Genomic DNA, 41,888 nt, shown 5'->3' with positions numbered 1-41,888 from the left:
GTGGTTAAACCCTGCCACTTTCAAGTAAGTTTTTGGTGGATTATCCACCAAAAATTGCAGGGGCTAGGCTGCTTTTGCGATCCCAAAAGATGAATTTATCAAATAGCTGGGGTTGTTCGCACCTTCCCTAACCACAATAAATACCCGGTTTTTTTTTCAGAAACCGGGTATTGTTCAGTTCAGGACAGTGACGACTACCGCTCTTTTGTATTATGCCTGACCTCCAGGACCACACCGTTTTTTGCCAGCTTATCAATTAAAGCGCTGGCCTTTTTCCGGTTCGAGTCGTCTAAATTAGCATCCCACTCATCCAGTAAAACCAGGGCGTTATTCATTTCGCTGACCATTGTCAGTGCGGCTATTACCTGCTCCCCGGTAGACCCCTGCAAAGGGGCTCCCCAAAATAAATCACCCGGCTTGTGGGGCAGGTAAAATGAATCCGGAAACTCCCTTTTCAGCCAGAGAAGCAGGGAGGACTTTCCGGCACCGTTATCGCCATGAATCGTAAAGCGGCCCTCTGCTTTTTGGGCATAGAATAAAATATTCTCAAACTTGATCAGTGGTTTATTGTTCACCGCTATCTTGCTGACACAGACCCTGTCAATCAGGTTTTTATTTTTCAGCGCTTCAGTGCTTGATTGCAAAAGTTTAATTTTGGCCTTAAACCCGGCATATTGGTTGCAGGCAACAATAAGGCTCTGGAAAGACTGGATAATCTGTATCTGCCTGGGCATCGTGATTAAAATAGCCCCCTTAACGGCCATAGCCGTATCACCCGACAAATAATACAGAATCAGGCCAATGACCGGTGCAAGGGAGACGGTCATCATAATAAAGCTGCTGACATTCTGATAGAGTTCAGACTTTGAGATAGACCGCTTCCATTCTGACAGATTTTCACCATGCTTTTTTTGCCATAACCGGGCCATATTCTGATTGTTGATACTCAGTGTCAGCCATGCATAGTTGAGGTGAGATTTAAGTTCAGCCAGACTCTGGAATTTTTTATGATACAGATGCTCCAGCTTTGATTTAAACCGGTTCAGCAAAAACAGGGTAGTAAGAAAACAGAGAACATAGGCAAAGAGAAACTCCATTTTGATGGTAAAAGTGATAACCAGGATGCTGAACAGGGCATTGGTAATCAATGAGGCCGTGTCATAAAGGTAGTCATATATCTCACTGATCATTTTTTCGCCCTCACTGGTAAACCAGATTTCTTTCTTTTTCTTCAGGGCAGAGTCAAAAGACAAGTCCGTTTTTTGCGAGATCAAGGTTTTATAATCAGAGAGATAGAGTTGCAGGCTATGATGCTTTCCCAGTTCCAGACAGTGCCTGGCTACAAATGCCGGTATAAAGACCAGTACCAGGGACAGAATAAAAAGCTGTATTGTCTCCAGATTGATGATATTACTTTCGGAAAACTCCTTGCCGATTTCCGCCAGGAGATAGACCGATACAGCAACAATAAGCTGCTGACAAAAAATGAAAAACATCATGGAGAAAAGTAATTTATTCCACAGGTATTTCATCTTCAGTCCTGTTGCAGTGAGCTTAAGATATCATCAGCAAGGGATTTATTATTACTCTGAATACTGTACATAGCCCATGGCAATCAGGTCAATTTATAACACCCACCTCCCGACTCCCTGTGGATCTATGAAAGAAACTGAGTAAACAGGAGGTCATGTGCATTCTGCTTGAACGCTGCCGGTCAAATTGATGAAACCGCTGCAGCACAACCAGGGGCGTCTGGACCTGACCCGGTTACAACCATTGGACCAGCAGGCAAACAAACCAACCACCCTCCAGGATCGCTTGCATTTCTGCCATTCGATTCTAAATTTACTCACTGAACTGCTGTAAATCAGAGCCTGGGTTATCCCTTTAGACTGGCTCCTCCGGCTACTGCGACTTCCTTATAACCCTCTTCGCGCTGGCCATTCCCGTTAAGAATTCAGTGGGTTTACAAGTCGCCACCTGTCCTCCACCAAGAGGAAAGATTCAATGAACAAGCCCGTCGGCAAGTCCCTGTTAACAGCGGCCCTATTCATGGGGATCAGTCTTGTCACCGCTTCAGTTTCAGGCGCTGCACCGCCACCAGTGAAAGGCTCTATTCTTGATCAGCCGGACAAACTCAGGATAACGATCCCCCTTGAGCAGCTGATCAGCGCCACCCGGAAAAAGTACGGCGATCTTGTCGTGCATTCCGCCCGCCTGCAGGAAGAGGATCGCCACAAGGTGTTTATCATCAACTTTGTGGACAGTAAAAATCAGAACCACCGGGTGGTTTATGATGCGTTCACCGGCAAGGAGATGGACAACGCCTCATTGAAAACCCCAATGCCCCTGGAAAAAACCCTGGCCAAAGTCCGAAGTAAACACCCGGAGGCCACACTGATCCGTTCCTGGCTGGATCGCAGGGAGGGTGATCTGGTGAGAATGCTGGAACTGGCTGATAAAAAACTGAAACTCAAGCGGTTGCAACTGACTATTGATGCCTACACGGGCCGCATCCTCAAGGAAGAAACCTACGACCTGAAACCCTCCGGAAAACAAATCTCCCTGGAGCAGGTGCTCAATAACGCCCGGGAAAAATACAAAGGCATGGTTGTTTTACGGACACGCAGCAGCATGAAGCACAACACTCGGATAAGAGAGATCATTTTTCTTGATGATAACCGGGTGCGACATAAAATGACTGTAAACGCCGTCACTGGAGAGGTGATAGAGGATAAAATTACCCCGCTGGGCTTCATGTAATGAGAGAGGCTACCCGCCTCATCACTGAGGCGGGAAAAGTAAAACCCGACCACCTCAAAGTCGAACTTGTGTTTACAAGCCAGGAAACCTGATTGTAACGAGGTCATAAGCTTAAAAGTTCTTATTTGAAAAAGTACGAGATTTACTGAAAAAGTCCTGGGACTGATAGCGGCTAAAACAAGCCACCCCCTCCCATGACGGCCTTTGTCAATTCGTTGTTGTAACAACCCCCTTACAAAGCAGCCACCAAAAACATATTTGTCAAGAAACACAGATCAATAAAGCCACCGATTAATCGGTGCAAAACGTATTTTTACGTAATGCCTTCGCTATCACCTGACGATACGCTATACACAACTTAATCACTCCGTCCAGAGCAAACTTTATGTTTGACGGTGCATCATTGCCTCCCTGCACAGCCAACAGACTCGCTTTTACGGACCATGACACGGGACCCTGGGACAAAACGTATCCCATGCTGGACACAGGCGTCCGTCCCGTGGATGATGTCCCAGCTCTTGAGAGATGGCATTTTAAGCCCGGAACTATCCGGAGAGTGATTGCCGGGGTCTTTTCAGGCCTTCCACGCATCCCAGGGCATTATTGAACAAACAGGTGCAACAACAATAAATTGGCCAGGCTCAGGAATACTGTTATGACCCAGACATTGCGGAACCGTCACTTTCTCAAGCTGCTGGACTTTTCTCCCCTGGAGATCAGCCATTTACTGGAGCAGGCAGCCGCCCTGAAAGCAGCCAAACGGGCTCGTCAAGAGCAGCAATTCCTTAAAGGTCTGAACATCGCCCTGATTTTTGAAAAAGCCTCCACCCGAACCCGGTGCGCCTTTGAAGTAGCCTGCTTTGACCAGGGCGCCCAGGTCACCTATATCGGTGGCGGATCCCAAATGGGTTCCAAAGAAACCGTTAAAGACACCGCCCGGGTCCTGGGCAGAATGTACGACGGTATTGAATTCCGTGGGCACCTTCACCAGCACGTCGAGCAACTGGCGGAATTTTCCGGCGTTCCCGTCTGGAACGGCCTGACCAACGACTGGCACCCTACCCAGGTTCTGGCAGACTTCCTGACCATGCAGGAACACAGTGGTAGCCGCCCTCTGAACGAAATGAAACTTTGCTATCTTGGTGACGGCAGAAACAATGTCGCCAATTCCCTGATGGTTGGCTCTGCCAAAATGGGTATCGATTTCCGGGTAGCCGCTCCTGAAGCCTTCTTTCCGGATGCAGAACTGGTCCAACAATGTCGCGAAATAGCCTCAGAGACCGGTGCCAGAATCACCCTCACTGAGTCCGTTGATGAAGCCGTTGCCGGATGCGATTTCCTCTATACCGACGTCTGGGTCTCCATGGGCGAACCCATGGAAGCCTGGAATGAAAGGGTAAGGCTTATGACCCCCTACCAGGTCAACCCGTCCGTGATGAAGAAAACCGGCAACCCGAATACTCGTTTTCTCCACTGCCTTCCCGCCTTTCACAATGATGACACTGCCATCGGCAAAGAAGTGGCCGAAAAGTTTGGTATGGATGGCCTTGAGGTCACCGAAGAGGTGTTTGAATCAGAAGCCTCTATTGTCTTTGACCAGGCCGAAAACCGTATGCACACCATTAAGGCGGTCATGGTAGAAACCCTGGGCAAAGCCCGGTAATTTTTTGGTCCAGCCCCGTGGGGCTGGACCCGCCTGTGATTCTGATAGCCTCTGAGCTGTTCTTCTTCCTCTGGCCACCGATGGCCAGACACAGACTTACGCAAGTCTTTGTGCCCCCCCACCAGGCAGGACTGAAAGGGAAACAGCCAGACGTATCAGACGGGCAACAATGGCAACAAAAGTATACTCTCTGTGCCCCGCACGGAATTGTCTACTATGTAGCCAGCAGAAGTGATTTCGGTTAACCGGAATCTCAGGTAAGCGGATTGAATTTTGGGGCGGTTTACTGAAGCCGTTTACTCTTCCACTGGTCACAGTGGGCCGCATTTTGCATCACCTTCATGCACTTATCTGGCAGCAGATTTGGCAATAGAGGGTCAAGCGAAATGGTGTTCAGGCCAGAGCGAGTAAACCCAGCAGTGCAGTGCTCCCACCTCTGCTTTGAATTGACGGCTTTAAACAGTCGCTTCCAGGCAGACGACGCACTACAGGCATTACCCGGGGCGGGCAATGGATTATTCAGCAGTGGATAGTTCAACAGCGCCCCACCAGTAAGCAGCTCCTGAGTCCATGACCCGTTCATTTTTCGTTTCCTTAGCAGTATAGAGGAGCAGTAATGCCCCAGAGCCTATTGCGATACACTAACATTCTCAGCATTGTTGGTGACCTCATTCGCGTTCACGTACCCAACCTGGCCGAGGGCAATGCCCAGGCCAACTATGGTGACCTGGCGTTGATCGAGCAGGATGGCCAGCCCTATTCCATGGCGCAGATCATCAAGATTGATCACGAGGAAGTTTCCCTCCAGGTGTTTGCCGGCACCAAGGGACTCTCCACCGGAGCTGCCGTGTGCTTCCTGGGCCAGCCCATGAAGACCACCTACTCTCCCAACATCCTGGGTCGAATCTTTAACGGTGCAGGCGAGCCTATTGACGGCGGCCCGGCACTGGAACAAGACCCCAAAGTGGAGATTGACGGCCCCTCCGTCAACCCGGTTCGCCGGGTTCTGGCATCCCGCATGGTACGGACCAACGTCCCCATGATTGATGTCTTTAACACCCTGGTAGAATCCCAGAAAATCCCCATCTTCTCCGTCGCCGGTGAACCCTACAACCGCTTCCTCGCCCGGATCGCCATCCAGGCGGAAGCCGACGTGGTAGTCTTTGGTGGCATGGGTCTGATTTTTGATGACTACCACTACTTCCGGACCGCCTTTGAGGAAGCCGGAGTATCCTCCCGTACCGTCATGTTCACCAACCAGGCTTCCGACCCCACAGTTGAACGACTGTTGACGCCGGACATGGCCCTGGCCGTAGCCGAGCACTTCGCCGTTGAGGAATCCAAAAAAGTCCTCGTCCTGCTCACTGACATGACCTCCTATGCGGATGCCATGAAAGAGATCGGTGTGGCCATGGACAAGATTCCTGCCAACCGGGGCTACATGGGTGACCTCTACTCCCAGCTGGCACGCCGCTATGAAAAAGCCTGTGACTACAAGGGCGCAGGGTCTGTCACCATCCTGGCGGTAACCACCATGCCGGGTAACGATGTGACTCACCCGGTACCGGACAACACCGGCTACATCACGGAAGGTCAGTTCTACCTGCACGATGGCCACCTGGACCCATTTGGTTCCCTGTCCCGTCTGAAGCAGATGGTCATGGGTAAAGAAACCCGTGAAGACCACCCGCACCTGATGAACACCATGATCCGCTTCTACTCTGACTCGGTGAACGCCACCCAGAAGCAGGCCATGGCCTTTGAGCTGTCCAGCTACGACCTGAAAACCATCAAGTTCGGCAAGCTGTTCAAAGAACGCTTCATGTCCCTTGATGCCGCCATGCCACTGGAAGACGCACTGGATCAGTGCTGGGCGACCATGGCTGAGTGCTTCGCGCCGGAAGAGACTCTGATGAAACAGAGCCTGCTGGAAAAATACTGGCCAAATCAGGAACAACTGGCGGTAGAGGAAGCCACTGAAGCAGCAGCTGAGGCGTAATCACCATGGCCAAGGTAGCGCTTAACAAAAGTTCATTAAACAAAGAGAAGCGAAGTCTTAAGACGTTCAATCGTTATCTGCCAGCCCTTGAGCTCAAGCGCCAGCAGCTGATGATGGAGCGGAAAAAGGCAGAAGAGGCTCTGGCAGAAACCCGTGAGGAGCTGGCAGGGGTCGAAGAACTGGTGAAACGTCAGCTGCCTATGCTGGCCCGCCAGGATGTTCCGGTGGAAAGCCTGGTAAAGGTGACTGACGTCCGCCTCACCGAGGAAAATATTGTCGGTACATCGGTTCCGCTGGTTGAGCACATAGAAATCGCTCTCACCCCTTACAGTGATCTGGCTAAGCCGCACTGGGTGGACTACCTGGTGGAACTGCTGCAGCAGATGATCCGCCTGAGAATTGAGCTCCAGGTACGCCAGTTGCGCCACAAAGAGCTGGACAAAGCGACCCGGACCACCTCCCAGAGGGTTAACCTGTTCTCCAAGGTACTGATTCCCCAGACCAAGAAGAACATCCAGAAGATCCAGATCTACATGTCCGACCAGGACCGGGCCAGCGTCATGAACGCCAAGCTCTCCAAGGGCAAGGTTCTGGCACAGGAAGCCAAAGGAGGTCATTCGCAGGCCGTTTGAACGGCGGTAGCCACCGCCCGGAAAACGACCTGCGATCGGATTTGATATGGCTATTAAACGACTGAAAAAGATAACCCTTTACGGGCCCAGTCAGGACAAGACTCGGGTACTTAAAGGGCTGCAATCTCTGGGTTGCCTGCACCTTATCCCGTTGACGGATAAACCGGTAGACCAGGCACTGCAGGTGCAACCGGCAGAAGCCAGTGAGGCCAAGGCCTGGCTGGAAAGAAGCCCTAAGCAGAGGCGTCATATCCGGAATTTCCGCGAGCGGAAAGATGCCCGGGATATTGACGGCATTGTCCAGACCATCCTGACCAACAAGGCACGGTTCCGCGCCAAGTCAGACCTTCGGGACAAGCTGGAACAGCGCATCCGTGAAGTGCGCCCCTGGGGCCAGTTCAACTTCCCGGAGCTGACTGACCTCAACGGTATGCGTCTGTGGTTCTATGTGATGCCCAACGGGGAAATGCCCGCTTTAAACGACATTGAACTGCCCTGGGAGCTGATTCACCAGGACCTGAAAGACAGCTATGTAATTGTCCTTTCCGACCAGGAGCCTGCTGAAGACCTCCTGCCGGTACCAAGGTCCCATGTAGGTAAAGAGTCTCTGGCTCACCTGGAAGAAATGCTTGAGGAAGCGGAGCATCACGTCGAGGACTTGCTGGCAGAACGCGAATCCCTGACCCGCTGGAGCTACCTCCTGGATCAGGTATTGGCGGCCAGAATGGACAAGGCCTCCCTGGAACAGGCCAACAGCGGCACTCTGGACGAAGAAAACTTCTTCCTGGTGCAGGGCTGGGTGCCGGTCTCCGAACAGGCCAGCGTCGAAGTCTTCACCGCTGAGAATGGCGTTGCGGCTATTTTTGAAGAACCCACGGAAGACGACAATCCTCCGACACTGCTGGAAAAAACACCCGGCACCGGCGGGGGCGCTGACGCCCTGGGCTTCTTCCAGACCCCCAACTACCGGGCCTGGGATCCAGGCAACGTGGTGTTTTACTCATTCTCGCTGTTCTTTGCCATGATCATGAGCGATGCCATGTACAGCCTGATCTTCGGACTGATCGTGTTCCTGTTCCGCGGCAAGCTCCGACAGAGCGAGTCAGGCCGCCGCCTGATGAACCTGGCTTACTTTATGTCGGCCGCCGGGATTGTCTGGGGTGTATTGATTGGCAGTTACTTCGGGGCAGCACCGGATAGTTCCAGTCTCCTGGGCAGAATCGCGTTTATTGACCTGAATGACTACAACGCCATGATGAAGCTGTCCGTGATCATCGGCGTCTGCCACCTGATCGTGGCGAATGTCATGACCGCTGTGGTCAACCGGGGATCAAGCTACGCCTTTGCCCCTCTGGGCTGGGCCGGACTGATGGCCGGTGCCCTGACCCTCTGGCTGGGCATGACCGGCACGCTGCCGAAAGCCTTCGAAACCGCCATTGGCCCTGGCCTGATGATCATTGGAGCCCTTATGGTGTTCCTGTTCACCAGCAACCGGCCGGTTCACTCCCTGAAGGACCTGATCCTGAGAGTACTGGATGGCCTGAAGGCCGTCTACAACATCACCGGAGCTTTCGGTGATGTCCTCAGCTACATGCGCCTGTTTGCCCTGGGCCTGTCCGGTGCATCACTGGCGATGACCTTTAACTCACTGGCAATGGACGTTCTGCACTCCAGCCCGGTTACCGGGGTGTTGTTTGCGGGCATTATCCTGCTACTGGGCCATATCCTGAACTTTGCTCTTTGCATCATGAGCGGTGTGGTCCACGGCATGCGTCTTAACGTCATTGAATTTGTTAACTGGGGCCTTTCTGACGAAGGCTACCCCTTCAAAGCTTTTAGTAAACGAGAGGATTGACAATGGAAGATCTGATTATCGCACTGGGTTGGGTTGGCGTTTTCGCTCCTGTGGCTCTGGGTGCAGTGGGTTCAGCGATTGGCTGTTCTGTGGCAGGGCAATCCGCCTGTGGTGCGATGCTGGACGTTGAGAGTGGCTACGGCAAGTTCGTGGGCCTCTCCGCCATGCCCTCTTCCCAGGTTATCTACGGTATCGTGATCATGTTTACCCTGAGCGGGATCGGCGTGACTCTGGCGAGCGCTCCCGGCCTGTTCGGCATTGGTCTGCTGACCGGTATTGCCCTGATGTACTCTGCCATCTACCAGGGTCAGGCAGTTGCCGCAGCCATTAACGCCTCCAAAAACAAGCCGGAAGTCTTTGGCCTTTCCATTGCACCGGCTGCCATTGTTGAAGGCTTCGCGGTATTCGCGTTCGTATTTGCCCTGGTTATGGGTCAGGGCATCGCTGCCTGATAAAAGGTGGAGCCACAAAAGCGGCTACAAATCGCCCGGGAGAAGGATTAACCCCCTCTCCCGGCCAAACTGGCCCAGTGTGGCTAATCCCTAGGAGCCTGGCCGAGAATAGCGCCCGTCGCGAGAAAGACAGAAAATTGAAGATAAAAATGCGGTTTTACGAGGCGAATAGCCAGCTATTTAACGAGCAAAAGCGCATTTTTAGATCAATTAGCTGCCTTCGCAGCAGGGCAGACTATTCTCGGTCAGGCTCCTAGACCTGACCCATAAGCAAACACAGGATTAGATAATGAGCATTGCAACCCCCGAAGGAAAAACCGTTTCCGTCGGCGTTCAGGAGCTGATCGAAAAGCTGCGCAGCCAGGGTGTCAACAGCGGCCGCGAAGAAGCGGACAAGATCATCGCTGACGCTGAAGCAAAAGCCGCTGAACTGATCGCCGATGCCGACCGTCGTGCCACTGCCATTGTGGGCAAGGCCCGTGAAGAAGCCGACTTTATCACCAAAGCCGGTAAAGAAGCCCTCCAGCTGGCTGAGCGAAACGCCATCCTTGAGCTGAAAGACTTCCTGCTGGAAAAATTCTCCGAACAGATCCGCGCCGTGGTCAGCTCTTCCATGGAAGGCGACAAGCTGCTGGAGCAGATGATTATTGAAGTCGCCGGTGAAAACAACCTGCGCGGCGAACAGAACATCGAAGTGGTTCTGCCGAAAAAAATCATCGGCGTGGACGAGCTTCGCGACAATCCGGAACTGCTCAAGGCAGGCGGACTGCTGGAGTTTGCCATGAAGCGCGCCAGCGACATGCTCCAGGAAGGCGTTACCTTCAGCGTCGGCGAAGCCAGCCAGACCGGCATCGGCTTCCGCCTGAAGGACAAGGACATTGAAGTGGAACTGACCGACGAAGCCGTCGCCACCGTTCTGCTCAAGCACCTGCAGCCAAGATTCCGGGCCCTGCTTGAAGGCATCATCAAGTAACCCGTGATGTCAGGTCCCCGATGACAGGCTGAACGACTTCTGTCTGTCATCCAGGGATCACATAAAGGAGATTGCAATGGCAGAAAATGCCTACTACACCTTGCTGACATCGCTGCCTCATATTGACTCGCTGTTTGACAGCAAGATCACGCCCATCTCGCGGATTCAGCTGGACCGGCGGCTTGCCATGCTGTCCACAGAAGACCGGGAAACCCTGGTCAAGGTAGAACAGCTGGTTCACTGGAGCCACCTGGGCGACGACATCAAAGAGGATTACCTGATCAACCTGGCCGAGCGCCTGATTCCGCAACTGGGCAGCGCAGACCTGAAAGAACTGGTGAACTGGCGCCTGGACATGCGCACCATTGCCGCAGCCCTGCGCCGTAAGGCAAGAGGCCAGCAGGCTCCGTCCAGTGCCCGCTGGAGTTACGGAAGCCGGTACGCTTATATCCGGCGCAACTGGAGCAACCCGACACTGGGCCTGCAGCATGCTTTCCCATGGATTCCCGTGGCCGTCGAGTGTCTGAACAAAAAAGACTACCTGACGCTGGAAAAAACCGTGATGGAAGCGGTGTGGAACAAGCTGAATGAGCTGAGCGCAAGACACCGCTTCGACTTTGAGGCAGTGGTCATCTACCTGCTCCGCTGGAATCTGGTGGCCCGCTGGACCGCCTACAACGGCGATGAAGCGGTAGAGCGTTTCAATGACCTGACCCAGCAGGCCCTCGGTGAGTTTGCCCATCAATTGCCCGGCTAGCCCGGCTGAAACGATCGGTAACAAGGTAAGTCACGCTGACTCTGGTGGCCCGGCCACCAGAGCCTGATAAGGGAACGTTTCTGCCCTGACTGACTGAGCAGGCTGAACACTGAAACGACCCGATTGACGACAACGGTTATACACATGACTGAACAGACAAACACAGACCTGATGCAACAGGCCACTGCCCGGGTAGTGGCGGTGATGGGTGACATCATCACCATCGAAAGCATCACCAGCCAGGGGGGCGAAAGCAAGCCTCTGGTTAAAAACGAAGTGGTTTATGTGCTGCCCAGCCGCCGCGCCAATGAGGCGGTGGAAGAGCAGCTGATGGCGGAAATCCTGCGGGTTCGCGGCAACACCGCGGATATCCAGGTATTTGAGGAAACCCGCGGCGTTGCGGTGGGCGACCTGATCATCCAGACCGGCCAGATGCTCTCTCTAGACCTGGGTCCCGGCATCCTGAGCATGATCTACGACGGCCTTCAGAACCCCCTGGAACGACTGGCCAATCTGCACGGCCGCTTCCTTCAACGGGGCGTCCAGGTGGAATCCCTGGATCGCAACCAGTCCTGGGCATTCACTGCCGTCGCCAAAATCGGCGACCGCCTGCGGGCAGGCGAAACCTTTGGTACCGTTCCGGAAGGACGCTTTACTCACAAGATCATGATTCCCTTCGACACCGTGGGTGAAGTGGAAGTGGTCTGGATCCAGGAAGGCAACTTCTCCGTGGACACCGTGGTAGCACGGGTGAAAAACGAACGCGGCGAAGAAATCCCTCTGACCATGTACCAGAAGTGGCCGGTTCGTAAATCCATTTCTGAAACACTGTCAGCAAAGGGTAAGACGGAGCGTCTGTACCCCAGTCAGCCACTGGTAACCACCACCCGTATCGTTGACACTTTCTTCCCCATCGCCCGGGGCGGAACCGGCTGTATCCCCGGACCTTTCGGTTCTGGTAAAACCGTACTGCAGCACGGCTTCTCCCGTTACTGTGACGCCGACATCGTTATCGTCACCGCCTGCGGTGAGCGGGCCGGTGAAGTGGTGGAAACCATTGAAGAGTTTCCTCACCTCCAGGATCCAAAAACCGGCGGCGCCCTGATCGACCGTACCGTTATTATCTGTAACACGTCGTCCATGCCGGTAGCGGCACGGGAAGCCTCCATCTACACCGGCCTGACCCTTGGCGAATATTACCGCCAGATGGGTTACAACGTGCTGGCACTGGCCGACTCCACCTCCCGCTGGGCCCAGGCCATGCGTGAAACCTCCAACCGCCTGGAAGAGATTCCAGGGGAAGAAGGCTTCCCGGCTTACATGGACTCCGCCATCAAGGGCGTTTACGAGCGCTGCGGTGTGGTTCTCAACGAAGACGGGGAAGAAGGTTCCCTGACCATGATCGGCACGGTATCCCCAGCCGGTGGTAACTTTGAAGAGCCTGTTACCCAGGCAACGCTGAGTACCGTCAAAACCTTCCTGGGCCTCTCCTATGACCGGGCCTACAAGCGCTTCTACCCGGCCATTGATCCGTTGATTTCCTGGTCCCGCTACCTGGATCAACTGGCGGACTGGTATGCCGAAAACCTCTCTCCGGAATGGGTCAGCACCGTCAAGGAAATGCATGCCCTGCTGGTTCGTGGTGACAGCATCAACCAGATGATGCAGGTGACCGGTGAGGAAGGCATCACCCTGGACGACTACGTGACCTTCCAGAAGTCCTTTATGCTGGACATGGTGTACCTTCAGCAGGACGCTTTTGATGACGTGGACGCTTCCTGCCCCATCAATCGTCAACAGGAAAACTTTGAACTGGTGGTCAGCCTGATCCGTCAACAGTACCGCTTCTCTGACAAGGAGCAGGTGCGCGACTACTTCATCAAGCTCACCGGCCTGTTCAAGAACATGCACTACGCCCACCACGGCTCACCTGAATACAACAACTATATGGAACGTATTCAGGAGCTGCGCAGCCAGTTTGCCCTGGGGGCCATGGCGGCCTGATACGGCACTGGTTGACTCTACACCCCTGGCCATGGATGGCCTGCATCTGAGCATCATACAGCTCTATCCCACCTCAAAAGATATTTATTACTCGCCATACAACGACATTTGTCGCTTTTATACCATTCGCCTTCCCATACCCGCAATCAGAACGAACGAAGCAAAAACACAGCACTTATTCCGTATTCGACTGGCATTCTCATCATCGGCAGATAAACTCTTAAAAAATGACTGGGTGAAGGGTTCACCTATCAGGTACCGCTCTTGTTCAATGACTTAAACATGACCCCTATTGGAAAGCCGAATGATCTCTCATCGTCCCCTGTTTTTGAAAACTGCTTTATCTATAGCCATCGCTACATTCATACCCTGTAACAATACACAGGCTATGCTGGAGCCCGACTCAAAAACGACTAAGGAAGAACAAACAGAGTCAAAGTGGATATCTACAACCATTTTTTTTGACACAACCCACACTCAAGAAGAGCCCTCAGAGGAAAAGGTTACTATTGAAATGGAGCCCACATCAAAAACATCAAGAACTTTCATCAATGACATCCAAATAATTTCTGAAACATCAGTGAGTGAAGACTTTGATATTAAAACAATGAAATTAAGACTCTCTTATAAAAATCTTGAATTCGCATCAATTACTTTTATTCCCAATGAGGCGGCAGAAGTCCGGGCTCTAGAACAATTACATTTATCCATCAAAAGCCTCAGTGATAATGTAGAGTGGCGTAGTGCTGAGCACGAAAAATTCATGGATCAGAAACGTAACATCAAATTACTTACTGAAAGCATAAAACATCTTTGGGAATTAAGGCATTTATTCAATACAAAAGACAGCGACATAGCTGAAAATAAAGAAGATATCGATGAGAAAGCAACTGACATTGAAGCAGGATTGAAACTGGAGCTAGATCAACAACCCCCACAAGATTTTACAACCTTAGCCGAGGTAGCTTCTAAGAGAGCAGAAGAACAGGCTGACAGACCTAGATTATTCCATGAAGACTTAGCAGCCTCATTCGAAAAACCAGTAATAGAGCCCAACCCGAAAGCGGTATTAGAAGCACTTCTTCTACAATTAATAACACATCAAGATAAGGCTGAGAGTGAATCAGAAGAAGAGGATGAGCACCCCCACCCTAAGCTTGAGACAAAGAAACCACCTCAAATACTCCTCCAGATTTCAAGGGATGAAAACTCGGATGTTAGTTCTGATTGTAAATTTCCAGCATTCAGAGTTATGTTTGAAGACGAATACACCGCCGCAGCTAATAAGGCAGCCTCTGAATTAGTGACAGAGGTCATTGAAACATCTAAACGTGAGTTAGCCCTGGAAGAAAATATAGAATCTCAGGTCACGGACGAACCTACTGAAGGGAAAGACTCCAGCCAGAAAACCGAGCAACAACAAAAACAACCAAATCCAGAAGAAGTTCAGGAAGCCCCCCCCCAACCTGTAATGGAAAAAGGCTCAAAAACTTCCCAGTCAGAGGATAGTTCCACAAAACCACCAACAGATGAAACCAAAGAGCAGCCCCCAACTGACTCAACGAAAAAGCAGGGTGATACTTCATCGGATACCCCTGGTCCAAAAAAACTAGGAGAGCCAGAAGAACCTGAAAAACTCAGCTATTCAGCTGCAACAGCGAAAACCAAACCGCAAAGCGCTCAAACTGAAAAAACCCACACATTGAGTATTAAAGTTCAAACTAATCTGGAAGTTCAGCCCCCTAGTCCACTATCATACTCACATATTACTGAACAGGAAATAAAGAGGCAGATTAACCATCATACTTTAATGAAAGCAGTGAGGGATTTTGAGAAAAACAAAGCCGTTCCTCAGAATACCCACAACGAGCCAACTCCAGAAAGCAATGTACCCAAAGAGCCGCCCCAACACAGAGCCCCTCATAACCAGAAACCCGACGGCAAAGACTCCAGTAAAGAACCTCACCCTGAAGCTGAAGTATTAGGCAGGGAAGAGGTTAAGCAACCAGCCTCAGAGTCAGACAAAGAGAGAGTTTCTGATGGTCTGGAAGTGCAGAATCGTCCTGGAACCCCTGTCGAGGCAAAAGAAAATGGCGACACCGAGAAACCTCAACCTGATGCAGACAATAAGGAAAAATCTACTGCTGTTCTGAAAGAGGAAACCCATCAACCAGATACTCAAACCTCTACGCAGAAGGAAATAGTTAAAACTGAGACTAGAGAGGAAGGTGAAGGGACAGATAATGACGATCAACAATCTGGAGATGATGAAGAAGACACAGACACTGAAAATAACGGTCGGCAATCCGGAGATGAAGAAGAAGAAGACACAGACACTGGTAAAAAAGAGAAACAACCTGGAGATAAAAAAGCAGATACAGAAGATGAAGAAGACAACACAGACACTGGAAATAATGATCGACAAGCTGGAGGTGAAGCCACAGGCACAGGAGATGAAGAAGCAAAAACTCAAGCACAAAATCCAGAAAAAAGTAGTTGGTGGTTACTCAATAAAGCATACAGTTGGAAAGCTAAGTTTTTTCCTTCTAGGAAGCCAAAAACAGGTGAGGTCTCCATTGAAGTTCATGACCAACAAGAAACCCTCGGTCCCGCAGCCGCCTCAGATAAACTGCCAGAAGCGCCTGAGCCTATTCAAGTGGCCAGCACAAGCACAACTGCGGACACAACTCTTGCTCAAATTCAACAGGAGGAAAATATCCCTGACCCTACAACAAAAGATATTCAGCCAGGAGCAATAAAACAAACTCCCGATACTGGCAATGTCGAAGATCCTGCTCAAGCCCAGCAGGTAGAAAAGCCCCCGGAGATCACAGTAGATCAGCAACAACAAACGCCTCAAGACGCGAGTCAGAATGGTGAACCAGACCCTACTTCACCAAAGGATATGCAGCCAGCAGAAACACCCGAGACTCCCAAGGTCGAAGATCCAGTTCAAGCCCCAAAGGTGGAAAACATCCCTGAGGCCACAACCACTCAACAGCCAGCAGCCCCACAAGTACCCGCTGCAGTAAGTGCCGACAAACCTCCTCAAGACACGAATCAGGGTGGTAAAGCAGAGCCAACAAAGGCCTTGAAAATCCAATCTGAAGATACCGCTCATCCCAAACCAGGGGAAAACTCAGAGGGCCAAAAAACTGATGAACAGCCAGGCATTGACAACACCGCCTCAAAGGACACCCCTCTCCCCAAGAAAGAGCCAAAGCCAGAACCAGAGCCTAAAAAAACAGCCGCAGATGTCGAAGATATAGGCCCAACCTCCTCACCCGATAGACAAACAACAGAGGGTACACCTCCCCCACAGGAGGAACCTTCTGAAACAGGTCAGCTGGTAACTATACAGCCATCAGAACAGGCTTCATTCCAATTAAGCTTGGATAGTGATACTGAAACATCTAAAGAGCTTCTTGAACTTCTAGATAACGGGAAAGTAACGTTCAAAGAACTCCAAGAGCACAGAGATGGCAAACCCAGTAGCGACACTCCACCGCTAAGCGACAAGCAAGCTGAGTTGGTCAAAAAAATGCCTGATAACGCCTGGGACGATTTGAAAGCCATGGATGAATTAGGAACCCCCTGGCTTCATTTTAAACAAGCCTCTAAATTCGGGGCATTCCTTATAGCGCGCGCTATTCAAAATGACCTTATCCATTATAAAGGGGCAGGATTAATACAGTTCCTCCACATGGGAGAGGATCTTATTTCTGGCATCAATCTAACGGTTGCAGATATCTTACATGCATTCATAGAGCACCCTACACTTTGGCAAACAATCGCAGACTATCGGTATTTAGGAATAATCACTCAGGAACTCTTTGAGTGGGTGCTCTATTTCGCTATATTCGCCCCATCCTCATCCTCAGACTTTTTATCCATACTCTGGCGTGCAGGAATGGCAACTGCCCAATATGGGGCAGGGGTATTTTATGATGCGAGCCTGAATGAAGGTAACGGGTTAAAAATGACAGTATCCGCAATGGAAGGCACCTGGGAAACATCCACTGCTTCAATACTTTCACACCACCTTAAAAAACAAAGGAAAAAACTTGAAGACGATGTGAAAAACGGAACAATCAGCAAGGAAGAGTATAACGTTGTAAAAACACGCCATAGGAGGGTTATTGATGGTGCCAGGGGCATTCAAACCCCCCACCTTAAATTATTAAAACCAGCATTAGGCCAGGCTCTCGGTAAAAATCACAGGCTGGCAAATATAGAAAACTGGCAGCCCTATCACACTCTTCATATCACATGGGCTCTTTCGGCCCAAAGGGAGCTTTTAAAAGCTCAGAGGTTGAGCGAACAAATCACAGCCGATGATGAGCGCAAAGCCCTCATGCTTCATGAGGAGGTACTTGACCTGATGCCTCGCAGTTTGATGCCGGATGACCTTGACGTACTTCTGGCCGATTTTCCTGAACAGGAAAAAAAGGAGATCCTCTCCAGCGCTAAAAGCCCTGACAACTTCCATGTCTGGCAGAAGGAGAGGGAGGCTTTCATTGATGATATTGCGAACAGACGGCCGACTACACTTTCACGCCTTCCCCTGCTTCCCTGGAAAGTTACATCACGATATTCAATGTTTAACTACATAACTCAACGTTCATCACGGGGCTTTAAGTCATTGAGCATAAGATATGCTAATACAAACAGAATGTTGAGTAAATTCTCTGCAGGCGCGGCTATAGCACTTGGTTCTGTATCGGGAGTAAGTGCGGCCCCTGTTGTCGGATTAGGCTTGGCAGGGGGGGCAGCCTGGGATTGGACATACAATGAGGGCAAAATGATTCATTTTGTGGCAGCCCCCTGGTTAGAAGCGGTGCAAAATCCTTACCAGGTCTGGTCGGAAGCTTCATCAACTGCATCTTATGTGTGGGGCAAAGCCTCTCAAACAGCCAGGCTCGCATGGGACTCAACCCCTGAGGTCTGGCCAACCGTCTCACCCTATGTGTGGGATCCCCTCAAATCTTTATGGAACTCCCCAAACCAGGAACAGGCCCAAGGCGAGTCCAAGGATAAAAAAGAGCTATAGAGATTGCTCAGGCTGTATTATCAGGCTCAGGCAGCTTTATAAGCGGTTTGCCCTCTCCCAGGCAAGCCGCTTATTAACCCGGCAAAGGTGATAACACCCTGAGGTTATTGCATTCTAAAAATGAGAAAACTGACTGTGCGATTGTCAAAAATTCAATCAAGCGGTGAATTACAGCCGATACGCTTTGCTCTTTTACCGATTAATTCTCTATAAAACACTCAGGTTGTTCTATAAATAAAATCAGCAACACAAAAGGTAAAAAAGACATTTGTCCCAATAGTATGCTTGGAGTTTACTAATGCCCCAGAGACTCTCCATTCTCTGCAAAGTTGCCATTCTCAACCTTGCTGTCTTTCTGTCCCTGCCTTTAGCTCCTCCACTTATGGCACTCCCTAGTTCTTCCGACGACGCCTCGGATGATCTTGAAAGCGATGGGGCTGCGGACGAACAAATACCCGAGACACGGTCACCCGCCAGAAAGCCAGGTCGGGAAACGTCTGATGACGATCCAGATGATGAGTATGACGATGATGAGCAGGGTGACGAACTGGATGATGAAGACCAGGACTACGATTAGCCCCAAGCCTTTAAAAAGAATATGTTCAGGAAAGAATGGCGTCCCCTAGGGGACTCGAACCCCTGTTACCGCCGTGAAAGGGCGGTGTCCTAGGCCACTAGACGAAGGGGACGCAGACCTTCGTGCATTGCTGCAGCGGGAGCGTATACTAAGGGCTGAACAGCTTCAGGTCAATATCATTGACTCCCTATTTTTTCCTGCTGCCTGTGGTTGATGGATGCTGATCATAAAAATCCAACGACAACGTCCGTATTTTGAAATACTATCATTGACTGACTGTGAGCGAATAATCAGGACAGGACAAAACCAATAATCAGTAGAAGCAACCTTCCACGCCCCACCAGCTGGATGGCCATACTGAAGCTCCTGCAAGACATCAGAGGGAAATAAATGAGATTCAGGGATAGACTCTCGTACAAGCAGGCTCGAAATACCGTTGCCATTGCCTTTCTGCTGGGCCTGATTCTGGGTCTGTTTCAAGTAGCCTATGACTATAAAGCCCAAAGTGAAGGCATTGACGCTTCCATAGAGGCGTATCTTGATACCAGTGAAGCCCCCGCATCCCGAATTGCCTACAACATTGATGAAGAACTTGCCCTGGAGCTGGTTAACGGCCTGATAGCGTCCCCCATGATCCTTAAAGCGGAAATAGTGGACTCCGACGGTTTATCCCTGGCGCTGGCATCCAGCACCTCGCCGGTCGATGGCAACCCTCGTTATACCGATATCTTTTTCGGTGCTACCCGCTCCTACTGGCGCGCCCTTTCCGTGCCCTACGACATAAACGAGGAGCTGGGGTGGTTGCGGATTGTAGCCGACACCCGTCCAGTAGGTGGTGAATTTCTACACCGTTCGTTTCTGACACTGGGATCAGGCATTGTGCGAACCCTGTTACTGGCCCTGCTCCTGCAAAGCCTGTTTTACCTGATGCTGACCAAGCCGCTTTTACAGTTGACCCGAAGCATGGGTAAAGCCAGGACTGAGAGCGATGATCACCCTCTGGCCATTCCTCCAGGACATGAACGGGATGAAATTGGACTTTTGACCAGAACGCTCAACAATTATCAGCAGAACATCCGTCTGCACCTCCATCACCGCAGTGTTGCCGAGGAGGAGTTGCGCACTCACCTGAAAGCCCTTGAATCGATCATTGACCAGAGAACCCGGGAACTGCAGAAAAACAATGATGCCCTGTCCCGATCCAATCAGGCCCTGGAAAAAGCAAGACGCAAAGCACTGAATGCCGCACGGCTGCGGGGGGATCAACTGTCAAGCCTCAGCCATGAGATTCGAACCCCGCTCAATGGCATTCTGGGGATGCTGGAACTGACGCTTCAGGATGAATTAACCGACCAGCAGTTTAAACGCCTTAACCTCGCTCATCAGTCCGGAGTGAAGCTGGTGAAACTGTTAAACAGTATGCTCGACCTGGCCCGGTTTGAGTCCGGAAAAATGGTGATTGAACAGACCCCTTTTGATCTTCGTGCCGTGATCGAAGAGTCCGTCATCATGCTGGGCCAGAGTACCTACAACAACAACGTCCCTCTTACCTGTGATATTGATCCAACCCTTCCCTCTCGATTACTGGGTGATCCCACCCGCATTGGCCAGGTCATCACCAACCTTCTGGGCAATGCCGCCAAATTTACCCATAAAGGTGAAATCAGCCTGTCCCTTGAGTCCAGGAACCAGGATGATCAGACCACTGAAGTCATTATCAACATCACGGATTCAGGCATCGGTATTCCAAAATCTGCTATAGACGACATATTCAACCCCTTCACCCAGGCGGAAAACGACACAAGCCGCCGTTATGGTGGCTCCGGCATGGGGTTGCCTCTGGCTCGCCAGATCATTAACGCTATGAACGGCAGCATCCAGGTTCGATCGGTTGAAGGGCAGGGAAGTACTTTTTCGATTTACCTTCCTCTTACCAGACTGTCCGAAACACCGGATGTCATACCTCCTCCCAACCCCAGCCACCGGGTTGTGCTGGCTTGTCATGAATCCATTCGCCTGATCTGTTACCGGCTACTGACCCACTGGAATTTCAACTGCACTATTATTGAGGAGACCACTGATCTGCCCGATAGTATTCAACCCCATGAGCCAATCCTGCTTATTACCGACAGAATGATTCTGGCTGAGGATATCGCTCATCAACACCCGGAGCAGGCCATCATTCTCGCCAGTTTCCACCTCCCGGCCACCTTGCCCGATAATACTCACTGGCTACCCCTGCCCATCACCAGCGGCCAGTTTTATCAGGTCTGCGCCAGGGTGCTCGGAGTGAAAGGCGAAGCCCCCCAAGGCCAGGAGACAACCAACAGCAAACCCGTGCTCACAGACAGCGGAAAAAGCAAAACCATTTGCCTTCCCTTTCGCCATAAACAGAAGGAAAGCTCATTACCTTCCTCCCCAGAGCTACCCGCAGAACCCGCCCGGCGAATCACCAATATTTTAGTGGTGGAAGATAACTCCATTAATTGCCTGGTGGCGGAAGGGATGCTTGAACAGCTGGGTCACCGGGTTGACCTTGCCCATAATGGCGAGGCCTGCCTTGCAGCTACTGCCAGCAAGGATTACGACCTGATTCTGATGGATTGCAATATGCCTGTGATGGATGGGTATACCGCAACCCGGACACTGCGAACCATAGACAAAACCCGTCACACCCCAATCATTGCATTGACCGCCAACACCCTGGATGAGCACAGGGACAAATGCCTGAAAGCGGGTATGAATGATTATATTGCCAAACCGTTTAACCGCCAGGATCTGGAAGCGGTCATCGCCCGCTGGCTGGCTGAAGAACACCATCAATGACCTGTCACGAACGTTCATCCTCAAACTTCATGGCCACAGAATTAATGCAGTAGCGCAGCCCCGTTGGCGCAGGACCATCGGGAAAAACATGGCCAAGATGGGCATGACAGCGGGCACACAGCACCTCAGTGCGAACCATACCCAGACTCGTATCTTCTTCGGTGAGGATCGATTCACTGTCAATCACGTCAAAAAAGCTGGGCCATCCACAACCCGCATCAAACTTCACTTTTGAGGCAAACAGGGGCTGATCACAACAGACACAATGATAAACCCCCTCTTTGTCATAAAACGCATACTTGCCCGTATAAGGAGCTTCCGTGCCTTTAAGGCGACATACCTGGTATTGCTCTTCAGTCAACACTTCGCGCCACTGTGCTTCTGTTTTTTTTATGGTCATGCCATCAACCCGGTTAAGCTGAATAGAGTACATGTGCGCCACCCATTCTGATTAAAACGCGGGGTGGCTTTTACCCTCACCCAAACCCTCTCCCAAAGGGAGAGGGCTTCAAAAGCTTGCACCATCAAACTCCTTCTCCCCTGGGAGAGGGCTTTAAAAGCCTGCACCATCAACCCCCTCTCCCTCAGGGAGAGGGCCGGGGTGAGGGAAAACGGTAACATCAAAACCAGCTACCAAAGCCTCGGTACAACTTTTACAAGTCTCCCCGGCATCGCCGGGACGGGGGGTTACCTTATGATTAATTAACAGCGCTATCTTAATGCAGCGCCTCTCTTCCAGCCAACCTCTCAGGTGAGTGGTGAAATCAAATGGTTGAGGTGATCATCAGTATCGGCTTTTTGCTGGCAGGTTGATGACAGACAGTGCAAGCCATGAAAGTTCCATTCATAATACAGACTTAAGCAACTTTCTGCCTGCCAGGGTCACCAGCACCGGAGCGGTATCAATGAGAGATAGAACATGAGGGAAGTGGAAAAATCAAGCAAACTGGACAACGTCTGTTATGACATTCGCGGTCCGGTGCTTCGTGAAGCACGAAGGCTTGAGGAAGAGGGGCACCGGGTAATCAAGTTGAACACCGGCAACCCTGCCGCCTTTGGCTTTGACGCCCCGGAAGAAATCATACAGGACGTGATTCGTAATCTACCCCAGTCTCAGGGCTATTGCGATGCCAAAGGGCTGTTTTCTGCCCGCAAGGCGATTATGCAGTACTGTCAGCAAAAGCAGTTTCCGGACATTTCCCTCGACGATATCATCATTGGCAACGGCGTCAGTGAACTGGTGGTCATGACCATGCAGGCATTGCTCAATAATGGCGATGAAATGCTGATTCCCGCCCCGGACTATCCCCTGTGGACAGCGGCGGTCAACCTCTCTGGTGGCAGGGCAGTTCATTATCGCAAGGATGAACAGTCGGACTGGTACCCTGACATTAACGACATCCGCAGTAAAATCACCGCCAAAACCCGGGGCATTGTGGTGATCAACCCCAACAACCCGACGGGTGCAGTGTACCCAGAAGCGGTTCTGAAAGAGATCATTCAGCTGGCCCGGGAACACAATCTGATCATTTTTGCTGACGAAATTTACGACAAAATTCTTTACGAAGATGCCGAACACACCGCACTGGCCTCTCTGGCTCCCGACGTCCTGTGCGTCAGCTTCAATGGACTGTCCAAGTCTTACCGGGCAGCGGGTTTTCGGGCTGGCTGGCTGGTTGTTTCAGGTCCTCGTCATCAGGCCAAGGGGTATCTCGAAGGGCTGGAGATGCTGGCGTCCATGCGACTGTGTTCCAATGTTCCTTCCCAGCATGCGATCCAGACTGCCCTCGGGGGCTACCAAAGCATTAATGACCTGGTGCTGCCCGGTGGACGACTGCTAGAGCAACGCAACAAGGCCTGGGAAATGCTGGACCAGATCCCTGGCGTCAGCTGTGTCAAACCCAAAGGGGCGCTTTATGTTTTTCCCCGCCTCGACCCGAAGCGTTACCCCATTGTTGATGACGAGAAACTGGTTCTGGATCTGGTACTTCAGGAGAAGGTCCTTCTGGTTCAGGGTACCGCCTTTAACTGGCCGGAACCGAACCACTTAAGAATCATTACCCTGCCAAGAACAGAAGAACTGGAGGAGGTGATGACCCGGCTGGAGCGTTTCCTCAGCGGCTATCGTCAGAAATAAGCTCTTGTGAAACCGTTGTATCCAGAGCTCTCGGTACAACGGTTATGATTTCGTCCTCAGCGGTTTCATAGCCGTCTTCATCTGCCGTCCAGTATTCCTCATTATCGGAGTGATAGTCTTCAGGGTTTTCTGGCATGTTCAGATGTTCAACGACTGTATCATCGGGCTCTCCTACTTCCTTATACCCGAAATCAGAACCCGCTGTTCTTTCCGGCACTTCCAGCGGCTCAGAGCCAATGTCACTGAGCGCTTCTGTCTCCTCATTTCCTGAATCAGACCCGACTGTGCTTTCTGGCATTTCCAGCGCTTCAGAGCCAGTGTCACTAAACGCTTCTTCGCCCTCATTTCCTGAATCAGACCCGACTGTGCTTTCTGGCATTTCCAGCGCTTCAGAGCCAGTGTCACTAAACGCTTCTTCGCCCTCATTTCCTGAATCAGACCCGGCTGTGCTTTCTGGCATTTCCAGCGCTTCAGAGCCAGTGTCACTAAACGCTTCTTCGCCCTCATTTCCTGAATCAGACCCGGCTGTGCTTTCTGGCATTTCCAGCAGGTCAGAGCCTGTGCCACTGAGCGCTTCTGCCTCCTCATGCCCTGAATCCGTTCCAGCGGTACTGTCTGGCCTCTCCAGGCAATCAATTTCAGCATTAATGACAGACTGAACCACTTCCCCATCACTTTCCCCAGAGCTTTTCTCCTGGCATACCGCAGGAATGAATGACGGCGCATCCACAGACAGCTTTGATACCGAGGCAACAAAAGGCGCAACAGGCGCTTCAGAAACTGTTGAAACAGCTTGCACATTTACAGCTGGAATAAATAAGGGAGCATGTGGATTGAGGTTCTTACATTCCCGCTTCATAGATGGGTCAAACGGAAGTGCATCCACAGACAATCGGGATACCGTGGCTGGTTTAGATGCAGCTGATGGATCAGGCTCTGATGAAGAAACATGCGCACTGGCAGCCGGTATAAATAAGGAGGCATCTGGATTGAGGCGGCTCTCCGCTTTCAAATACTGGTCGATCATCTCAACAAGCCTGGCCCTGCGCTCCTCTCCAAATGATCTGCAGTTCTTTTCTTCAGGGGACACTGTGAAAGAAGCAGGTTTAAATTCAGCTACCGCGGGATTAAGTCTGGGGTCAAGGCTGTGGCTGATACCAGAAGCGTCACTATTGTCCAGGCAGCCTGGCTCTCCCATATCGATACCCTCATCGTCTGAACTGTCGCAACACTGGTTGCTTCCAGAGAGGTCAAAGAGCTCACTTTCCAACATGTTTTCCACAATATCAGACTGCAGGTTTTCCTCAGGTTCTGCCACCTTCAGGCCATACTTATCATAAATGTCATTACCCACAGCGTATAACAGGTACTTATAGGCATCTTTTCCAGCAAGGGCGTACCTTTTTGCCAGTGTTGAAAGCAGTGCACGACACTGCTTTTTTTCCGCCAGGGTAAATTGGTCCACAACGCTTCGGTATTGATAGCACTTTTGGCTGAGCACTTCACAAAGTCGTGCAGGAGACTCCACTCCAGGGGGAATGAATCCAAGCGCTCTGAGACCCTCCATCACCGCTTTATCAAGATGATTGCAATGGAAACTAAGACCCTGTTTCAGACGCTGAATACACGTAATATTTGCGTCTGAAAGAAGGTCAATCATGGCCATATAACTTGCCCATGCCCTGATTTGGCAGCGCCGCGCTGTATTTTTCCGGTCATAACCTGTGACAGCGCTTTTACCAAAACACGTTTTGTTCACCTCCGACTGCAGACAGGACCTTTGCCATAACAGCCTTGGTGCAACAACCTCTGGACGGGAATAGTCAAGGCCTGATGAGGGGTGCACCCAAATGGTTACCCCGGATACAGCACCTGATACCCTGACGTTCAGCCCTTCAGTACCGGGAGGAGGCATTATTATTGCCGGGGGTGGGTATAAGCAGTTACCGGTATACAAAAGAATATCCTTTTCCAGTTATTTCTGTTTACTCCAATCAACCGGAGCGATCACTCATCCGATACTTTGACGCTTCTTGTTTGCAAAAAGTTTCAAGCTCTGACCATTCTGTCAGTCATATTGTCAATGCGTTCAGGAACAAACTCCGTTTGACAGGCCCCGTTAGAACCGGGCATTGTCTATGAAATATCTACCAGGTGGCCGCTGTAGCGCCTCCAGCCTGTATGCAACGGATGATTTATGGCCGATATTCACATTGACGAGTTCTATCATGACTGTCTCAAAATTCTGGGACAGCTCTACAACAGCTTTCCCCGCCTGACCACCCTCTATGTTGATGACATCACCACCGGTGCCGGTACCGATGAATACGGCATCCCCAACCGTCGCCATAAAGCCTGTTTTGATGCCATGCTCTGGCTTGCCTCAGAGGGCTATCTCCGTTATCAGGACAGAGTCCGCCAGGATGCCCTGGATCAGGTCACCCTGACCGAAAAAAGCTTCCTCAGGCTCAGCCACTCTCTGACAATTCCCCAGGAAACCCTGCCCCCTACGGAAAAAGAACTGCCCGAAATCGTCTCTCAGAAACGCTCCACTCTGGCCTGGCAGGTACGTGAAGCGCTTCAGGACGGAGGCAGCAAGGCCATCACCCAGGCGGCAAAAGCGTTCTTCTACTTGTCAGACCCGACTGTAAACAGGGTGTAAAATGCATCTCCCTCACACCACCCGGCGTTGAAATGATCAAGTGCTGACTTTATATACACCTTCATCACAACAATTCCGCCGCAAAAGGCGATGAGGTTACCCATTACAATGAAGAGAATCCTGCTGTTCCTGGCCACAAACATGGCGGTCATCGCTCTGGCCAGCATCACGTTGAATATACTCGGGGTGGGCAGCTACCTGGATGCCCAGGGCCTGAATCTGGGCCCCCTTCTGGTGTTCTGTGCAGTATTTGGCTTCGCCGGCTCCTTTGTCTCCCTGTTACTGTCCAAAACCATGGCCAAAATGGGAACAGGCACCAAGGTGATTGAACAGCCCCGGAATGCCCAGGAACAATGGCTGATGACAACGGTTCAGGAACTTTCTGAAAAAGCCGGTATCGGCATGCCGGAGGTGGGAATATTCCACTCCCCGGAAGCCAATGCCTTTGCCACCGGCTGGAATAAAAATGCTGCACTGGTCGCCGTCAGCCAGGGGCTCCTCGACCGCTTCAGCCCCAGCGAGGCCCGAGCCGTCATTGGTCATGAAATAGGCCATGTGGCCAACGGTGATATGGTAACCCTGAGTTTGATTCAGGGTGTAGTGAACACCTTTGTGATGTTCTTTGCCCGGATCATCGGTTATGCAGTGGACAGTTTCCTTCGCCGGGACAATGATGAAGGCGGAGTTGGCCTTGGGTTTTACATCACCAGCTTTATTGCTGAGATTGTTCTTGGTTTTCTGGCCAGCGCTATTGTCATGTGGTTTTCCCGTCAACGGGAATTCCGGGCCGATGCCGCCGGGGCACAGCTAGCCAGCCGCCAGGATATGATCTCGGCACTGGAAAGGCTAAGATCCGAGTACGAAGCGCCCAGCGCCATGCCCGCCACCATGACCGCTTTCGGTATTCGCAGTGGTGTTCGCAGTGGCCTGGCAGCCCTGTTCACCAGCCACCCGCCCCTGGAACAACGGATTCAGGCGCTTCAGAACTTGCGCTGAATCATCGGCGCTTTATCCTCCCGATACCGTCCTTACATTGGACGGTATTACCAGAAGACTGTCGGCGAGAGGCAGATGGCCATTCCGGATTCTGAAGACAGAAATACGCTGCTGTTTTCACAACCTGGAACCACTGCCTCATAGCGCTTCCGGCAAAACCACAACTTACATCTGCAACCCCGTTTCTACAAACTTCTGCCAGCCAGCTACAATTTTCTGACTGACCGTTTGGGCATCCGCTGCACAGTCTTTATAATGATGTTTTTTATAAGAACGTTTTGTTATGCCCCTGACCTACCCGGAGCCTGTCTGGATCGATAACAACCAGACACTTGACCACTACTGCAGAGAGTGGTCCACCCTGGATTCCATAGCCCTGGATACGGAGTTTATCCGTACGGATACCTTTTACCCCCAGCCAGGCCTCATTCAGATAGGGACAGCCTCCCAGGTTTTTCTGATCGATCCCCTTACCATCGACCAATGGCAACCGTTCAAGGATCTGCTGGAGCATCCGGGCACGGTGAAAATTCTTCATGCCTGTAGTGAAGACCTGGAGGTATTCAAACTCTTGACCGGAACCGTGCCCTCCCCTCTGTTTGACACCCAGCTGGCGGCCGCCTTTGCCAACCTCGGGTTTTCCCTGGGGTATCAATCGCTTCTGAAACAGCTGCTGGATATCAATCTTCCCAAGGATGAAACCCGCTCAAACTGGCGACAACGCCCCCTGACAGATGCCCAGGTTCGATACGCTTCCCTTGACGTCACCCACCTGCTGGAGGTCTATGGGCAGCTGTTGAAACGGTTATCAGGCCAGCCTCAGAAGGACTGGCTGCTGGAAGACTGCACAGCCCTGACCCGGAATGTTCTGGGTGATGATCCTGAAAATGCCTATAAAGAGGTCAAACGTGCCTGGCAATTGCGCCCACAGCAGCTTGGCGTGTTGAAGGCCCTGTGCATCTTCAGGGAAGGAATGGCACGCCGGGCCGATGTTCCCAGGAACCGGGTGATCCCCAAGGGCAGCCTCTGGCCTCTGGCCTGCTACCAGCCGGACAACAAAAACGCTCTGAAAGGCATTCAGGATATGAAGCCCTCGGTGATCCGCAGCTATGGCGATCAACTTCTGGCCATCATCAAAACCAGTTCACAGCAGCCCAAAGAGCAGTTACCGGCTCCTCTGCCTTCCCCCCTGCCCAAGTCCGCCAGGGAGTATGGCAAAGTGATTAAAAAGAGTCTGACAAAACAGGCCCATACCCTGGAGCTCCCCGTAGAATTACTGCTACCCGGAAAAGTGACAACGCCTATACTGCGCAACTGGCTGACAACAGGCCGGTTTGTATTACCAGAGTCCGTTACAGGATGGCGTCGTGAAATCATTGGCCAGCCCCTGGTTAATCACCTGAATCAACTGGATCAAAAGGCCTCCCCATGAAGACCTTGATAAAAAAAAGCCTGGTATCGGTATTCAAGAGCCCAAAGCGGGAAGAGATGTATCTTTATCTGGCTAAAAACGGCAACCCATCAACCACCTTTGACCCTGTGCCAACAGCGCTCAAGGAAGCCTTTGGAAACCCGGTCCACGTGTTTGACCTGCTGCTGACCCCAGAGAAAAAACTGGCCAGGGCGGATGCGGACAAAGTACTCCAGGCACTGGAAGAACAGGGCTTTTATCTGCAAATGCCCCCGTCTGAACAGGATGACTACACCATCCGGCTGCCGGACGAACTGCTGAGCATAAACGACCCCGTATGAGTACCGATCCTTTCTGGCTGCATAAGTCCCTTCAGGAGATGACCTCCTCCGAATGGGAAAGCCTCTGCGACCGTTGTGGTCGCTGCTGCCTTCACAAGCTCGAAGATGAAGACTCCGGTGACGTCTATTACACATCCGTAGCCTGCAAGCTGCTGGACACCCATAGCTGCCAGTGCACGGATTACCCCCACCGGAAACAGAAAGTCCCCGGTTGTACGTTGTTAACCATCAATGATCTTGCACATTTTCACTGGCTGCCATCCACTTGCGCCTATCGATTAATCAGCGAGGGCAAGCCTCTGCCACACTGGCACCCCCTGATATCAAAATCACCGGAGTCCATTCATCAAGCCGGGATTTCCATCAGGGGCCTTGCCTGCTCAGAACTGGATATTGAGGAGGACGAACTGGAGGACTTTATCATCCCCCTGAGGGAAGTTAACGCTTAACCGGTCCACGAAGATACGTACTCACTCACCTCCAGAGCGGGTATTTTCTTTTTTGAGCCCGACGGGGTTCCAAGATAAATAAAACCCAGCAACTGTTCATTACTCTCAAGCCCGAGGCCACTGTGCATATGGGGGCTATAACAGACCGTTCCTGTTCTCCAGATAGCTCCCAGCCCCTGGGCATGAGCCCCCAGCAAAATGGATTGAACCGCAGCACCAACGGACAGCTGTTGTTCGATTTCCGGAACCTTTGGATGCTCCTGTACCCGGCATATTGGCAGTATCAGCGTGGGAGCCCTGAGTGGCAGACCACGAAAACGATCCAGAGCCTCACTGGAAAGATCGGGTTGCCCTTTCTTAGCGGCCTTTGCCATCAATTCACCCAGTAAAGCACGGGCCTCTCCGGATACTGTCAGAAATCGCCAGGGTCGTAACCGGGCGTGATCCGGCGCTCTGAGCGCCGCCGAAAACAGCAGTTTCAGCTGTTCATCCGTAGGCCCGGGAGTCGCCAGAACAGGGCTGGAGACCCTTTCCATCAACAACTCTATCCCATCCATATGCACCTCAGTATTCATCAAGCCTGATTATGTAAATTCTATAAACGGCGGTTGATCTCTTAAACCGAAACGGTAATATCATAAAGCATTTTCAGACCGCCCAAGGGAATCAGAAGTCAGATGTCTACTATAAGAACAGATACTGATGATAACAACCAGGCTGTGTGTATTTTCCGATGTTGAGACCGTGACCTGATGACCCAATCCCTATGCAGCTGACCACCCCGCCCACAAATACCTCGAACCAATGCCAGCAGGTTTCCCCAAGAACCATCGCCTATTGGGTGGTTGCTACGGCCATGGCCTACAGCCTGGCCAACCAGTACCTTCCCGCAACCCACCTGTTTATCATTGCATATTTATTTCTATTTCCAGTCACCAGCTGGGCCATCATCCGCCGGTTCACCCAGAATAAGACCAGACGCAGTATCACTTTCCTGTGCCTGGACGCACTCAATGTGGGGGCCCTGGTCACCATAACCAGCTTTCCCCTGGTGGGCAGCATGCTGTTGGCCATGATTCTGTTGAGTACATCTCTTTATCTGTTTGGGCTCGTGGGCATAGGGCTGGTTCTACCCCCGGCCCTGACCGCAATGATTGCCAGCCACTTCTTTGTCCCTGTGCAGACATCACCGGTAACCGCCTCCGATGCCACCTTTATCAGCCTTCTTGGTGCCACTGTCTATATGGGGTTTCTGGCACTGAATCTGAGAAAAAGAGAGAACGATTTCAGAATCATCCAGGACAACGCCCGGCAGCAGAAACTCCACTACACCCGCCTGGCCAGCAGCCTTTCAAAATACCTGTCTCCCCAAGTGTGGGAGTCTATTTTTTCCGGCAGGCGCAGCGTCAAACTGGAAAGCCAGCGCAAGAAAGTGACCGTTTTTTTCTCTGACATCAAAGGCTTTACTGATCTGGCTGAAGAGCTTGAACCTGAAGCTCTGACCGACCTGCTGAATACCTATCTCAATGATATGTCCCGCATTGCGCTGAAACATGGCGGCACTATTGATAAATTTATCGGTGACAGCATCATGGTCTTTTTTGGCGACCCGAAAACCAGAGGCCCAAGGAAGGATGCCCTGGCTGCGGTTTCCATGGCCATTGAGATGCAAAAGCACATGCAGGTGCTGCGCAAACAGTGGTCTGACAAGGGGATTGAAAGCGCCCTGAAAATTCGTATTGGTATCAACACAGGGTATTGCACGGTGGGTAATTTTGGCGCCGAATCCCGTATGGACTATACGCTGATCGGCCGTGAAGTGAACCTGGCCAGTCGGCTTGAAAGCTCCGCAAGGCCAAACCAGGTTCTCCTGTCCCACGAAACCTGGTCCCTGGTTCGGGATGTCATCCTCTGCCGGGCAATGGGTGACATTCAGGTCAAGGGATTCAGCCGCCCTATTCCCACCTACCGGGTCATTGACCTGCGTCGAAACCTGGGTGCCCAGAAGAGTTACTTTGAACATGAGGCCAGAGGTTTCTCTCTCAGCCTTGATACCAATGGCATTAATGAAGAGGAGCGCAAGAAGATCATTCTTACGCTGGACGAAGCCACCCGAAAACTGAAGCGGGATCAGCTTCCCTCCACGGCAAAGCCTGCTACCAGGAAAGCCACTACGGGCAGAGGCACCCATCAGGGCAGCCGTTGAAGAGTTTTCGTCGGATCAATCTCAGAAACACTACCAATAGACAGACTCTGTGTCTGAATCATCATGAGCATCAGTCCCAATGCCAGAGTCGCTATCTGTGAGTTCATCCATCCTACAAGGATCACCAACAAAGGGAGACTCCCATCTCCCATCGGAGATCCGATGATGTTGAGACTGGTCACTATACCCTGAAACCCTCTGCTGACTGGCCTCCCGGGAAAACCAGGTTGCCTTACCCCCAACTTTATAGCAACGGACACCCTCCCAAACTGCACCCACAGCCGCAGTATAAGGAGCTGTTTTTAACAACAATGGCCAGGTCACCAAGACAGCGCCACAGGCACACCATTTACCAAATGTGGAGCCAATCTCTGCAAGCTTGATAGAATATTGGTTAATACTTCTGGACTGAAGCGGGTTGTCAGGGCTACGAAATTTATTGGCCAGGCCAATCGCTCCTTTGCAAACTGCACCTACGGGGAGCCCAACTACTCGACCAAAAGCATAACCAGCTGCCTTTCCCATGATCACCTGCAACCTGAAAGGAGCCAAGGCTCCGTTATAAGCACCGGCAATAATACCAGCACCTACTGCCGAGGCGGTCCTCATCGCCTGGCAGAAGCTATTATCAAAAGCGGTCTGCCCTACTGTCATCGCTGTCATATTTTCCTCCTTGATGGACACCACGGACAGCCCCCTTCAACCTTAACCCGCATATTGCATGAAGTGTCGAGCTTATCGCTCTGCTATTTTTTCGGCTGACACATTTTGTCGACACATTCATGCTCATTGCCTGGATTTGTCGACAAAATGCTGTCATGGCGGAAAAAGAGCTAGCGACAAGCCGACGAGCGTCCCTATGACAAATTGTCTTTTTACGCTTTTCTCCTCCCCCCCCTTGAAAGACGTGGGATAATCGCTTTTTTATAGCGGCTTCATGCAATATGCGGGTTAAGACTCCTCCACAAGCTGAGGCGATATCAAAGCTTCCATAAGATAATCGTATTGTAAAGCCAATCGTTCCATGACCTCTCCTCTTAACCCGATTCCAAAAGGCGATCATCATACTAATGTCTAACAAAGGAGAATGGCCTGACCATATCGTTAGCAAAACTGACACATCAAGCTATTTTGAGCCCCTTCAACGCACTTTGGCTTCTTGCAGTGAATGAAGTGCTTTCAAAAAAGAAGGGCTTTCGACCATTAGCTAATTCCTGAATCAAAGTTAAACACATACTCTCAGGCTAACCATCAACCAGGAAGGCTAACCATGATATTAAAAATTGGAACATGGAATACACAAGGAAGCCCAACCAGCAGCCCAGATAAGCTGAAGGAATTCAAATACCTTGCAAACAAGTGTGATGTACTTTGCCTTCAGGAAGTGGGCCCTGCGACTAAACTTAAACAGTTGAAGGATAGCCTTTCTGATCACACATTTTACTTTCAACCCCAGGCTGGTGCATTAAACGAACGATGCACAACAGCCATTGTGATAAAAAACAAAATTGCCCTTAGCAAATCAACAAGTCAATCATTCTTGAGTATGTCTTGCGGGCGAAGTGCCATAAGCGTTGCTACTAAAACCCCCTTAATTGTTGCCAGTATTCACTGCACAGCTGATGGAAAAGCCATGGATAGATCGCTTGCCATGAGAGCCATATACCGGGCCAACAAAAAATCTCCTATCTTCCTTGCTGGAGATTTCAACTGCGAAACCAGTAAAAACAAGTTAAATTGTGGCTCACAAAAAAGACCGGTTATATTCAATGTCAACCGATCAAAGCAGGCGACCCACAGGAAAGGCAAAGAGCTCGATTACTTCTTAACTCGGGGAACAACAGAAATATCAACAAACCTCAACCCAATGAAAACCTCTGATCATGAGGCCGTGATAACCGATATCGAAACCCCATGATACATGTTGATACCAAAGTCAAAAGCCTGCCTGTTTCACAACAAGCTTTATCCATCGGGCACGATTGAGGATAGAGTTTTATTGCCGGATAAACCGAAGACAATCAGGCCGGGCTGCCAGGGTACTCCGCCAGGGGTTGATATCCAGTCCCCCCCGCCTCAGGTACTGGGCATACACCGTTAGCTCTTTAATGCTGAATCTGGCCCGCAAATCCATAAACACCCGCTCAACACACTGCTCATGAAACTCCTGATGGTTTCGAAAGGAACAGATGTATTTCAGGAAAGCACCATGATCAATGGCTTCTCCCTGATAACTGACCACCAGGGTTCCCCAGTCTGGCTGACCCGTCACCGGGCAGTTGGACTTCAGCAGGTGGGTATTGATGGTTTCCGTTTTCTCACTGCTGCAACCAGGGTCTCGGGACAACAGGTCCGGCTCATACTGATAGCAATCTACCACAATGTCCTGCTGGTCAATATTGATCCCGGGAGCATGATCAAAGCCACGGGCCTGAAACGCCTCAACGGTCATCAATGTCACGGTTAAAGGCGCCCTGGCCACCTTGCTCAGGTCTTTTTCCAACAGGTCTCTCACCTGCTCATCACTGGCAAAGTGAGACTGATTGAACGAGTTCAGATACAGCTTGAAAGACTTGGACTCAATCAGGCATTCCGATTCACAGGGCAATTCAAACTGGGCCACCCTGACCACCGGCTTGCCGGAGGGGTTTAACCAGGAAAGTTCATAGGCATACCAGAGGTCCCGCCCCTGAAAAGGCAGGTCTCCATGAATGCCCAGGGCTTCCCGCTTGGGTTGCCTCTGAATCGGATAAAGCAGGCCAGGATCATATTCCTGCTTGTATTCGCTGGCCTTCCCCAGGGGTGAAGCGTGCAGCGCTTCTTCCTGGGCACATTCCTGATTACTTTTTTGATCCGCTTTTTGATGACTCATCAAAACATCACTCATACATCAACTTCTCAGGCCCCGGCCCGTTTTCAACAGGTAAAGGCTGTATGCCCCTGCCAGCAAAATCGCCAGCAGCATCATGGCAAATGACCAGCCAATATCAATCCCCCCGGCCTCTCCCAGCAGGCCGTAACGGAACGTATTGACCTGATAGAGTATGGGATTAAGCATGGACAGTTTTTGCCAGAAGGCGGGCAGGATTTCAATGGAATAAAACACCCCTCCAAGGTAGGTCATGGGCGTAAGAACAAAAGTGGGAATAATGGAGACATCATCAAACTTCCGGGCAAAAATTCCGTTAATAAAACCACCCAGGGAAAACAGGGTAGCCGTCATCACCACCGCCAGCAGAGTGGCCAACAGATTATAGACGTCAATCTTCACGAAAAAGAGGCCCAGGGCCATTACAATGGCACCGGTAATCACACCCCGCGCCACACCTCCAAGCACATACCCCGCCAGAATGATCCAGTCCGGCACCGGAGACACCAGCAGTTCCTCAATACTCTTCTGGAACTTGTTACTGAAAAAGCTTGATGCCACATTACTGAAGCTATTAGTGATCACTGACATCATCACCAGCCCGGGCAGCACATAGGTCATGTAACCAAACCCGCTCATGGTGCCAATACGGGAACCGATCACCGCTCCGAAAATCACAAAATAGAGCACCATGGAAATAGCTGGCGGCAACAGAGTCTGGGGCCAGATCCGCATAAAGCGGCGGACTTCCTTGGCAAAAATAGTCTGAAAAGCAACCCAGTGGTACCGGTATTCAGCAAAATCACGGGCAGCAGACTGTGGATTCACTCCTGACATTTTACTCCTTTTCCCCCCGGGTCATGTTCACAAACAGCTCCTCAAGCCGGTTGCTTTTATTTCTCATACTGGCCACTTCAATTTTGAAATCACTGAGCTGGCGAAACAGGTCATTCACTCCCTTGTGTTTATCCACCTCAACCTCAAGGCTGCTATTGTCCACTTTACGAACCTTGTAGCCCGCAAATGTAGGCAGGGCCTGCACCGGCTCGCGCAAATCCAGCACAAAACTCTCTTTCTGAAGACGGTTGAGCAGCGCTTTCATGGTGCTGTTCTGGACAATCTCCCCCTGGTCAATAATCGCAATATTCCTGCACAGCTGCTCCGCTTCTTCCAGATAGTGGGTAGTCAGGATGATCGTAGTGCCCTGTTCATTAATCTCCTGGATAAACTCCCAGAGGCTGCGACGCAGCTCTATATCGACCCCGGCGGTGGGTTCATCGAGAATCAGCAACTCGGGTTCATGGATCAGAGCCCGGGCAATCATCAGTCGGCGCTTCATCCCGCCGGACAACATCCGCGACTGAATGGACCGCTTATCCCAGAGCCCCAGTTTTTTCAGATAATGATGAACCCTGGGACGTGCCCGCCCGGCGGAAATACCATAATACCCGGCCTGGCTGACGAGAATATCTTCCACTTTCTCAAACTGATTAAAGTTGAACTCCTGGGGAACCACTCCCAGTGATCGCTTGGCCTGCACCAGCTCCCGTTCAATATTGTGGCCAAACACAGAAACCGACCCGGAAGACTTCCGCACCAGGGAGGAAATAATGCCGATGGTGGTGGACTTGCCTGCCCCATTGGGCCCCAGTAGAGCAAAGAAATCCCCGGAAGACACGGTCAGGTCAATGCCTTTCAAGGCAACAAATCCATCGTCGTAGACTTTTGTCAGATTGGATATGGCCAATGCCTGGCCAGAGCTGTTCAAGATAGTTGTCCTCAACCCTGAGAGTACGGTTAGTCAAACGCCCTATATTATTATATTTTTGAATTTAAAATAATTTTTAATGCTTAAAACGGCTATCAAAAATACTGAAGTACCCACCAGGAAGCTCAACGGACTCCCACTAAGTGGCAGCAATAAGTGAAGAGAGCGCCTCTTTCAGGCTGGGGTATTGAAACTCAAAACCGGACTGAAGCAGCCGCTCCGGGATAACCGCCTGACCTTCCGTCAAAAGGCTTGCGGACTCACCCAGCGCCAGCTTGAGAGCAAAAGACGGTGTTCTGATAATCCCGGGACGACATAATGCTGATGCCAGCTCCCGGGCAAACTCCTGATTGCTCACGGGTACCGGGGCTGTAGCGTTGTAGACGCCCCTGGCGTCAGGCTGCTGGACCAGATAACGCAAAATAGCCACCATGTCATCCCGGTGAATCCAGGACATCATCTGCTGCCCGTCACCAATAGGACCTCCCATCCCCAGCCGAAAAGCCGGCAGCATTTTCTGAAGAGCGCCTCCCTCCGGGTGAAGAACGACCCCCGTTCTGACAATGCAGGTACGCACTCCCAGCGCTTCCCCCCTTTTGGCCACCTGCTCCCAGCGAGTACAGAGCGATGCAGCAAAGCCTTCTCCCGGCCCTGCCTGCTCGTCCAGCCGGACATCAGACGGATGACTTCCATAAAAGCCAATGGCAGAGCCACTGATCAGACAACCGGGACGACTTTCCATCCGCTCAATCAAATCCACCAGTTCAGAAGTGGTACCCACACGGCTTTCCAGTAGCACCGCTTTTCTTGCAGGGCTCCACCGGTGATCCATAATGCCTTCACCCGCAAGATTGACCACCCCATCAAAATAGACTGAAGGGTTTACCGCTGAAAGGGAAGTGATGTGCTGAACACTGTCTGTGAGGACTTTTTTGACCTCCCTGGCATGCTGACGACTCAGAACATAAACCTGATGTCCATCTTCTAGCCAGTCTCTAACCAGTCGTTGCCCAATAAACCCGGTTCCTCCAGTAATCAAAAATCGCACGGTTTGCACCCCATTAGGCCGATCTTTTCACAGCATACTAAAGCCTGTAATTCCTCCGCAAACTGCGACCAGAGAGCAAGCCCGCTCATTTGAGTGAAATCCTTGACAGCCACACCCCAAAAGAAACACTATGTAACACTAAATAAATAGATATTTACAAAACATACACCCAAATAGATAACAAAACCCAGTCAAATCAACCAGCCATTCAGAAACCATTAAGCTTTGTCTTCTATGATTCACCCAGTCAGACGACAAACGTCCGGCAACATCATCAACCAACCAGGCACTCTGCATGATCTATCAGAATCCAGGCGACACAGACTCACTGATTAAATTTAAACGCAGGTATGAAAACTACATTGGAGGACGCTGGACAGCTCCCGTCAAAGGACAGTACTTTGAAAATATCACTCCAGTAACCGGAGAGACCTTCTGCGAAGTTCCCCGCTCAACCAGTGAAGACATTGACCTGGCTCTGGATGCAGCACACGCTGCGAAGTCTGCCTGGGGAAAGACATCCGTCACCACCCGTTCCAACCTACTACTGAAGGTGGCTGACCGAATCGAAGAAAACCTGGAAGCCCTGGCTGTTGCCGAAACCTGGGATAATGGTAAAGCGGTTCGGGAAACCCTGGCTGCTGATATCCCCCTCTCCGCAGACCACTTCCGTTACTTTGCAGGCTGTATTCGTGCACAGGAAGGCTCAACGGCCGATATCGATGAGCACACGGCTTCTTACCACTTCCATGAGCCTCTTGGTGTTGTTGGCCAGATCATTCCATGGAACTTCCCTCTGTTGATGGCCGCCTGGAAGCTGGCCCCTGCCCTGGCCGCAGGTAACTGTGTCGTACTCAAGCCTGCTGAACAAACACCGGCTTCCATCCTGGTACTGATGGAGTTAATTGGAGACCTGTTCCCTGCAGGTGTCATTAACGTCGTTAATGGTTACGGTCCAGAAGCAGGAGAAGCGCTCGCCACCAGTACGCGAATCGCCAAAATTGCCTTCACCGGTTCAACACCTACCGGCTCACATATCCTCAAGTGCGCCTCTGCCAACATTATTCCTTCGACGGTTGAGCTGGGCGGCAAGTCTCCCAATATTTATTTTGAAGATATCCTGAAGCAGGAAGACGATTATCTGAGCAAGTGCGTTGAAGGCACCGTGCTGGCCTTCTTTAACCAGGGTGAGGTTTGCACCTGCCCTTCCCGCGCCCTTATTCAGGAATCCATTTACGACGACTTCATGTCAATGGTGGTTAAGCGCACCCAGAGCATTAAACGAGGAAACCCTCTTGATACCGATACTCAGGTAGGCGCCCAGGCTTCCCGTGAACAATTTGACAAAATCATGGGATACCTAGAGCTGGGCAGGAAAGAAGGCGTAGAATTCCTTACCGGCGGACAGGCGGAAAACCTGGGGGGCTTTGAGAATGGCTTTTACATTCAGCCAACCCTGATGAAAGGCCGCAACAACATGCGGGTATTCCAGGAAGAAATCTTTGGCCCGGTCATTGGCGTCACCACGTTCAAAGATGAAGCTGAAGCCCTGGCCATTGCCAATGATACCGAGTACGGCCTGGGCGCCGGCGTGTGGACCCGGGATATCAATCTGGCTTACCGGATGGGCAGAAACATTGAAGCAGGACGCATCTGGACTAACTGCTATCACGCTTACCCAGCCCACGCCGCCTTTGGAGGCTACAAAAAGTCAGGCGTTGGACGTGAGACCCACAAAAAGACACTGGAAGCCTACCAGCAGACCAAGAATATTCTGGTCAGCTATGACACCAACCCTCTGGGCTTCTTTTAATCAACTCGACAACGACCCTGGGGTGGGGTAGCTCCAGGGTAACGGCTCCTTGCGTTACTCTAGCTCCTGCTTCCATGCAGTCGTACATTTCCAGGATACCGTCCATCCCTGGCCATACCCCGAGAATTGCTCCACGGTAACTGCTCCTTGCATTACTCTAGCTCCTGCTTCCATGCAGTCGTGCATTCTCGGGATACCGTCCATCCCGCCATACCCTGGAAATTGCTCCACGGTAACTGCTCCCGGCGTTACTCTAGCTCCCACATCCATGTGGTCGTGCATTTCCAGGATACCGTCCATCCCTGGCATACCCCAAGAATTGCTCCACGGTAACTGCTCCCGGCGTTACTCTAGCTCCCACATCCATGTGGTCGTGCATTCTCGGGATACCGTCCATCCCGCCATACCCTGGAAATTGCTCCTGCATTTCCAGGATACCGTCCATCCCTGGACATAAAAAAACCCGGGCTCCCTCAAACCCGGGTTTTACTGGCTGGCACTGATGAAGGCTCCCGCTTCTGTTTGTTATATCCCTTCTGGAGATAATGGACTGGTCTCAAGGATCCGGAGCAGGCTGTGAATTATTTTTTGGTACCTGCTCTCATTGATCTCTTTTACGGAGCCAATAATACGTAATACCCGACACGAATTTATTGATTTACATCAATTATTTTCGGTTTTTACCTATCCAACCCAAAATACTGCCCTTTCTACATTACACTCCCTTCTGGCCATCCTGATAAAACGTAAATTTACGTCTATCCTACAGAGCAACTCTACTTTCACATCCCGCCCGTTTTTTTTCATGAGTATCCAGAGGGCTGACGGGCTTATGCCTTGAAACCTCCTGGAGCTTCCTTCCGGAGTCACCTTCATGGTCAAGAGCGCATTCGGTACGCTGCAAAAGATTGGCAGGGCTCTCATGTTGCCTGTGGCCGTTCTGCCGGTTGCAGGCATCCTGCTAGGTGTTGGCAGCGCTGGTTTCTCATTCATCCCCGACCTTATCTCCAGCATCATGGCCCAGGCAGGGGGCTCGGTATTCGGCAATCTCCCGGTAATATTTGCCATTGGCACGGCCATCGGCCTCACCGAAAATGATGGCGTCTCCTCGGTTGCGGCCGTTGTCGGTTATGCCATCATGCTGGGCACCATGGGGATTATGGCTACCCAACTCGGGTTTGAGCCCAGCACTGTGATGGGCATTGACTCCATTGATACCGGCGTGTTTGGCGGCATCATTGTCGGGGTACTCGCCGCTGCCATGTTCAACCGTTATTACAAGATTCAGCTTCCCGAGTACCTGGGATTTTTTGCCGGTAAGCGCTTTGTTCCCATCGCCACTGGGGTTCTGGCCATTTTTCTGGGTGTGCTGCTTAGCTTCATATGGCCTCCGGTGCAATCCTTGATTGACGCCTTTTCCCAGTGGTCCGTTACTGAAAACCCGGTGCTGGCAGGGTTTATCTATGGCGTCATCGAACGGGCACTGATTCCCTTCGGATTACACCATATCTGGAATGTGCCTTTCCAAATGGAGATGGGAGAGTTTATTGATGCCTCCGGCAATGTTTTCACCGGTGACATTGCCCGCTTCTTTGCCGGTGACCCCACAGCAGGCTTCCTTGCCGGTGGCTACCTGTTCAAGATGTTTGGGCTTCCTGCCGCCGCTATTGCCATGTGGCACTGTGCCAAACCTGAAAACCGGGCCAAAGCGGGTGGTATCATGCTGTCTGCAGCACTAACCTCCATGCTGACCGGCATTACCGAACCCATTGAATTTTCATTCCTGTTTGTCGCCCCGGTGTTATATGGCATTCACGCCTTACTGGCAGGCCTGGCCTTTGCCATTACCAATTACCTGGACATCAAAATGGCCATGTCGTTTTCCAACGGCCTGATTGATTACGTTCTTTATTTTGGGATTGCCACAAAACCCATTTGGATCATTATCCTGGGTCTCGGTTATGCCGTGCTTTACTATGTGATTTTCAGGGTCGTCATCCTGGCCATGAATCTGAAAACACCAGGAAGAGAGGATGAGAGTGAAGCCGCAACACGGGTAGAACCGTCCAACGAGCTGGCCACCCACCTGGTTCATGCATTTGGAGGGAAGAACAACATCAAAAACCTCGACGCCTGCATCACCCGCCTCAGGGTAACGGTTAACCAGCCCGATGATGTCGATATTGATCGCATAAAGCAATTGGGTGCCACTGCGGTGGTCGTTGTAGGACAGAACATGCAGGCCATTTTTGGCCCCAGGTCCGATAACATCCGCACCGAAATGCAGGAAGCATTGAGATCGATGTGAACCCCAAAAAAAGGAGCATCACTGATGCCCCTTAACCGGGACAGAAGAGGATAATTCTAATTCACAGAAAGTATCCTAATCCTGAAGCCCCATGACCTCATCATAGCTTGGAGGTCGCGTGGAAAACGCGGCCTGAAATACGGCTCTCGAGTCAACTATCTTGAAAAACTCCGCTGCAAACATCTGCATCGATTGCCTCAGTTGCATTAGTTCAGATCTGATCTGACAATTCCCTCTTCAAAAAAGGGAAGGGTTACCGATTTAGATAGAGGGTGAAATCACTGAAATCTAAATCGTAAAAAGGTAACCCTTATGATTCATACTAATCA

At 51.3% G+C, this 41,888-nt stretch carries 32 protein-coding genes and 1 tRNA gene; 22 read left to right on the top strand and 11 right to left on the bottom strand.

The features are described from left to right. Positions 1-194 precede the first annotated feature (194 nt). Complete coding sequence (locus ACNRUY_RS13780) at positions 195-1,532, bottom strand: ATP-binding cassette domain-containing protein (protein WP_488112220.1); 1,338 nt, start codon at positions 1,530-1,532, stop codon at positions 195-197. Positions 1,533-2,007: 475 nt separating this feature from the next. On the opposite strand from ACNRUY_RS13780, the gene ACNRUY_RS13775 reads away from it, so the two are divergent. Beyond that, entirely contained in the window at positions 2,008-2,763 is a 756-nt protein-coding gene (locus tag ACNRUY_RS13775; RefSeq protein WP_488112219.1) for a PepSY domain-containing protein, read from the top strand. Positions 2,764-3,418: 655 nt separating this feature from the next. After that, a complete protein-coding gene (argF, locus tag ACNRUY_RS13770; RefSeq protein WP_488112218.1) occupies positions 3,419-4,426 on the top strand; it encodes an ornithine carbamoyltransferase in 1,008 nt (335 codons plus the stop codon). A 283-nt stretch (positions 4,427-4,709) separates the two neighbouring features. Here the strand turns inward: argF and ACNRUY_RS13765 are convergent, their stop codons facing one another. Further along, positions 4,710-5,009 (bottom strand): hypothetical protein, encoded by a 300-nt coding sequence (locus tag ACNRUY_RS13765; protein ID WP_488112217.1) that lies wholly within the window; start codon positions 5,007-5,009, stop codon positions 4,710-4,712. Between the two features lie 33 nt (positions 5,010-5,042). Between ACNRUY_RS13765 and ACNRUY_RS13760 the strand changes: the two genes are divergently transcribed. The 9 genes from ACNRUY_RS13760 to ACNRUY_RS13720 all read left to right on the top strand — a co-directional run bounded on the left by ACNRUY_RS13760 (position 5,043) and on the right by ACNRUY_RS13720 (position 18,725). Further along, positions 5,043-6,425 carry a V-type ATP synthase subunit B gene (locus tag ACNRUY_RS13760; RefSeq protein WP_488112216.1) on the top strand — a complete coding sequence of 461 codons (1,383 nt, stop codon included), beginning with the start codon at positions 5,043-5,045 and terminating at the stop codon, positions 6,423-6,425. Between the two features lie 5 nt (positions 6,426-6,430). After that, positions 6,431-7,057: a V-type ATP synthase subunit D gene (locus tag ACNRUY_RS13755; RefSeq protein ID WP_488112215.1), complete on the top strand. Its 627-nt coding sequence runs from the start codon at positions 6,431-6,433 to the stop codon at positions 7,055-7,057. A gap of 46 nt (positions 7,058-7,103) precedes the next feature. Further along, positions 7,104-8,912 (top strand): V-type ATP synthase subunit I, encoded by a 1,809-nt coding sequence (locus ACNRUY_RS13750; RefSeq protein ID WP_488112214.1) that lies wholly within the window; start codon positions 7,104-7,106, stop codon positions 8,910-8,912. A gap of 2 nt (positions 8,913-8,914) precedes the next feature. Beyond that, the gene (locus tag ACNRUY_RS13745; protein ID WP_488112213.1) at positions 8,915-9,364 is read left to right on the top strand and encodes an ATP synthase subunit C; all 450 of its coding nucleotides are present in this window, start codon (positions 8,915-8,917) and stop codon (positions 9,362-9,364) included. Between the two features lie 289 nt (positions 9,365-9,653). Further along, on the top strand, positions 9,654-10,337 hold the full coding sequence (locus ACNRUY_RS13740) for a hypothetical protein (RefSeq protein ID WP_488112212.1): 684 nt from the start codon (positions 9,654-9,656) through the stop codon (positions 10,335-10,337). Positions 10,338-10,413: 76 nt separating this feature from the next. Next, positions 10,414-11,094 carry a hypothetical protein gene (locus tag ACNRUY_RS13735; protein ID WP_488112211.1) on the top strand — a complete coding sequence of 227 codons (681 nt, stop codon included), beginning with the start codon at positions 10,414-10,416 and terminating at the stop codon, positions 11,092-11,094. A 144-nt stretch (positions 11,095-11,238) separates the two neighbouring features. Further along, a complete protein-coding gene (locus ACNRUY_RS13730; RefSeq protein WP_488112210.1) occupies positions 11,239-13,098 on the top strand; it encodes a V-type ATP synthase subunit A in 1,860 nt (619 codons plus the stop codon). 304 nt (positions 13,099-13,402) lie between these two features. Then, complete coding sequence (locus ACNRUY_RS13725) at positions 13,403-18,148, top strand: hypothetical protein (protein ID WP_488112209.1); 4,746 nt, start codon at positions 13,403-13,405, stop codon at positions 18,146-18,148. A 298-nt stretch (positions 18,149-18,446) separates the two neighbouring features. Further along, positions 18,447-18,725 carry a hypothetical protein gene (locus ACNRUY_RS13720; protein ID WP_488112208.1) on the top strand — a complete coding sequence of 93 codons (279 nt, stop codon included), beginning with the start codon at positions 18,447-18,449 and terminating at the stop codon, positions 18,723-18,725. Positions 18,726-18,761: 36 nt separating this feature from the next. On the opposite strand, the gene ACNRUY_RS13715 is transcribed toward ACNRUY_RS13720, so the two are convergent. Further along, positions 18,762-18,837 (bottom strand) — tRNA-Glu (locus tag ACNRUY_RS13715). A 278-nt stretch (positions 18,838-19,115) separates the two neighbouring features. Between ACNRUY_RS13715 and ACNRUY_RS13710 the strand changes: the two genes are divergently transcribed. Continuing rightward, positions 19,116-21,551, top strand: coding sequence for an ATP-binding protein (locus ACNRUY_RS13710; RefSeq protein ID WP_488112207.1), 2,436 nt, complete (start codon positions 19,116-19,118; stop codon positions 21,549-21,551). 4 nt (positions 21,552-21,555) lie between these two features. Here ACNRUY_RS13710 and msrB read toward each other — a convergent pair whose 3' ends face one another. Beyond that, positions 21,556-21,984, bottom strand: a complete 429-nt coding sequence (gene msrB / locus ACNRUY_RS13705) for a peptide-methionine (R)-S-oxide reductase MsrB (protein ID WP_488112206.1) — start codon at positions 21,982-21,984, stop codon at positions 21,556-21,558. Between the two features lie 486 nt (positions 21,985-22,470). Between msrB and ACNRUY_RS13700 the strand changes: the two genes are divergently transcribed. Beyond that, entirely contained in the window at positions 22,471-23,688 is a 1,218-nt protein-coding gene (locus tag ACNRUY_RS13700) for a pyridoxal phosphate-dependent aminotransferase (RefSeq protein ID WP_488112205.1), read from the top strand. Here the strand turns inward: ACNRUY_RS13700 and ACNRUY_RS13695 are convergent. Then, a complete protein-coding gene (locus ACNRUY_RS13695; RefSeq protein WP_488112204.1) occupies positions 23,666-25,255 on the bottom strand; it encodes an ICP22 family protein in 1,590 nt (529 codons plus the stop codon). The genes ACNRUY_RS13700 and ACNRUY_RS13695 overlap by 23 nt on opposite strands. 630 nt (positions 25,256-25,885) lie before the next feature. Between ACNRUY_RS13695 and ACNRUY_RS13690 the strand changes: the two genes are divergently transcribed. The 5 genes from ACNRUY_RS13690 (at position 25,886) to ACNRUY_RS13670 (ending at position 29,547) form a co-directional block, all read left to right on the top strand. Then, a complete protein-coding gene (locus tag ACNRUY_RS13690) occupies positions 25,886-26,350 on the top strand; it encodes a hypothetical protein (protein WP_488112203.1) in 465 nt (154 codons plus the stop codon). 108 nt (positions 26,351-26,458) lie between these two features. Then, entirely contained in the window at positions 26,459-27,346 is an 888-nt protein-coding gene (gene htpX / locus ACNRUY_RS13685; protein WP_488112202.1) for a protease HtpX, read from the top strand. A gap of 283 nt (positions 27,347-27,629) precedes the next feature. Next, positions 27,630-28,778, top strand: a complete 1,149-nt coding sequence (rnd, locus tag ACNRUY_RS13680; RefSeq protein WP_488112201.1) for a ribonuclease D — start codon at positions 27,630-27,632, stop codon at positions 28,776-28,778. Continuing rightward, the gene (locus ACNRUY_RS13675; protein ID WP_488112200.1) at positions 28,775-29,098 is read left to right on the top strand and encodes a YcgL domain-containing protein; all 324 of its coding nucleotides are present in this window, start codon (positions 28,775-28,777) and stop codon (positions 29,096-29,098) included. The genes rnd and ACNRUY_RS13675 overlap by 4 nt, the downstream gene beginning before the upstream one ends. Then, complete coding sequence (locus tag ACNRUY_RS13670; protein ID WP_488112199.1) at positions 29,095-29,547, top strand: YcgN family cysteine cluster protein; 453 nt, start codon at positions 29,095-29,097, stop codon at positions 29,545-29,547. Before ACNRUY_RS13675 ends, ACNRUY_RS13670 begins: the two co-directional genes overlap by 4 nt. Here the strand turns inward: ACNRUY_RS13670 and ACNRUY_RS13665 are convergent. Further along, positions 29,544-30,122 carry a nitroreductase family protein gene (locus ACNRUY_RS13665; protein WP_488112198.1) on the bottom strand — a complete coding sequence of 193 codons (579 nt, stop codon included), beginning with the start codon at positions 30,120-30,122 and terminating at the stop codon, positions 29,544-29,546. The two genes, ACNRUY_RS13670 and ACNRUY_RS13665, sit on opposite strands and share 4 nt — an antisense overlap. Positions 30,123-30,313: 191 nt before the next feature. On the opposite strand from ACNRUY_RS13665, the gene ACNRUY_RS13660 reads away from it, so the two are divergent. Further along, positions 30,314-31,753, top strand: a complete 1,440-nt coding sequence (locus ACNRUY_RS13660) for an adenylate/guanylate cyclase domain-containing protein (protein ID WP_488112197.1) — start codon at positions 30,314-30,316, stop codon at positions 31,751-31,753. A 30-nt stretch (positions 31,754-31,783) separates the two neighbouring features. On the opposite strand, the gene ACNRUY_RS13655 is transcribed toward ACNRUY_RS13660, so the two are convergent. Then, entirely contained in the window at positions 31,784-32,416 is a 633-nt protein-coding gene (locus ACNRUY_RS13655) for a hypothetical protein (protein ID WP_488112196.1), read from the bottom strand. A 607-nt stretch (positions 32,417-33,023) separates the two neighbouring features. Between ACNRUY_RS13655 and ACNRUY_RS13650 the strand changes: the two genes are divergently transcribed. Next, complete coding sequence (locus ACNRUY_RS13650; RefSeq protein ID WP_488112195.1) at positions 33,024-33,671, top strand: endonuclease/exonuclease/phosphatase family protein; 648 nt, start codon at positions 33,024-33,026, stop codon at positions 33,669-33,671. Positions 33,672-33,749: 78 nt separating this feature from the next. Here ACNRUY_RS13650 and queF read toward each other — a convergent pair whose 3' ends face one another. The 4 genes from queF to ACNRUY_RS13630 form a co-directional block, all read right to left on the bottom strand. Further along, complete coding sequence (queF, locus tag ACNRUY_RS13645; protein ID WP_488112194.1) at positions 33,750-34,640, bottom strand: NADPH-dependent 7-cyano-7-deazaguanine reductase QueF; 891 nt, start codon at positions 34,638-34,640, stop codon at positions 33,750-33,752. Positions 34,641-34,643: 3 nt separating this feature from the next. Next, positions 34,644-35,459, bottom strand: coding sequence for an ABC transporter permease (locus ACNRUY_RS13640; protein WP_488112193.1), 816 nt, complete (start codon positions 35,457-35,459; stop codon positions 34,644-34,646). A 1-nt stretch (position 35,460) separates the two neighbouring features. Further along, positions 35,461-36,390, bottom strand: coding sequence for an ABC transporter ATP-binding protein (locus tag ACNRUY_RS13635; RefSeq protein ID WP_488112192.1), 930 nt, complete (start codon positions 36,388-36,390; stop codon positions 35,461-35,463). Positions 36,391-36,529: 139 nt separating this feature from the next. Then, on the bottom strand, positions 36,530-37,438 hold the full coding sequence (locus tag ACNRUY_RS13630; RefSeq protein WP_488112191.1) for a TIGR01777 family oxidoreductase: 909 nt from the start codon (positions 37,436-37,438) through the stop codon (positions 36,530-36,532). A gap of 295 nt (positions 37,439-37,733) precedes the next feature. Between ACNRUY_RS13630 and exaC the strand changes: the two genes are divergently transcribed. Together exaC and ptsG are read left to right on the top strand one after the other, a co-directional pair. Continuing rightward, positions 37,734-39,251: an acetaldehyde dehydrogenase ExaC gene (gene exaC / locus ACNRUY_RS13625; protein ID WP_488112190.1), complete on the top strand. Its 1,518-nt coding sequence runs from the start codon at positions 37,734-37,736 to the stop codon at positions 39,249-39,251. 874 nt (positions 39,252-40,125) lie between these two features. Next, on the top strand, positions 40,126-41,559 hold the full coding sequence (gene ptsG / locus ACNRUY_RS13620) for a PTS glucose transporter subunit IIBC (protein WP_488112189.1): 1,434 nt from the start codon (positions 40,126-40,128) through the stop codon (positions 41,557-41,559). Positions 41,560-41,888: the final 329 nt, after the last annotated feature.

It is taken from the genome of Endozoicomonas sp. Z74, assembly GCF_057680865.1.
Note: the sequence above shows the minus strand (reverse complement) of the source record. Positions and strands in the feature narration are given on the sequence as shown.

What these genes read in the sequence shown, in the direction of transcription:
- ACNRUY_RS13670 (WP_488112199.1), top strand. Translation starts at nt 29,095, where the DNA reads ATGAGTACCGATCCTTTCTGGCTGCATAAGTCCCTTCAGGAGATGACC.
- ACNRUY_RS13735 (WP_488112211.1), top strand. Translation starts at nt 10,414, where the DNA reads ATGGCAGAAAATGCCTACTACACCTTGCTGACATCGCTGCCTCATATT.
- rnd (WP_488112201.1), top strand. Translation starts at nt 27,630, where the DNA reads ATGCCCCTGACCTACCCGGAGCCTGTCTGGATCGATAACAACCAGACA.
- ACNRUY_RS13765 (WP_488112217.1), bottom strand. Translation starts at nt 5,009, where the DNA reads ATGAACGGGTCATGGACTCAGGAGCTGCTTACTGGTGGGGCGCTGTTG.
- ACNRUY_RS13640 (WP_488112193.1), bottom strand. Translation starts at nt 35,459, where the DNA reads ATGTCAGGAGTGAATCCACAGTCTGCTGCCCGTGATTTTGCTGAATAC.
- ACNRUY_RS13655 (WP_488112196.1), bottom strand. Translation starts at nt 32,416, where the DNA reads ATGACAGCGATGACAGTAGGGCAGACCGCTTTTGATAATAGCTTCTGC.
- ACNRUY_RS13760 (WP_488112216.1), top strand. Translation starts at nt 5,043, where the DNA reads ATGCCCCAGAGCCTATTGCGATACACTAACATTCTCAGCATTGTTGGT.
- ACNRUY_RS13660 (WP_488112197.1), top strand. Translation starts at nt 30,314, where the DNA reads ATGCAGCTGACCACCCCGCCCACAAATACCTCGAACCAATGCCAGCAG.
- ACNRUY_RS13665 (WP_488112198.1), bottom strand. Translation starts at nt 30,122, where the DNA reads ATGAATACTGAGGTGCATATGGATGGGATAGAGTTGTTGATGGAAAGG.
- ACNRUY_RS13650 (WP_488112195.1), top strand. Translation starts at nt 33,024, where the DNA reads ATGATATTAAAAATTGGAACATGGAATACACAAGGAAGCCCAACCAGC.
- queF (WP_488112194.1), bottom strand. Translation starts at nt 34,640, where the DNA reads ATGAGTGATGTTTTGATGAGTCATCAAAAAGCGGATCAAAAAAGTAAT.
- ACNRUY_RS13690 (WP_488112203.1), top strand. Translation starts at nt 25,886, where the DNA reads ATGGCCGATATTCACATTGACGAGTTCTATCATGACTGTCTCAAAATT.
- ACNRUY_RS13720 (WP_488112208.1), top strand. Translation starts at nt 18,447, where the DNA reads ATGCCCCAGAGACTCTCCATTCTCTGCAAAGTTGCCATTCTCAACCTT.
- msrB (WP_488112206.1), bottom strand. Translation starts at nt 21,984, where the DNA reads ATGTACTCTATTCAGCTTAACCGGGTTGATGGCATGACCATAAAAAAA.
- ACNRUY_RS13775 (WP_488112219.1), top strand. Translation starts at nt 2,008, where the DNA reads ATGAACAAGCCCGTCGGCAAGTCCCTGTTAACAGCGGCCCTATTCATG.
- ACNRUY_RS13780 (WP_488112220.1), bottom strand. Translation starts at nt 1,532, where the DNA reads ATGAAATACCTGTGGAATAAATTACTTTTCTCCATGATGTTTTTCATT.
- ACNRUY_RS13710 (WP_488112207.1), top strand. Translation starts at nt 19,116, where the DNA reads ATGAGATTCAGGGATAGACTCTCGTACAAGCAGGCTCGAAATACCGTT.
- ACNRUY_RS13750 (WP_488112214.1), top strand. Translation starts at nt 7,104, where the DNA reads ATGGCTATTAAACGACTGAAAAAGATAACCCTTTACGGGCCCAGTCAG.
- ACNRUY_RS13695 (WP_488112204.1), bottom strand. Translation starts at nt 25,255, where the DNA reads ATGGAGGGTCTCAGAGCGCTTGGATTCATTCCCCCTGGAGTGGAGTCT.
- htpX (WP_488112202.1), top strand. Translation starts at nt 26,459, where the DNA reads ATGAAGAGAATCCTGCTGTTCCTGGCCACAAACATGGCGGTCATCGCT.
- exaC (WP_488112190.1), top strand. Translation starts at nt 37,734, where the DNA reads ATGATCTATCAGAATCCAGGCGACACAGACTCACTGATTAAATTTAAA.
- ACNRUY_RS13700 (WP_488112205.1), top strand. Translation starts at nt 22,471, where the DNA reads ATGAGGGAAGTGGAAAAATCAAGCAAACTGGACAACGTCTGTTATGAC.
- ACNRUY_RS13730 (WP_488112210.1), top strand. Translation starts at nt 11,239, where the DNA reads ATGACTGAACAGACAAACACAGACCTGATGCAACAGGCCACTGCCCGG.
- ACNRUY_RS13675 (WP_488112200.1), top strand. Translation starts at nt 28,775, where the DNA reads ATGAAGACCTTGATAAAAAAAAGCCTGGTATCGGTATTCAAGAGCCCA.
- ACNRUY_RS13755 (WP_488112215.1), top strand. Translation starts at nt 6,431, where the DNA reads ATGGCCAAGGTAGCGCTTAACAAAAGTTCATTAAACAAAGAGAAGCGA.
- ACNRUY_RS13740 (WP_488112212.1), top strand. Translation starts at nt 9,654, where the DNA reads ATGAGCATTGCAACCCCCGAAGGAAAAACCGTTTCCGTCGGCGTTCAG.
- ACNRUY_RS13725 (WP_488112209.1), top strand. Translation starts at nt 13,403, where the DNA reads ATGATCTCTCATCGTCCCCTGTTTTTGAAAACTGCTTTATCTATAGCC.
- argF (WP_488112218.1), top strand. Translation starts at nt 3,419, where the DNA reads ATGACCCAGACATTGCGGAACCGTCACTTTCTCAAGCTGCTGGACTTT.
- ptsG (WP_488112189.1), top strand. Translation starts at nt 40,126, where the DNA reads ATGGTCAAGAGCGCATTCGGTACGCTGCAAAAGATTGGCAGGGCTCTC.
- ACNRUY_RS13745 (WP_488112213.1), top strand. Translation starts at nt 8,915, where the DNA reads ATGGAAGATCTGATTATCGCACTGGGTTGGGTTGGCGTTTTCGCTCCT.